This window comes from Streptomyces sp. CNZ301, from assembly GCF_004217425.1.
The window spans coordinates 3,501,847-3,559,284 of sequence record NZ_SHLG01000001.1; the positions used below are offsets into that span (position 1 = coordinate 3,501,847).

Genomic DNA, 57,438 nt, shown 5'->3' on the forward strand with positions numbered 1-57,438 from the left:
TCGGGGCTCGCCTCGGTGCGAGTCCGGATTGCGGCCTGCTTGCCTTGACTGGCGCAGACCTCGGTCACGCCGATCCAGGCTTCCCCTGCGGACGTACACACAACGACGCCCGGGCCAGCGAGACCTGCCCCATGACGGCCTTCAGGACGCGCGAGAGCCCCCGCCCAACGGACAACCGCTGGTCAGGGGCTCTTTCGTGGCGCCGAACGTCTAGTTCTTCTGGATCTGGTCGAAGCTCAGCTCGACCGGCGTCTCGCGGCCGAAGATCTCGACGAGGCCCTTGACCTTCTTGGAGTCGGGGTTGATCTCGTTGATCGTCGCCTGGAGCGTTGCGAACGGGCCGTCGGTGACGGTGACCGAGTCGCCCACCTCGAAGTCCAGCACCTGGACCTCGACCTTGCGGCCCGGTCCGCCCGCGGGCTTGCCCTCCTCCTCGGCGACCGCGGCCTTGGCGGCCTTCTCCTCGGCCTCCGGCGCGAGCATCTTGACGATCTCGTCGAGGGTCAGCGGGTACGGGTCGTAGGCGTTGCCGACGAAGCCCGTCACGCCAGGGGTGTTCCGGACGACGCCCCAGGACTCGTTGGTGAGGTCCATGCGCACCAGGACGTAGCCGGGGAGCTTGTTCTGCCGGACCGTGCGGCGGTCGCCGTTCTTGATCTGGACGACCTCTTCCTGCGGCACCTCGGCCTGGAAGATGTAGTCCTCGACGTTGAGCGATACAGCGCGCTGCTCGAGGTTCGTCTTAACGCGGTTCTCGTAGCCCGCGTAGGTGTGGATCACGTACCACTCGCCGGGGAGGAGCCGAAGCTCGTCGCGGAGCGCGGCGACAGGGTCCTCGGTCTCCGGTTCGACCTCGCCGGCCTCCTGCGCTGCGGCGTCCTCGGCGGTCTCCGCGACCTGGTCCGACTCGACGTGGAGCGCGGCTTCCTCCGCCGGTTCACCGGCGGCGGCCTCGTCCCCCTCGGCGCCGTGCGCCGGGGAGGTGCCCCCAGCTTCGGCCTGGTCCGCGCCGTCCGCTGCCTCGACGATGTCGCGTGCGGTGTCGTCGCCCTCGCCGGGCTCGACGGCATCGTTCAGGTTGGGATCAGACACGGTGACTGCTTCTTCCTGGCTTCATGGGTTCGAACATACGCAGAGCGCCGCGCTGCGGTGCCTTCGCGGGCTCAGCCGAAAACGTACTTGACGGCCTGGGTGAACCCGTAGTCAATCACGGTCACGAAGCCGATCATGATGACAACGAAGACAATCACCACGGAGGTGTACGTCGACAGCTGATGCCGGGTGGGCCAGACGACCTTGCGGAGCTCCGCGACGATCTGCCGGTAGAACAGCGCGAGACGACCGAAAGGACCCTTCTTGCCTCGCTTGCCCCCGCGGCGGGGCTTGCCGCCCTCCGACGATCCGCCGGGCTCTGGGACCTGGGTGGTATCCGTGATCTCCGTCACTCGTCCTCACCTGATCCGGGTCGATGCCGTGCGGCATCCGGCCCGGCCGCACAGCGGTGCATTTCAGTACGTACGCAAGCACTCACACGCCGCTCGGCGGTGTGTGGAGCAGGGCCGGAGGGACTCGAACCCCCAACCGCTGGTTTTGGAGACCAGTGCTCTTCCAATTGAGCTACGACCCTTTGTGATTCCCCAACTTACCCCATCGGAACGACTGCTCGTTGATTGCACCGGGCGATGGGCCGGGGACCGACGACGTGTGAGTGTACGTGGTCCCCGCCCGGGCGTCGAACACGTAAGGCGCCGCCGGCACGCACTCCCCGGTGCCGGGGGTCGGTGCCGTCTGGGACCATGCCTCTATGAGCGCTGCAACGCCACCTGCACAGTCACCCACCGAACGACGTGTATCGGCCCGTGTCGGGTCGATCTCCGAGTCCGCGACGCTCGCCGTCGACGCCAAGGCGAAGGCCCTCAAGGCCGCCGGGCGTCCGGTGATCGGCTTCGGCGCGGGCGAGCCGGACTTCCCGACGCCCGACTACATCGTGGACGCGGCGGCAGAAGCTTGCCGTGACACGAGGAATCACCGGTACACACCGGCCGGTGGCCTCCCCGAACTGAAGACCGCGATCGCCGAAAAGACCCTGCGCGATTCCGGTTACGAGATCGACCCCGCGCAGGTGCTGGTCACCAACGGCGGCAAGCAGGCGATCTACGAGTCCTTCGCCGCCGTCCTCGACCCGGGCGACGAGGTCATCGTCCCGGCGCCGTACTGGACCACCTACCCCGAGTCGATCAGGCTGGCGGGCGGCGTGCCCGTGCCCGTCGTCGCCGACGAGACGACCAACTACCTCGTCAGCGTCGAGCAGTTGGAGGCAGCGCGCACAGAACGTACGAAGATGGTCGTCTTCGTCTCCCCCTCCAACCCCACCGGCGCCGTCTACCCGCACGCGCAGGTCGAGGCCGTCGGCAAGTGGGCCGTGGAGCACGGGCTCTGGGTCATGACCGACGAGATCTACGAGCATCTCGTCTACGGTGACGCCTCCTTCACCTCTCTCCCCGCGGCCGTTCCCGAGCTGCGCGACAAGTGCGTCGTCGTCAACGGCGTCGCAAAGACCTACGCGATGACGGGCTGGCGCGTCGGCTGGGTCATCGGTCCGAAGGACGTCGTGAAGGCCGCGACGAACCTGCAGTCGCACGCCACCTCCAACGTCAGCAACGTGGCGCAGGTGGCCGCCGTCGCCGCGGTCTCCGGCAGCCTCGACGCGGTCGCGGAGATGCGCACGGCCTTCGACCGCCGGCGCCGCACGATCGTGCGGATGCTGAACGAGATCGAAGGCGTGGTCTGCCCCGAACCGGAGGGCGCCTTCTACGCCTACCCCTCCGTGAAGGGCCTGCTCGGCAAGGAGATCCGCGGCAGGCGCCCGGCAACGAGCGTCGAGCTGGCGGAACTGATCCTCGAGGAGGCGGAGGTCGCGGTCGTGCCGGGCGAGGCGTTCGGCACCCCCGGCTACCTGCGGCTGTCTTACGCGCTCGGCGACGGGGACCTCACCGAGGGCGTCTCGCGCATGCAGAAGCTGCTGGGCGAGGCGCGCGACTGAGAGCGGCCCCGCCGAGGCCTCGCGCAGGCCCTCCTTGCAGACGTGCGGACGGTCCCCCGGTGCACTCCACCGGGGGACCGTCCTCACGTTCGGCCGGGCGCCCGTTCAGGGGCGGGCGGCTACCGGCGGACGGGAGGTTTGCGGCAGGATCTGTGGATGGCTGTCCGAGATCTGAGCACCCTGCCCAAGGCCCATCTGCATCTGCACTTCACGGGCTCCATGCGTCCGTCCACGCTGCTGGAGCTCGCCGACAAGTACGGCGTGCACCTGCCGTCGGCGCTGAGTGGCGGTGAGCCCCCGAAGCTGAGGGCGACGGACGAGCGGGGCTGGTTCCGCTTCCAGCGGCTCTACGACATCGCGCGCTCCTGCCTGCGGGGGCCCGAGGACATCCGGCGGCTGGTGCGGGAGGCCGCGGAGGAGGATGTGCAGGACGGGTCGCACTGGCTGGAGATCCAGGTGGACCCGACCTCGTACGCGCCGCGTCTGGGCGGCCTGATCCCGGCGCTGGAGATCATTCTGGACGCCGTGGAGAGCGCGTCCCGGGAGACCGGGCTCGGGATGCGGGTGGTGGTGGCGGCGAACCGGATGAAGCACCCCCTCGACGCCCGCACGCTCGCGCGGCTGGCCGTCCGCTTCCGGGACCGGGGCATCGTCGGCTTCGGGCTCTCCAACGACGAACGCAGGGGGTTCGCCCGCGACTTCGACCGGGCGTTCGCGATCGCGCGCAACGGCGGACTCCTGGCCGCACCGCACGGCGGCGAACTGACGGGACCGGGCAGCGTGCGCGACTGCCTGGACGACCTGCACGCCTCCCGCGTGGGCCACGGCGTACGGGCGGCGGAGGACCCGGCGCTGCTGGCGCGGCTCGCGGAGCGGAACGTCACGTGCGAGGTCTGTCCCGCCTCGAACGTCGCGCTGGGTGTGTACGACAAGCCCGAGGACGTGCCGCTGCGCACGCTCTGGGACGCGGGGGTGCCCATGGCCCTCGGTGCCGACGATCCGCTGCTGTTCGGCTCCCGGCTCGCCGCGCAGTACGGCATCGCGCGGGAGGCGCACGGGTTCACGGACCACGAACTGGCCGAACTGGCACGGCAGTCGGTGCGCGCGGCCGCGATGCCGGCGGGGGCGCGCGAGACCGCGCTGACCGGCATCGACAAGTGGCTCGCCTAGCTGTATTGACCTGGTGCCTGTGCGGCGGGACAGCCCTTGGGACGGCGGCACCTTCTGTGAGCCTTCGGCGGGGGCCGTCCCGACGGCAGCGTACGGACGACGCCCGCCGCGAAGTCCTCCAGCGGCTGTGCCCTCTCGACGCGCCGCCCCGCCATCAGCGGAATCGCGCGCCGACTGCACGCGCCCGGCGTGTTCGGCAGTTGCTAGAGCGAGCAGCCGACGGTCACGGGCTCGTTGACGAGGGTGACGCCGAAGGCCTGCCGTACCCCGTCGCGCACCTCGCGGGCCAGCGCCAGCAGGTCGGCCGTCGAGGCGTCTCCGCGGTTGGTGAGTGCGAGGGTGTGCTTGGTGGAGATGCGGGCCCGGCCCGTCCCGTAGCCCTTCGTGAAGCCGGCGCGGTCGATGAGCCAGGCCGCCGAGGTTTTCGTACGGCCGTCCTCCGCGGGGAAGGCCGGTGCCGCGACGTCGCGGCCGAGGCGCTCGGCGACGCGGGCGGTGAAGGCGGCGAACTCCTCTTCGTCCAGTACGGGGTTGGTGAAGAAGGACCCCGCCGACCAGGTGTCGTGGTCCTCCGGGTCGAGCACCATTCCCTTGCCCGCGCGCAGCTTGAGGACGGTCTCACGCGCGGTCTGCGCCGGCACCCGGTCGCCGGGCTCGACGCCGAGGACGCGCGCCGTCTCCGCGTACTTCAGTGGCGCCGACAGGCCGCCGGCGTCCTCCAGTTCGAAGCGGACACGGAGGACGACGTAGCGGAACGGGTCGGCCTTGAAACGGCTGTGGCGGTAGGAGAAGCCGCACTCGGAATTCGGGATCGTGACCGTCTCGTCCGCGCGGCGGTCGTACGCGACGACATCGGTGATGGTCGCGGAGACCTCCTGCCCGTACGCGCCCACGTTCTGGATGGGCGTCGCGCCCGCGGAACCGGGGATGCCGGCCAGGCACTCGATGCCTGCGAGGCCCGCCTCGACGGTCTCTGCGACGGCGTCCGACCAGTTCTCCCCCGCGGCCAACTCCAGACGCGTGCCGGAGAGTTCGAACCCGGCGGTGGCGATGCGAAGGGCGGTGCCCGGGAAGCCCTCGTCCGAGATGACGAGGTTGCTGCCGCCGCCGATGATCAGCAGAGGGGTGCCCGCGACATCGGCCTCACGGACGGCGGCCACGACCTCTTCGTCGGTCGTGGCGGTACGGAGGCGGGCGGCGGGCCCGCCGAGCCGGAAGGTGGTCAGCGGGGCGAGGGGCGCGTCATGGAGTTCCTGCACGCGCTCAAGCGTACGAGAGGGGGCGGGCCGGGCGCCCCTCGGCAGCGCCCGGCTCCGGAGCCTCCGGCGCGCGGCGCCGGTCAGGCGAGCCGCACGACGGCCCGGGACATGCCCAGGACCTTCTGGCCCGCGCTCATCACCGTCAGGTCCACGCGTACGGTGCGTGCCTCGTCGTCGAGCTTCGCGGCGACCTTCCCGCTCACCTCGATCGAGGCACCCTTGTCGTCGGGCACCACGACGGGACGGGTGAAGCGCACTCCGTACTCGACGACGGCGGCGGGATCGCCCGTCCAGTCGGTGACGACCCGGATCGCCTCGGCCATGGTGAACATGCCGTGGGCGATGACGTCGGGAAGTCCGACCTCCTTGGCGAAACGCTCGTTCCAGTGAATGGGGTTGAAGTCGCCGGAGGCACCCGCGTAGCGCACCAGGCGCTCACGGTCCACGGGGAAGGTGGACGCGGGCAGTTCCGTCCCCACCTCGACGTCGGCGTATGCGATCTTCGCTGCCATCACGCTCCCCCTGTCCCCTGCGCCGGCGGCTCCTCCTCGGGGCCGCGGGCGACGAGCTTGGTGTGGGCGGTCACCACGTGCTCGCCCGACTCGTCGTGCACCTCGCCGCGCACGTCGAGGATGTCGTTGCCCGCCATCGACTTGATCGACTCGATGGTCGAGGACACCGTGAGCCGGTCGCCCGCCCGCACCGGACGGGTGTAGGCGAACTTCTGGTCACCGTGCACCACTCGGCTGTAGTCGAGGCCCAGCTGCGGGTCCTCGGTGACCTGGCGGGCGGCACGGAAGGTGATGGCGAAGACGAACGTGGGCGGCGCGATCACGTCGGGGTGCCCGAGGACTTCGGCCGCCGCGGGGTCCGTGTAGGCCGGGTTGGTGTCACCGACGGCCTCGGCGAACTCGCGGATCTTCTCGCGTCCCACCTCGTACGGGGTGGTGGGCGGATAGCTCCGCCCGACGAAGGACTGGTCTAGCGCCATGGGCGCGTCACCTCCTGAACGGTGATGAGGCAGCGGCCGCCGGCCCGTGAGCTTCGGCAGCGGCCGGGAGCCGCGGCGGGCAACGACACGAGGCCGCCCCCGGTGCGGGGACGGCCTCGTGACAGGGCCTGGTTCAGCGCGTCTCGCGGTGCGCCGTGTGGGCGTTGCAGCGCGGGCAGTGCTTCTTCATCTCAAGACGGTCCGGGTTGTTGCGCCGGTTCTTCTTGGTGATGTAGTTCCGCTCCTTGCACTCCACGCAGGCCAGCGTGATCTTCGGGCGGACGTCGGTGGCAGCCACGTGAGTGCTCCTTGACGGACAGATGGGGCAGAGAAGCAGGAAGAGTAGCCGATCGAAGGACCGAACCCACAATCGGCTACATTCGGTGAAGTAGCGGTGACCGGACTTGAACCGGTGACACAGCGATTATGAGCCGCTTGCTCTACCGACTGAGCTACACCGCCACGATGCGCGGACCCCCGTCTCCCGATGGGAGATCTCACACATCAGAGCCCCAAAACGGAATCGAACCGTTGACCTTCTCCTTACCATGGAGACGCTCTGCCGACTGAGCTATTGGGGCGAGCGGTGAAGACATTACACGCCTGACAGCCAAACGTGAAATCCGTATCGGACCCGTCAAGCCCCCTTCCGGGAGCGTACTTCCAAGGCCTTGTCCGGCGTCGCCGAAGGCTTCAACACGGCCTCGCACCACGTCAGTACGACTATTCGCCTCTTCCTCGCCGGTGCCCCGGAGGCAGCCTACTCTCGACTGACGCTGCGTGATCATGATCATCCGCCGATGTGGGGAGTGCGATGGCCGACAGCCAGTCAGAGAGGCCGGACGACGGCGAAGGCCCGCGCGACGGATCCGACGCGAACCAGGGCGACGGCGGTGCCGCGAAGGGCCCGGCGAAGGGCGACCCGGCCGGTGACGTCCCCGCATCCCGGAGCGACGCCGTATCCCGGGACGACGCCCCTCCCGGCGGCACGGCCGGGAGCGACGGCCCCAAGGCCGAAGCCTCTCCGCCGCGTGACTCGCCCGAGACCTCACCCCGCGAGTCCGCCACGCCTCGCGACCTCACCGGTGACGCTGCCTCTCCGCGCCCCCTGATGCTGTGCAGCGCCCGTCTCGCCGACGGCCGCACCGTCGACGTCCGCCTGGGCGGCGGCCGCATCGAGGCGGTCGGGACGGCCGGCAGCCTCGCGCAGGGTCCGCAGTCCGGGGGCGCCACACGCGTCGACCTCGCCGGGTACCTGCTGCTCCCGGCGCCCGCGGAGGCACACGCCCACTACGACACCGCACTGACAGCCGTCTCACCCGCCTCCGCCGGCCCGCCCCGCAGCGCCCCCGAGGACGTCCAACGGCGCACGACGGAGGCCGCCCTCCAGCAGCTCGGGCTGGGCGCCACGGCTACGCGGACACATGTGCACATCGGCGACGTCGCGGGCCTGCGCTCGCTGGAGGCGGTGCTTCAGGCGCGCCGGGCGCTGCGGGGGCTCGTGGAGCTGAGCACCGTGGCGGTGCCTCGGCTGCTGACCGGTGTCGCGGGCGCGGACGGCCTGTCGATGCTGCGGGACGCGGTGAAGATGGGGGCCTCCGTCATCGGCGGCTGCCCCGACCTCGACCCCGATCCGGCGGGTTACGTGGATGCCGTGCTGGAGGTCGCGGCCGAGCACGGCTGCCCCGTCGACCTCCACACGGACGGCGCCGATCCGGCGCGGCTCTCCCGGCTGGCCGCCGCGGCGGGTGGGCTGCGCCCGGGGGTCGCGATCGGACCGTGTGCGGGGCTCGCCCGGATGCCGCACAAGCCGGCGGTCCGAACGGCCGAGCGGCTGGCCGCCGCGGGGGTCACCGTCGTCTGCCTGCCGCAGGGCAACTGCGGCGTGCTGGAGCGTCCTTCGCAGACGGCGCCTTCGCGCGTGGCGCCCGTACGGCTGCTCAGAGCGGCGGGCGTCACCGTTGCGGCGGGAAGCGGAGCGCTGCGGGACGCGGCCAACACGGTCGGCAGGGGCGACCCGCTGGAGGCCGCCTATCTGCTGGCGTCGCACGGCGAGGCCGGCCCGGAGGACGCCTACGACGCGGTCTGCTCACGGGCACGTACGACGATGGGCCTCCCCGAGGTGCGGGTGGAGGCGGGATTCCCCGCGGAGCTGCTGGCCGTGCGCGGTACGGAACTGGCGGGGGCGCTTTCGCTCGCGTACAGCCGAGTGGTCGTGCACCGGGGGCGTGTTGTCGCACGCACCAGCGCGGCGCGCGAGTTCTGCGACTTCACCGGGACGTCGGAATTCGATCTGCCGAGGCAGTCCCAGGGCTGACCATCCGCGGGCTGACGGTGTCTCACCACCCGTCCCGCAGCGGGGGTGACGTACGGTCGACGGCATGCGCACAGTCATCGCCGGTGGACATGGTCAAATCGCAATGCGGCTGGGGCGTCTGCTCGCTTGGCGCGGGGACGAGGCCGCAGGCATCATCCGCAGCCCGGAACAGGCCGACGAACTGCGGGAAGCGGGTATGGAACCGGTCGTCTGCGACCTGGAGTCGGCCTCCGTGGAGGAGGTCGCCGGCCATCTGAGGGGCGCCGACGCCGCGGTCTTCGCCGCCGGAGCCGGCCCGGGCAGCGGCGCGGCACGCAAGGAGACGGTGGACCGGGCCGCGGCCGTGCTGTTCGCGGACGCGGCGGAGCAGGCGGGCGTACGGCGCTACATCATCGTCTCGTCCATGAACGCGGACGCCGCCCTCACCGAGCCCCCTCCCGGCATGGACCCCGTGTTCGCCACGTATCTGCGGGCCAAGGGAGCCGCGGACGACGACGTACGGGCGCGCGGCGCGCTCGACTGGACGGTCCTGCGGCCCGGGCGCCTCACCGACGGCCCCGGTACGGGCAGGGTACGGCTCGGTGAGCACACGGGACGCGCCGAAGTGCCGCGTGACGATGTCGCGGCGGTGCTCGGGGCGCTGCTGCACGCGCCCGGCACGGCCGGCCTCACTCTCGAACTGGTCGGCGGTGACACGCCCGTCGAGGAGGCGGTGGCGCAGGTCGCGCTGCGCTGACGCGCGCCGCAGGGCCGGGCCGCCACGGGAGGCTCAACTGTCCGCGCCGCGGCGCAGCTTGGCGAGTTCGGCGTTGAACTGCGCGCCCGCGAGCAGCGCGAGGTTGGACATCCACAGCCAGACCAGGAAGACGACGATCCCGGCGAGCGACCCGTACAGCCGGTGATAGGTGCCGAAGTGCGAGGCGTAGAGCGCGAAGCCGAGTGACGCCACGAGCCACAGCAGCACGGCGAGCGCACCGCCCGGTGCGCGCTTGCGGACGCCTCGCGTCCCGGCCGGCCCGGTGCGGAAGACGACCAGCACGAGCACCGCTACCAGGCCCACCAGCAGCGGCCACTTCGTCGTGTTCCACGCGCCGGCGGCGAAGTCGTCCATGCCGAGGAGCCCTCCTGCCGTGCGGGCGACCTCGCCGCTCAGCATCAGCACGAAGACGCTGGAGACGAGCAGCGTGAGCAGCACCAGCGCGGTCAGCACGATCCGGGGAACGGTCCGCCACACCGGCCGGTGGTCCTCGACGCGGTGCATCGCGTGCAGCGCGCGCCGGAAGACGCTGAGGTAACTGGACGCGGACCAGAGCGATCCCGCGGTGCCGAACACCGCGAGCAGCCAGGCGGCCTTGCTCTGTGCGGCCATGTCCTTCAGTACGCCCGCCATGAGTTCGCCGGACTCGGCGGGCAGGACGGTCGTGACGCGCGCGATGAGCGCGTGTGTGGCGTCCGTTCCGGCGAGTCCGACGGCCGAGACGGTCACGAGCAGGGCGGGGAAGATCGCGAGCACCGCGTAGTACGTCAGGGCGGCGGCCCAGTCGGTGACGTCGTCGTTCCAGACGGAGACGGGGGTGCGGCGCAGCGCGAGGCGCCACTCGCCGGCGCGGGGCCGGAAGCGCGCCGCCCACGAATCGCCGCGGACGTCCCCCGTGGCCGCCGGAGCGAGCGTTCCGGCACGCGGAGCGGACCCGCTCCCGCCGTCCGCTCCTCCGGCGTCTCCCCCGGTCACGCCTGTGCTCACTCGTACCCCTCCGCCTTGCTGGTGACCTTCGCCCGCCGTCCTGAGGATGCTGCGGGGCTCGTACGCGTCTGGCCGCCTCGGCCGGGCGGAAACATCGAGGGTATGTGCACGCGGCCGCGTGCCGGGGACGGCCGTGCCCGTTCAGCTCCCGCCGAGGATGATCAGGATGAAGATCACGCAGCAGAAGATGTTGACGAGCCAGCTGTGCGAGTTGAGCCAGTCCCGCACACGCGGCATGGCCGTCGCCATCCGGCGGTGGAAGACGGTGAAGGTGATCAGGGGCAGCGCGATGAGCAACAGGACGGCGCCGAAGAAGGGCAGTCCTCCCCAGTAGCCGTCCGGGTCGCTGCGCAGCGAGATGCCCACGGTGAGCATGACCAGGATGTCGGAAGGCATCAGGGCCACCAGGAGCAGACCCACCCTGAACGCCTTCGCAGGGCTCGCGGTGAGCAGCGCACCGAGCCACTTGGGCGGCTCGGCGGTGCGCCGCCCCAGGTAGTTCTTGACGGCCAGCACCACCAGGAGGCCCACCAGCACGTACTGGATGATGCGGCCGATCGACCCCCGGCTCTGCGAGTGGCCGGAGTCGCCGAAGTCCAGCAACTGTGCGAGCCCGTAGGCGGCTGCGGTTCCGGCGAGCACGGAGACCATGAATCCCGCGAGGAACATCCCGGAGAGCCGGTACGGGGCGCGGGTGGTCGTGAGGATGACCGCGGAGATGATCTGGGGTCCGGCAATCGTCGTGATGGCGAGCGGCAGTACTTCGAGCGTCACGCCATCAGCTTCCCGTCTTCCGGTGCCGTCGGCCGGGCGGCGAGCCGTCGGGGGCGGGCCGGTGGTGGTCGGGAGCGGCGTGGACATGGCGCCGTTCATGCCCTCTGAGCTGGGAAAACGTCTCCGGTCGCAGGTTGTCGAGATTCTGCCAAACTAGGACATAAGCACCTGAACAGGTGAAGCCAGACCTTGCAAGAGGGAGGGTCCCGACATGGCAACTCATGCTGCCGGCGGCGGGCATGCGGGCACCGCCGTACGCGGTACCGGCAAGCCGGCGATGTTCTCCGGCTGGACGAAGCTGGCCGGCGCGCTGATGTTCTTCGGCGGGCTGCTCGCCGTCTCATCCGGTGTGGCGGCCCTGCAGGAGGACGCCGTCTTCGCGTCGACGCAGAGCTACGCCTTCGACTACAGCCTCACGGGCTGGGGATGGGTGCACCTGTTCCTGGGCGCCGCGATAGCAGTCGCCGGCATCGCCGTGCTGATAACGGGTGCGACGTGGGCCCGATGGGTCGGCATAACCCTTGCCGGCCTGGGCATGATCGCCAGCTTCATGTGGCTGCCCTACTTCCCGCTCTGGGCACTGATCACGCTGGCGGTGGACGTGTTCATCATCTGGGCGCTGTGCGCGGGCATGGGCACACGATCGCAGATGTCCACGTAGCACCGCGCAGGCGACGGCCCCGGGCCCCACAGCTGGTCCGGGGCCGTCGCCGTGCCCGCGTCATTACCGCGCCGCGGCCAACGCCGGGCCCCTGCCCGGACCCGCAGCGTCGCCGCAAAATCGAGGGCGCGGCCGCACGGCCGGGCTGTACGGTCCCGGCATGAACGACGTCGGACACCCGGCCGTCCACGGGGACTGGCTCCGCCACAACCGGGAGAACTGGGACGACCGCGTACGGATACACGCCGCCAGCAACTTCTACGACCTTCCGGGGTTCCGGGCCGGGGCGTGCACGCTGCGGCCGTTCGAGATCTCCGAAGTGGGCGACGTGACGGGCCGTCGGCTGGTCCATCTGCAGTGCCACATGGGGCAGGACACCCTCTCGTGGGCACGGCGCGGTGCGTACGTCACCGGGCTGGACTTCTCCGCCGAGGCCGTGCGCACCGCTCGAGGACTGGCCGGGGACACCGGCATGACGGATCGTGCGCGGTTCCTCGTCTCGGACGTGTACAGGGCACGCGAGGCCCTCGGCGGCGAACGCTTCGACATCGTCTACACGGGCCTGGGTGCCCTGGTCTGGCTGCCGGACCTGAGTGAGTGGGCGAAGGTCGTGGCCTCCCTGCTCGAAGAGCAAGGGACGCTGTACCTCGCCGAGTTCCACCCGTTGACCGAGCTGCTGGCCGAGGACGCAAGGACGGTCGAGAGCGACTACTTCCAGGCCCGCGGTGAGACACGGGACCTGCCGTACACGTACACCGACGGTCCTCCGCTGGGGAAGACCGTCACGGTCGAGTGGCAGCATCCGCTCGGCGAGGTGGTGACGGCGCTGGCGCAGGCCGGGCTGCGGATCGAGTTCCTGCACGAGCACGACACCCTGGTCTTCAGGCGCTTCCCCGGGATGGAGACGTGTGTCTCCGGGGGCTTCCGCCTGCCGGCGGGGCACCCGAGCCTGCCGCTGATGTACTCGATCCGGGCCACGAAGGGCGGCTGACGCGGCGCCCCCTCCGAGAACCGGGCCCGATGGTCCCGGCCACAGGCCCAGTGGCCCCCCTTCCGGGTCGGGTGGCCCTTCCTTGCGGGACCTTCCGCGCCCAGCATCGGAGGAGAGAAGCCGTGGCACTGGCCCGGCACAGCTCCGGGCCGTGGTCGCGACCTCACCACTCGCCACCGCATTGGAGAGGTGACCGAAAATGGCCTCCGCACAGGCTCCCGCCTCAATCGTCAACGGAGTCGACACCGAGCGGCTGAAAGCAACGATCGAAGCGATCGACACTGACGTGACTTGTGCCGACTTCCAGTTCCGCGCCTCGAACGAGTGGCTGGACGGGGCTCACAACCGTTCCGCCCTCGCGTCCTTCCGCAGCGCGGGCGCCGAGGACAGCACCCGGAAGCGGACGTTCACATTCGACTCCGACGAACCGCTCCCGCTGCTCGGACACGACGAGGGCCCCAACCCGACCGAGGCCCTGCTCCACGCGCTGGCGGCATGCCTCACGACGTCGCTCGTCTACCACGCCGCCGCGAAGGGCATCGATGTGCGCCGGGTGGAGTCGAGCCTCGAAGGAGACCTCGACCTGCGCGGCTTCCTCGGCATGGACGAGGACATACGCAACGGGTACGAGGGGATACGCGTCGACATGAAGATCGACTGCGACGGCGGCGAGGAGCAGGTACGGCAGCTCATCGAGACCGCCCAACGCCGCTCCCCGGTCTTCGACATCGTCACCAACAAGGTGCCGGTGACCGTGAGCGGCACGATGTGACGTTCGAGCTCGAGAGGCGGCACGCACGCCCGGGCGCCGCTCGGGCTGTGTGTGTTCTGCCGCAACGGGCCGTCGCCCACCGGGCGTTCCGGTCCCTTCAGAATCTGCGGGTCCGGGCAGGCCGGCGCGGCGGGTTCGAGTGCGTGGCCGGCCGGCCCGACAAGCTGCGACCCTGCGATCACACTGGCCGGCGGCCGGTTTCGGCGGTCCGGATCGGCCGGGCTGCGGCGTGACCGCTCGTCGGACATCGGCAGCACAGGGAAGATGCAAGTTGCCGCTGTGTGAAAGGTGTTGATCGTGCCCGGTGAGAACGACCTGCGAAAACTGCTCGCCGGGATGAGCCCCGAGCTGCAGCCGGGCCCCTATGTGTTCACCACGGTCGAAGCCGGCGCCGTACCTCCCGGCGTGACGCCCGTCGTCACGGTCGCCGAGCAGGAGGGCCTGACGCTGGTCCTGCCACGGCGGGAAGCAGATCGGGCCGGACTGGCCTACGACTACGTGGCGGGATGGATCACGCTGAGGGTTCACTCGGCGCTCGAAGCGGTCGGTCTGACAGCTGCCGTGGCGCGGAAGCTCGCCGATTCCGGCTTGAGCTGCAATGTGGTTGCCGGCTTCCATCACGATCACTTGTTCGTGCCGCACGATCGGACCGCTCATGCGATGGCGGCGCTGAAGGACCTGGCGCGAGAGTCTCTCTGAGCGAGCCCGCCGATGCCGTTCAGCGTGACGGCTCCGGGTGAGCGAAACGAGAGCACGCGAATACCCATACACGATAAGGTACTTGTATGCGATCGAGGAGGGCGGATGGTCCTGTTCCCCCGTGCCGACTCCCAGCAGGGCCACGATCCTTGCGTGATTCGTGATCTGCGAGTCTGCTTCGTCGGGGACTCCTTCGTCGCCGGCCTCGGCGACCCCCTCTGCCTCGGCTGGGCCGGACGACTAGCAGCCCGCACATTCACCGACGGACGACCGGTCACCACATACAACCTTGGTGTGCGGCGCCAGACTTCCTCCGACATCCTCGCTCGCTGGCAGTACGAGTGCGCTCAGAGACTGCACGACGGCGCTGATCCGCGGGTCGTCCTGTCATTCGGGGTCAATGACACCGCACTTGAAGAAGGCCGCCCGCGCGTCGCACCCGACGAGTCGTCCGCCAACCTGACTCAGATCCTTCGGCAGTGCGCAGACCAGGGGTGGCCCGCCCTGGTGGTTGCCCCACCGCCCGTCGACGACGATGCACACAATGCCCGCATTGCCCTGCTCGACGAGCGGTTCGCCCGAGTCTGCCGCGAGGCCTGCGTTCCTTACGTCCCTGTGCACCAGCGGTTGCGCAGCAGTGCCGTATGGAGAACGGAAGTCCGCGCCGGCGACGGCGCCCACCCCGGTGCCGGAGGCTACGACGAGATCGCCGCCCTGATCGCACCACGCTGGCGGGACTGGCTGCGGACCGTGCCCCGCGTGCTTGACGAGGCAGCCGCGGCAGGGGAAGGAGCCGCGGCGTTCCACGCTGATCGCAAACGATCCGGCCCCTGACCGTCATGCTCGGTCAGGGGCCGGATCTTCGTCTGTGGCGGCGCTAGGATTCGAACCTAGGAAGGCTGAGCCGGCAGATTTACAGTCTGCTCCCTTTGGCCGCTCGGGCACACCGCCTGGGATCGCTGCCCGCCCCGCCTTTGGGCGGTGCTCCGTGGCAACGGTGTAAACCATACCCGATGACCCGGGGTGCTTCGCCACCCGGTTGATCAGGGGTGCGGGCGCTGCTCAGTGGCTAGGCTGACCGCGCGGTGCGCGTCGCGGACCGCTTCTCTGACGGATCAATCATGAGGAGCCAACTCACCATGGCGGACTCCAGTTTCGACATCGTCTCGAAGGTCGAGCGGCAGGAGGTTGACAACGCCATCAACCAGGCCGCCAAGGAGATCTCGCAGCGTTACGACTTCCGCGGCGTGGACGCCTCGATCGCATGGTCGGGCGAGCGGATCGAGATGCGGGCCAATGCCGAGGAGCGGGTGAAGGCCGTTCTCGACATCTTCCAGTCCAAGCTGGTCAAGCGCGGGATTTCGCTCAAGGCGCTGGACCCGGGCGAGCCGCAGTCCTCCGGCAAGGAGTACAAGATCTTCGCGACGCTGAAGGAAGGCATCGCGCAGGACGAGGCCAAGAAGATCGCGAAGGTCATCCGCGACGAGGGCCCGAAGGGTGTCAAGGCCCAGGTGCAGGGCGACGAACTGCGGGTCTCCTCGAAGAGCCGCGATCATCTGCAGGAGATCATCGCGCTGTTGAAGGGGAAGGACTTCGACTTCCCGCTGCAGTTCGTGAACTACCGCTGAGCGACCGGGTCACGGCATCGAGGTACGCGGTGTCCCGACCGTTCCCGTGAGCCGGGGCGGCGCGCGCTCCGTTCGCGTCGCGCGCCGCGTTCCGGTCACGGCGGGAATCCCGGGTGTGCCAACTACTCGTCCGGGTGGTGCAGTTCGATGTCGAAGCCGTCCACGCCCGGCCCTTCGACGTGCAGCGCGGTCGCCATCGGCGGATAGCCGCCGGCGATGACCGAGTAGTCGCCGGCGTCCAGGTCTGTGAAGGCGTACGCGCCGTCCTCGCCGGTTGTGGAGGTGGCGACCACATTGCCCGCCGCGTCGACCAGCGTGACCCGCGCGTCCCGCAGCGGCTCGTTGTGCGCGCCGGCACGCACGGTGCCCTGCACCCGCGCACCCGCCGCCAGTTCGATGTCGATACGGGTCATGCCCTGTCCGTCCATCTCCACCTGCCGCGCCGTGGGGCGATATCCCGGTGCGTTCACAGCGAGTGTGAACGCACCGGCCGTCAGCTCGTCGAAGCGGAAGTCGCCGCGCTCGCCCGTGGTCGCGGTGGCCAGTGCGTCGCCCTGAACGTCGGTCACCACGACCACCGCCTTCGGCACCGGCAGTCCGTAAGGGGCACCACGCACCAGACCGGTCAGGCCGCCCGTACCGGATAGCACGACGTCGTGAGCCGACGCCGAGTCGCCCACGACGACCGTGGACGCCTGCGGCCGGTGCCGCTCTGCCGCCACGATCAGTACGTAGCTGCCGGGTCCGGGGACGTCCAGAGCGTATGTACCGTCGGCATGCGCGACGGAGCGGCCCAGCTGTTGTCCGCCGAGTGAGATCAACGTGACCGCGGCCCGCGCGAGGCCGGTACCGCGGGCATCACGGATGGTGCCGCGGACACCGTGTCCGGCCTGCCCGTACGGCCCCTCTGCCGACTCGGATGCCACACCCGCCGGCTGCCGGGCGGACTGCTCCTGTGCCGTGGCGAGCCGCCCGGCATCGGATGCCGGCGCACCGGCCCCCACGGGCACGAGTTCGCGCCCGGAGGGCCGCGGGATCGGACCGGCGGGTTCCGGGGGCCGCGGGGCGTTTGGGACGTCCCGCAGGCCCTCGCCCTCGATGTCGACGGCGGGCAGCATCCGGCCGAACCACTCGGGCAGCCACCAGGCGGCCTTGCCGAGCAGCGCCAGTACGGCTGGGACGAGGGCCATGCGCACGATGAACGCGTCGAAGAAGACGGCGACGGCCAGTCCGAAACCGATCATCTTGACCATCGAATCGCTCGATCCGATGAAGCCCGAGAACACCGCGATCATGATGACGGCCGCGGCGGTGACCACCCGGGCCCCGTGCCGGAATCCGGTCACGATCGCCTCGCGCGGCCACTCCCCGTGTACGTACGCCTCTCGCATGCGCGTGACCAGGAAGACTTCGTAGTCCATCGCCAGGCCGAATACGACGCCCACCATGAAGATCGGCATCATCGACATGACGGGGCCTGTCTCCTCGACGGCCAGCAGATCGGCGAGCCAGCCCCACTGGAAGACCGCGACGACGGCGCCGAGCGCGGCGAGCACGGAGAGCAGGAAGCCGAGCGCGGCCTTGAGCGGCACCAGGACCGAGCGGAAGACCACGATCAGCAGCAGGAAAGCCAGGCCCACGACGAGCGCCAGGTACGGCACGAGTGCGTCGTCCAGCTTCTGCGACACGTCGATGTTCATCGCGGTGGCGCCGGTGACCAGCACCTCCGCGCCGGTGCCCGAACTTATGTCCTTGCCTGCGCCACGGATGCCCTGTACCAGGTCCTCGGTCTCGGTCGACGAGGGCTTGGAGTCCGGGATCACGGTGATCATCGCGGTGTCGCCGGGCTTGTTGTACCTGGCCGGGGTCACCGTGAGGACGTCGTCGAGGCCCCGGACTTCTTCGGTCACCTCTTTGACGGCGCCCTTCGGGTCGTCGCTGGAGCGGGCGTCGACGACGACCATCAGCGGCCCGTTGAAGCCCGGGCCGAAGCCGTCGGAGAGCAAGTCGTACGCCTTGCGCTGCGTGGTGTCGGTGGGCTGGGAACCGTCGTCCGGCAGGCCGAGTTCGAGCGAACCGGCCGGGATCGCGGCGGCGCCGAGGCCGAGGACTCCGAGCAGCAGCACGGTGACGGGCCGGCGGACGACGAAACGCGCCCAGCGGGTGCCCGTGTTCGGCTTGTCCTGGGGGTTCGGAGCCTCGTTGTCCGCGCCGTCCGGCTGCTTTCGCCTGGCACCCGCGGGATGCACCCTCTTGCGGGCGAATCCCAGCAGCGCCGGGATCAGGGTGAGCGCGATGAGGACCGCGATGGCCACGGTGCCCGCGGCCGCGACGCCCATCTTCGTCAGCATGGGAATGTCGACCACGGCGAGGCCGACGAGTGCGATCACGACGGTGAGACCGGCGAAGACCACGGCGGAGCCGGCGGTACCGACGGCGCGTCCGGCCGCGTCCTCGCCTTCTCGGCCTTCGGCGAGTTCGGCGCGGTACCGGGAGGCGATGAAGAGGGCGTAGTCGATGCCGACGGCGAGGCCGATCATCATCGCGAGCGTCGAGGTGGTGGAGTCCAGGTCGAGGGTGTTCGCCAGGGCGGTGATCGTGGAGATCCCGATGCCGACGCCGATCAGAGCGGTGAGCAGTGGAAGCCCGGCCGCGACCAGCGAGCCGAAGGTGATGAGCAGCACGATCGCGGCGACGGTGATCCCGATGACCTCTGTGGCGCCCGTCTCGGGAACGGTGTTGAGCGCGTCACCGCCGACCTCCACGGTCAGCCCCTGGTCCCGGGCGTCCTGGGCGACGTCCTGAAGCGCGTCGCGCGAGGACTCCTCCAGCTCCATGCCGGGGACCTCGTACGACACCTGCGCATAGGTGAGTGTGCCGTCCTTGCTGACGGCCTTGGTCCGGAACGGGTCGGCCACGGAGGCGACTTCGGCGCCGGTGCCGAGTTCCTTGACGGCCTGCTGGACGGTGGCCTTGTTGCCGGGAGCGGTGATCTTCTCACCGCCGGGTGCCTTGAAGACGACACGTGCGGTGGCTCCGTCCGCGCTGGAGCCGGGGAAGCGGTCATCCAGCAGATCGAAGGCCTTCTGCGCCTCGGTGCCGGGAATCGAGAAGGACGCCGATCCCGCTGCGGGCGCCTGTGCGGCGCCCGCACCCGCGAGGGTCAGCAACGTCACCCAGATCAGTGCGACGAAGTGCCGTCGCCGGAAGGCGAATCGGCCCAGTTTGGAGAGGAATGTGGCCACGAGAACTTACTCCCGGTCAGGTCGTGGTCGTGCAAGGGCAGGGGGCATCGGCCCGACGACGTGAGCGGTCGCGTCAGGTGCCGCGGGTGGCGCTTGGGGAGGGTCAGGCGCCGAGGGCGGGGAGAACCACGGCGTCGGTGTACGAGAGGATGAAGTCCTGGGTGGGCGGCAGCCCGTCGATCAACGTCCGGGCCGCGAAGGCGCCGACCATCATGTGGACGACGTAGTCGAACGCGGGGTTGTCCGCGCGGACTTCGCCCCGCTCCACGGCACGTCGCAGTATCACGCGCATCTCTTCCAGTTCCGGTTCGATCAGCAACTCCCGGAAGGCCTGGAGCAGATCGGGGTTTCCGTGCACCGCCATGGCCAGACCCCGCATCAGCGCGTGGTGCTGCTCCATCTGGCAGTCGTCCTGGCGCAGGGCCAGCTCATGGAAGTCGCCCCGGAGGGACCCGGTGTCGATGTCGGCGAGATTGTGCGGCTTCTGGTGGCGCAGGGCCCGGACGACGAGCTCGGCCTTGCCGCCCCACTGGCGGTAGAGGGTGGCCTTGCTGGACCGGGTGCGGGTGGAGACGGCGTCCATGGTGAGGGTGTCGTAGCCGACCTCGCGGAGCAGGTCGAGCACGGCCGCGTACAGCTCGGACTCACGCTCGGGGGTGATCCGGCTGCGGCGCGGCCCCGCGGCGTCAGCCATGAGCGCCACTCCTTTCCGAACGAAACTGTTTCGTACAGCGCGACCATACCCCTGGGCACTGCGAAACGAAACAGTTTCGTACGTGGCGCACATCACGCCCCGGCGCTCGCTGAATGCCCGGCCACGCCCGGCATCCCCGCCCTCTACCCGCGTCGCCCCGCCATGCGCTCCAGGCGCGCGACCCGCTGGGCCATCGGCGGGTGCGTGGAGAAGAGGCGGGTCACGCCGTCTCCGCGGCGGAAGGGGTTCGCGATCATCATGTGGCTCGCCGTCTCCAGCCTCGGTTCCGGCGGCAGCGGCAACTGCCTGGTGCCCGCTTCGAGTTTGCGCAGCGCGGAGGCGAGGGCGAGCGGGTCGCCGGTGAGCTGCGCTCCGGACGCGTCCGCCTCGTACTCGCGGGAGCGGGAGACGGCCAGGTGGATGACGGTGGCCGCGAGGGGCCCCACGATCATGATCAGCAGCATGCCGAAGAGGCCCGGCCCATCGTCGTCGTCGCCGCGGCCGAAGGGGATCAGCCAGGCGAAGTTGACGAGGAACATCACCACCGAGGCGAGGGCCCCGGCGACCGAGGAGATGAGGATGTCCCGGTTGTAGACGTGGCTCAGCTCATGACCGATGACGCCGCGCAGCTCACGCTCGTCGAGCAGGCGGAGGATCCCGTCGGTGCAGCAGACGGCCGCGTTGCGCGGGTTGCGGCCGGTGGCGAAGGCGTTCGGCGCCCGGGTCGGCGAGATGTACAGGCGGGGCATCGGCTGGCGGGCCGCCGTGGACAGCTCTCGCACCATCCGGTACAGCTGCGGCGCCTCGAACTCGCTGACCGGGCGGGCACGCATCGCGCGCAGGGCGATCTTGTCGCTGCGCCAGTACGCGTAGCCGTTTGTGCCGAGGGCCACCACCAGCGCGACGACGAGGCCCGCACGGCCGAAGAAGCTGCCGATGACGATGATGAGTGCCGACAGTCCCCCGAGGAGCAGCGCTGTCCTCAGCCCGTTGTGCCGGTGCACAGTACGCCCTCCAGTGGTGCAGCAGGGGAACCCTGAGCCGCGTGGTCGTGCCACGGTTCGGTGGAACCTCTTCGCCCTGGTCAACGCGGGGAGCCGGACAACAGTTCCCTGCAGGGGACGCCGTCCCCCGTACGGCCCTGCCGGGCCTTCCGCCCCCCGGTCCCGTCGGTTCCCCGGTACGGGGCGCCGCTACCGAAGGCCCCCGGCTGTGAAGGTGAGCACCAGATCCGGGTCGACCGACAGGGCCACACCGGCGGCAGCGGTGAGCGCGATCCCGGCGGCCAGTGGCGGCGCCATGCGGGTCCGCTGCTGCCCTTCCCCGGCATGCGGCACGGCGACGGCGGCCGTCGGGGCCCGGAAGGCGAGGGCGGTCCAGCGCAGGTAGTAGAAGAGGGCGATCACCACGTTCACGGCCATGATCACGGCCAGCCAGCCCAGCCCGTTGCCGATGGCGGTGGAGAAGATCGCGAGCTTCGCGAAGAGGCCGATCACGCCCGGCGGCAGGCCTGCCAGGCAGAGCAGGAAGAAGGCGAGTGCCAGGGCGGCGACCGGGTGGGCCGTGTACAGGCCGCGGTAGTCGGCCAGGCGGTTGGCTCTGCTGGTGCGGCTGATGTGTGCGACGACGGCGAAGGCGCCGAGGTTCACCGCCGCGTACATCAGGAGGTAGGCAACGGTGGCGCCGACGGTGGACAGGGCCGTGCCGGAGGGTTCCTCGCCGCCGACGTCCGGTGCCGCGGCGGCGAGGGGCACCAGCAGGTATCCGGCCTGCCCGACGGAGGACCAGGCGAGCAGACGTACGGCACCGTGCGCACGGTCGGCGCCCTGGCGCAGCGCGGCGGCGTTGCCCGCGGTCATCGTGACGGCCGCGAGTACGGCGAGGGCCGTGCCCCACAGCTCCGCGCGGGACGAGAACGCCTGGACGAGGAGGAGGATGAGGCCGGAGATCCCCGCCGTCTTGCCGACGACGGAGAGGAACGCGGCGACGGGTACGGGCGCGCCCACATAGGTGTCCGGAACCCAGAAGTGGAAGGGGACCACCGCCGCCTTGAAGGCGAAGCCGACGAGTGTGAGGGCGATGCCCGCGCTGCCCAGGGCCTCCAGTTGCGGGTCGGCCCTGCTGAGGCCCTCGCTGATGCCGCGGAAGTAGAGGGTTCCGGTGACGGCGTAGAGGAAGCTCGCGCCCAGCAGCGTCACGGCTGTCGCGGTGACGGAGGAGAGGAAGAACTTCAGCGCGGCCTCGGCCGATCCGCGGCTTCCGCGGCGCAGTCCGACGAGCGCGAAGGCGGGCAGCGAGGCCGTCTCCAGTGCGATGACGAGGGTGACCAGGTCACGGGAGGCCGGGACGAGGGCGGCGCCGGCGGTGGCGGAGAGCAGCAGGAACCAGTACTCGCCGGCCGGCAGCCCGAGGTCGCGCACCGCAGGCATCGACAGCAGCGCGGTGACGAACGCGGCGCCCAGTACGAGGAACTGGAGCACCAGGGAGAGGGTGTCGGCGGAGTAGGCGCACGCCCTTGACCCGTCGGGCAGGCAGAAGGTCTCCAGGTTCCTGGAGCGCAGGAAGAGCAGGGGCAGCGCCGCCAGGAGCAGGGACACGGCGGCGGCCGGACCGAGCAGCCGCTTGCCGCGCTCGGGCAGGAACAGGTCGGCGACGAGGACGGCGAGTCCGGCCACGGCGGCGATCGTCGGCGGGGAGATGGCGAGCCAGTCGACGGACTGCACGGCGGAGTCAGCGAGATGCGTGAGGTCCGCGGGGCCCGTGAACTGCGGGGGCCGGGCGGCGTCCAGTGGCTGGGCGGCGTGCACGGTCTCCGCCGCGCCGTGGGCGAGGACGTTCATCGGGTCACTCCTGGCAGGAGGTTCTGCACGGCCGGGTCGGTGAGTCCGAGGAGGAGCGCGGGCCACAGCCCGGCGGCGACGGTGAGCACCACGAGTGGCGTCCACGACGCGTACTCGTAGCCGCGCAGCTCCGGCAGCCGCACGGTCACCGGCTCGGGCTGCTCCTGTGCCTGCTCTGGTCCGGCGGCGGTGCCCGGCTTCGGGCCCTGGAGTTCGGGGCGTTCGCGGACCTCGGGGGCTTCGCGGGCCTCCAGGGGGTCGCCCATGCAGACGCGGCGCACGACGACGAGCATGTACGCGGCGGTCAGCAGGGTGCCGAAGGCGCCGATCGCCATGTAGGTGACGAACGTCGGGCGGTCGATGCCGGCGGCCGGGTCGTAGGAGCCGAGCAGCGCCAGCATCTCCCCCCAGAACCCGGCGAGTCCGGGCAGCCCGAGGGACGCGACGGCGCCGAAGGCGAGGAGCCCGCCGAAGCGCGGGAGGGTGCCGTACAGCGCGCCGCCGGTGCCGCCCGCGAGGGTGTCGAGGTCCGTGCTGCCCGTCCTCTCCTTGAGTCCGCCGACGAGGAAGAAGAGCAGGCCGGTGATGAGGCCGTGCGCGATGTTCGCGAAGAGGGCGCCGTTGACGCCGGTGGGTGTCATGGAGGCGATGCCGAGCAGCACGAAGCCCATGTGCCCGACGGAGGAGTACGCGATGAGCCGCTTGAGGTCGCCGTTGGCGCCGCGGCGCGCGAGGGCGAGGCAGACCAGCGACCCGTAGACGATGCCCGTCACGGCGAGGGCGCCGAGGTACGGGGCGAAGGTGCGCATTCCCTCGGGCGCGATCGGCAGCAGGATGCGTACGAAGCCGTAGGTGCCCATCTTCAGCAGGACGCCTGCCAGCAGGACCGAGCCGACGGTGGGTGCCGCGGTGTGGGCATCGGGCAGCCAGCTGTGGAGCGGCCACATCGGGGTCTTCACGGCGAGGCCGGTGCCGATCGCCAGCACGGCGAGGATCTGCGTGGTTCCGCTGAGCGCGGGGTGACTGCCGGTGGCCAGCGCCACCATGTCGAAGGTGCCGCTCTTGAGGCCGACGAGGAGCAGGCCGAGCAGCATCACGACGGAGCCGAGCAGCGTGTAGAGGATGAACTTCCATGCGGCGCGGCCGCGTTCACGGGGCTCGGCGACGCCCCAGCGGGAGATGAGGAAGTACATCGGGACGAGCACGGTCTCGAAGGCGAGGAAGAAGAGCACCAGGTCGAGCGCGGCGAAAGTGGCGAGCGTTCCGGCCTCGAGGAGCAGGATCAGCGCGACGAACGCCTGCGGGCCGCTGTTGCTCCGGGCGGGGGCGGCCTGCGGGGTGTCCTTCTTGGCGGTCGCGCCGGCGCCGGCGTCCGGGCCCGGGGCGTTCGCGTCGGCGGCGGCGGCGTCGGCGGCGTCGGCGTCCCCGGCAGCGCCCGCGTCCGCGTCGCCGTCGTCGTCACCGTCCCGAGCGGCCTTGCCGTCCCCCTCCGGACCCGCGTGCGCCGACGCGGCCGAGCCCGATGTCGCCTCCCCGTCCGGACCGGCGGGCGCGGCCTTGGTGTCGGTGCCGTAGCTGTGGAGCGCGCAGAGGAAGGTGAGCAGGGCGGTCAGCACGAGCAGCGGCAGCGAGACGCCGTCGACCCCGAGGTGGAGGTGGACGCCGAGGGAGGGGATCCACTCCGCGTCCGACTCGGCCTGCACGGTGTCCGCCCTGCCGGTGTCGAAGCCGAGCGCGAGGACCACGGTGGCGGCGAGGACGACACCGGTGACGGTGACGCCGTGCCGGAGCACGGCCTGCGCCGGGTTCCGGCCCTTGAGGCCGGGCGGCGCCGGCAGCAGGGCTGCGACCGACCCGAGCAGGGGAAGGACGACGACGGCGATGAGAAGCGCCTGCATGGCGGTGTTGCCGATCGTGATCACTGTCAGGCCCCTCCGGTTCCGGCGGCGACGAGGACGACGGCCACGGTGAGCAGCAGCGACCCCACGACGATTGCGCCGAGATAGGTCTGCGTGTTGCCGGTCTGCGTCCGGCGCACGAGGTCGCCGAGCAGCCGGGGGCCGAGGCCCGCTCCTCGTACGTAGGTGTCGACGACCTCGCGGTCGACGAAGCGCACCAGGCGGGCAGCGGCCCTTGTGGGGCGCACGAACAGCGCGCTGTAGACGGCGTCCAGGCGGAAGCCGTGCGCGGCCGGTTCGTGCAGGGGGCCGAGCAGCAGGCGTCCCGGGTCGGCGGGGTCGGGGGCGGAGGCGATGTCCCCGTAGGCGGGTTCGTGCGTGGCGATGGCCTCGGCCTCGGAGAGGGCCGGGTCGCCTTGCGGGTGTGCGGCCACGGCGCCCATGGGCGCGCGGGAGGCGGCGAGCGCGGTGGTGTGCCGCCAGGCGGCGTACATCACCAGACCGCCGGCGAAGGCCAGGCCGGTGGCGAGGACGGACGTCGGCAGGGTGGGGGCGAGGGATTCGCTGTCGAACCATTCGGGCAGCACGCCGAAGGCGAGTCCGAGCGCGAGGGACGGCACGGCCAGCACCCACAACACGGCGTTCATGACGACCGGTTCACGTCCTTGTTCCTCGGCCGTCTCGCGCGGCCCCTCGCCGCGGAACGCGAGCAGCCACAGGCGAGTCGCGTACGCGGCGGTCAGCAGCGCGCCGAGCATTCCCGCCACGAGCACGATCCAGCCCCCGGCCGGGGTGACGCCGCTGCCGTGCGCCTCGCCGAACGCGGCGTGCTCCGCGGCGCCGAGCACCGCCTCCTTGGAGAAGAAGCCGCTGAAGGGGGGCACGGCGGCGAGTGCGAGCAGACCGATCGTCATCGTCCAGCAGGCGTCCGGCGCGATCTTGGCGAGGCCGCCCATGCGGGCCATGGCTGCGAGCGAGTTGGTGCCCGCCGCGTGGATGACGACGCCCGCGGCGAGGAACAGCAGTGCCTTGAAGGCGCCGTGGGTGAGGAGGTGGAAGACGGCGGCGCCCCGGTCGGCGACGGCCAGCGCCCCGGCCATGTAGGCGAGTTGGCCGATCGTCGAGTAGGCCAGGACGCGTTTGATGTCGTCCTGGGCGAGCGCGGCGAGGGCCGATCCGACGATGGTGACCGCCGCCATCACCGCCAGCACGACGAGCGCGGCGGCCGAGGCGGCGAAGACGGGCAGCAGCCGGGCGACCACGTACACGCCGGCGGCGACCATCGTGGCCGCGTGGATCAGCGCGGAGACGGGCGTGGGGCCGGCCATCGCGTCCGGCAGCCAGGTGTGCAGCGGGAACTGCGCGGACTTGCCCGCGATGCCCGCGAGCAGCAGCAGCGCGACGACGGTGGGGTGCGTCAGCTCGAACTGGGCGAGCTGGGAGGTGAGTTTGCCGGTGATGCCGCTGATGCGGAAGGTGCCCGCCTCGGTGGCCAGCACGAAGATGCCGATGAGGAACGGCACGTCGCCGAGCTTGGTGACGAGGAACGCCTTGATCGACGCGTCCCGTGCGACGTGCGTCTCCCAGTAGTGCCCGACGAGGAAGTACGAGCAGATGCCCATGACCTCCCAGCCGACGAGCAGCACGATGAGGTCGTCCGCGTAGACGACGAGCAGCATGGCGGCGGTGAAGAGGGAGACGAAGGCGGCGTAGCTCGCGTAGCGCGGGTCCTCGCGCAGATAGCCGGTCGAGTACAGCTGCACGCAGGAGGCGACGACACCGACGAGTACGGCGACGAGTACGGCGAACCCGTCCAGTTGCAGGGCGAGTTGGACGGGGAGGGCGGCGGAGCCCGTCGGTGTGAGCTCGGTCGCCGCCTTGAGGGGCTCTCCGCCGCCCTGCCGCACGGCGACCGTGATGGCGAACGCCGTGGCGAGGAGAGTGGGCAGCACTGCCAGCGGCCGGGCGAAGCCGGGGGCGCGCCGCCCGGTGAGCAGTCCCGCGACGGCACCCAGGAAGGGCAGCAGGGGGACGAGGGCGGCCAGGGTCGTGGTGCTCACGCTGTCTGCCTCCCGCTGTCGGTGGTTGCCGTCGCGCTCGAAGTGCCGCTCGTTCTCCCGCCCGCGTCACGGCCGTGGACGGCGGGTTCGTGGCTGCCGGGTTCATGGACGGCGGCCGCCGCTTCGTCCCCGTCCGTGCCGGGGCCGCCCTCGCGGAGGTCTCTGAGCCGGTCGATGTCGGAGCTACCCCGGCTGCGGTACACGAGCAGCACGATGGCGAGGCCGATGCCGATCTCGGCCGCGGCGACGGCGATGGTGAAGAGCGCGAGCGCCTGCCCCGTGTGGAGCTCCTCGCGGAGCCAGGCGTCGAAGGCGACGAGGTTGAGGTTGACGGCGTTGAGCATCAACTCGACCGACATCAGCATGAGGATGGCGTTGCGGCGCGCGAGGACGCCGTAGACACCGGTGGAGAAGAGCAGGGCTGCGAGTACGGCCGGGTAGGCGAGATGCATCAGCGCTGCCCCTCCTGCTTCTTCTCCGGCGCCGCCCTCCGGGAGAGGACTATGGCACCGACGAGCGCCGCGAGCAGCAGTACGGACAGCGCTTCGAACGGAAGCACCCAGCCGCGGAAGAGTGCCTCGCCCGTCACCCGGGTCGATCCCTTCGCCGGTACGTCCAGGTCGATCCAGGTGGTGCGGAAGGCGTCGACGACGAGGGTGACGAGGGTCGCCGCCGAGACGACGGCGACGAAGAGCGCGATCCACCGGTTGCCGGAGTCGGCGTCGGGCGAGGGCCCTATCGGCGCCTTGGTGAGCATCAGCCCGAAGAGGAGGAGTACGACCACCGAGCCCACGTAGATCAGGACCTGGACCCAGGCGATGAACTCGGCCGTCAGCAGCAGGTATTCGACGGCGACCCCTCCGAGCGCCGCCACCAGCCACAGGGCGGCGTGCACGAGTTGCCTGGTGGTGACGGTGACGAGCGCGGCGCCGAAGGTGGCCAGCCCGACGAGCACGAAGACGATCTCGACCCCTGTGGGTGAGAGGAACCCGGGATGGGCGGCCGCGGCGGCGAAGTTCACCGGTCGCCCTCCTGCTCGTCCTGTTCCGTCCCGGACGGTGCCGAGGGACCGGAGTGCGCCGAGGGACCGGAGGGGCCCGTCCCGGCCTCCTGGGCGGATTCCGTCGCGGATGACCCTGCGGGTTCCGTCGCGGACTCCTGTGCGGACTCGGCCTGCTGCGCCGCGAGTTTGTCCGCCGCCTTGTGCGCCGCTCCGAGCTCCTTGGGCTCTTCGGCCGCGGAGTCCAGCGGGGGCGGCTCCGGCACCGTCCACATCCACTCACGCAGCTTGTCCCGCTCGTGAGTGAGGTCGCGGATGTCGGTCTCGGCGTACTCGAACTCCGGTGACCAGAACAGCGCGTCGAAGGGGCAGACGTCGATGCAGATGCCGCAGTACATGCACAGCGCGAAGTCGATCGCGAAGCGGTCGAGGACGTTGCGGCTGCGCTCGCGCCCCCCGGGAGTGGCGGCGGGCATCGTCTCCTTGTGCGAGTCGATGTAGATGCACCAGTCGGGGCACTCGCGGGCGCACAGCATGCAGACCGTGCAGTTCTCCTCGAAGAGCCCGATCACCCCGCGGCTGCGGGGCGGCAGTTCGGGCAGGGAGTCGGGGTACTGCGCGGTGACCGACCGGCGCGTCATCGTACGAAGGGTGACGGCCAGGCCCTTGGCGAGTCCGGAGCCGGGCACGGGCATTACTGGATCACCACCTTGACGACGCCGGTGAGGGCGATCTGGAACAGGGCGAGCGGTACGAGCACGGTCCAGGCCATGCGCTGGATCTGGTCCTCACGCAGCCGCGGATAGCTCACACGCAGCCAGATGACGACGAAGGCGAGGAGCGCCGTCTTGAGCAGCGTCCACACCCAGCCGAGTTCACCCGCTGACGGGCCGTGCCAGCCGCCCAGGAAAAGCACGGCGGTCAGCGCGGAGAGCACCACGATGCCCGCGTACTCGGCGAGCAGGAAGAGCGCGAACCGCAGTCCCGTGTACTCGGTGTAGGCACCGAAGATGATCTCGGAGTCGGCGACGGGGGCGTCGAACGGCGGCCGCTGGAGCTCCGCGAGACCGGCGGTGAAGAAGACGAGCCCGCCGATGATCTGCCACGGCAGCCACCACCACTGCCAGGCGTCCAGGATGCCCGGGAGGGAAAGCGTGCCCGCGGCCATCGCGACGGAGGCCGCCGCCAGCAGCATCGGGAGTTCGTAGGCGAGGAGCTGCGCCGCGGTGCGGAGCCCGCCGAGGAGCGAGAACTTGTTGGCGGAGGCCCACCCGCCCATCAGCGAGCCCAGCACGCCCACGCCCATCACGGCGAGCACGAAGAAGACGCCGGCGTCGACGACCTGGCCGACGGCGTCGCCCTCCCCGACCGGGATGACGATCAGCACGACGAGGTACGGCAACAGCGCGACGGCGGGGGCCAGTTGGAAGACCCGGCGGTCGGCACCGCTCGGCACGATGTCTTCCTTCTGCGCGAACTTCACGCCGTCGGCGACGAGTTGGGCCCAGCCGTGGAAGCCGCCCGCGTACATGGGGCCCACCCGGCCCTGCATGTGGGCCATCGCCTTGTGCTCGGCCTGTCCGACGATCAGCGGAAGCAGCAGGAAGGCCAGCAGCACGGCGAGCAGCCGCCAGAGGACATCTGCCGCATCCATCAGGCGCCCTCCTCCGTCTGCCCGTCACCGGATCCGCCGGCGGCGTCTCCGCCGTCGCGGTCACGGTCGCCGTCACTCGCGTCACGTCCGGCCCCGCTGTCGCGCGGGGCCGGGCGGGCATCGTGCCACGGCGCGTCGGAGGCGGGGGAGGCACCGGACGCACCCGGCGTCCGCTTCTCTTCCGCGGGCTGCGCCTGGGTACCGTCCGCCGCCCGGTCGCGAGCCTGTTCACGGGCCTGGTCCTGGGCCTGGTCCTGGGCCTGCGTGCGGTCAGACGCCCGGTCCCGGGCCTGACGCTGCGTCTCGTCCCGCGCCTGGTCCGGGTGCTGCTCGGAGGGCTGCCCCGGCTGCTGCGTACCGGTCCCGGCCGCACCGGGCTCCGTGGCACCGGGCTCCCCCGCACCGCGCTGGCTCGCCGAGCCCGCGCTCGCCGAACGCGCACGCCGAGCCGGGCGCTCCCCCGCGCCCGCACGCCCCGCGCGGCCGCGGGCGGGCCGGGACGGCACTGGCGGGAGCTGCCCCTTCAGCGGGCCCCACTCGTTGGGGTCCGGGACGCCGGGCGGCAGCATCTGCCTGCGCTTCGGCGCGCCGTGGGCCGACTCGCCGGGCTCCACCGCGCCTGGCCACGCCTTGGCTACTCGTGCGGCGAGCACGAAGTCCTTGCGCAGCGGGTGCCCTTCGAAGGACTCGGGCAGCAGTAGAGGCGTCAGGTTCGGGTGGCCGGTGAAGACCACCCCGAACATCTCGTGGGTCTCGCGTTCGTGCCAGGCCGCACCCGCGAAGACGCCGGTCGCCGTGGGCAGTTCGGGCGCCTCGTGCGGGACGGTCGTACGCAGCAGCAGCCGGCGCACGGGGCCACCGCCGGGCCGCCCCGCGTCCGGCAGCGCGGCGACGTGCACACACACCTGGAAGCCGGTGCCCGGCTCGTCCACGGCGCTCAGCCAGTCGAAGAAGCGGCATCCGAGGCCGTCACGGGCCGTCTCCAGGGCGGGAATCCAGGAAGCGGAGGGCACGTCGACGGTGAGCAGGCCGTACGCCTCCTCGGCCCGGGCTCCCTCGCCGAACAGCGCTTCGGCCCCGTCGGGCAGCCAGCCCGCCGGTGCCGTCGCGGACTCGGGCAGGGCAGGTACGGCCGCCTCGTCCCGCTCGCGTACGGGCTGCTCTCCGGGCGGGGCCGGCGCTCCGTCCGGCCGGTCCGGCCCGTCCGCCCGGCCAGGCGGCTCGTTCGCCTCGCGCGACTTGTCCGACCCGCTCGCCTCACGCGACTTGTCCGGCCCGCTCGCCTCACGCGACTTGTCCGGCCCGCTCGCCTCACGCGACTTGTCCGGCCCGCTCGCCTCACGCGGCTTGTCCGGCCCGCTCGCCTCACGCGGCTTGTCCGGCCCGCTCGCCTCACGCGACTTGTCCGGCCCGCTCGCCTCGCGCGGCTTGTCCGGCCCGCTCGCCTCGTCGGGCCCTGTCACCGGCCGTCGCCCTCCTCCGGTGCTCGGCCCGGCTCCCCGCCGGTGTCCGCGTCCTTCGCCGGCGGCGGCGTCACCAGGCCGCTCTTCAGCGCGGCGGCCGACGGACGGCGCGCGGTGCCCTCGCCGGACTCCGGCCCGGTGGAGCGCCCGTACCGCTCGGCCGTCGACTCCCGCGCGATCTTCTCCTGGAGCTTCAGCACGCCCTGGAGCAGCGCCTCGGGCCGGGGCGGGCAGCCGGGCACGTACACGTCGACGGGGATGATCTGGTCGACGCCCTTCGTCACGGAGTACGAATCCCAGTACGGGCCACCGCAGTTGGAGCAGGCCCCGAAGGAGATCACGTACTTCGGCTCGGGCATCTGCTCGTACAGCCGCTTCACCGCGGGCGCCATCTTGTCGGTGACCGTGCCCGAGACGACCATCAGGTCCGCCTGCCTGGGCCCGGGCGCGAAGGGGATCACGCCGAGGCGGATGAAGTCGTGCCTGGCCATCGAAGCGGCGATGAACTCGATGGCGCAGCAGGCGAGTCCGAAGTTGAAGACCCAGAGGCTGTACCGGCGGCCCCAGTTGAGGATCACCTTCATCGGTTCAGGGGCGAGTCTCGCCAGCGCGCCGAGCCTCCTCGCCGGCACCGGTCCGGCCCCGGATGCCGCCGACGGCGCCGGGTCGGGAAGGTCCACCGGGCCTCGCCCCGTATTCGTCACGTCCATTCCAGGACGCCCTTCTTCCACGCGTACAGCAGGCCGACGGTGAGGAATCCCAGGAAGACGAACATCTCCGTCAGCGTGATGCCGCCGAATCCGGGTGCCGCGAAGACCGTCGCCCAGGGAAAGAGGAACACCGAGTCGACGGCGAAGATCACATACAGGAAGGCGTAGACGTAGTAGCGGACCTGCGTGTGGGCCCAGCCCTCTCCGACCGGGTCGACTCCGCATTCGTACGTGAGGAACTTCTCCCGGGTCGGCACCACAGGCCTCAGCAGGCGTCCGGCCCCGAAGGCCACGGCGACGAAGAGCACTCCGACCACCGCGACCAGCCCGACGACCGAATAGCCGTGGAAATAGTCCGGCACGTCTGCCCTTTCTCACTCACCGGCTGCTAGCCGCTCGCTGTGTCGATATCCCGATGTCTCGCGGTGCGGTGGCCGGCGGCTGGGACCACGAGCCGGGCGCACCGTGGGCGACTTTCACCACGCCTTCCGCGTCATGCGTCCAGCGCTTGGTACGCAGGGGAGTCTAGGGCGTGCGCGCAACCTTTCACCCGGCGGGACCGGACAGCCGATTCCTTGCCGCATGTGCCCCTGTATGGGGTCGTTGCCGCCGGAAACCGCCTCTTGCCATGCCGTGCGCGGCCGGACGAGAATCGCCGAACGCTTGTCGGGGGCCACTCAATTCCCGGATTTGCACGGCGATTTGGTGTGTCTCCCTCGGGCTACGCGCGTAACCCCCCACGAGAGGAAACACCCGTGCAGATGCAGCGGAAGAAGATCGCAAGACTCATAGCCGGTGCCGCCGTGGCGCTCGCCGCCGTGAGCCTGGCCCCGATGGGCGCGGCCATGGCGGGCGAGGACGGTGCCAAGTCCACGAAGGCCTCCGCGGAGATCCGTCAGCACTCCGACGACATCAGCGCCAAGATCGTCGGCGGCGATCCCGCGGAGAAGGGCGAGTTCCCGTGGATGGTCCGGCTGTCCATGGGCTGCGGCGGTGCACTCTTCGAGAAGGACGTCGTCCTGACCGCCGCCCACTGCGTGGACGGCAGCGGTGAGAACGACAGCATCACGGCCACCGGCGGCGTCGTCGACCTCGAGGACTCCGACAAGGTCGAGGTGAAGTCCAAGGAGGTCCTCCAGGCCCCGGGCTACGACGGCACCGGCAAGGACTGGGCGCTGATCAAGCTCGCCGAGCCGATCGACCAGGAGACCCTGCCGATCGCCGAGGACGACTCCAACAACAACGGCGACTTCACCATCGCCGGCTGGGGTGCGGACAAGGAGGGCGGCGAGCAGCAGCAGAAGATGCTCAAGGCCACCGTGCCGTTCGTCGACGACGCCACCTGCAAGGGCGCTTACTCCGAGCTCGTCGAAGGCGAGGAGCTCTGCGCGGGCTTCATGGACGAGGGCGGCATCGACAGCTGCCAGGGCGACTCCGGCGGCCCCATGTTCCGCAAGACCGAGGCCGGCGAGTTCATCCAGGTCGGCATCGTGAGCTGGGGCGAGGGCTGTGCGCGCAAGGGCAAGCCCGGTGTCTACACCGAGGTGAGCACCTTCGCGGCCGACATCAAGAAGGCGGCGGCCGACCTGGGCTGACGCCCGGCCGTACGGCTTCGTTCACGTGACGACGACGCCCGTGTCTGCGACTCGCGCAGGCACGGGCGTTGGCGTGCACGGGCGTTGGCGTGCACGGGCGTTGGCGTGCGCGGGCGTTGGCGTGCACGGGCGTTGGCGTGCGGTGGCGTGCACGGGCGTGGTGGTGCGCGGCGGTTGTGGCGCAGCGGCGGCGGCGTGCACGGAGGTTGGCGCGCACGGGCGCGAGGTGCGGTCCTTGCCGTGGTGGGGTTGTCCCCACCACGGCCCCCCGCCGGACCCCATGGCGCCACCCCCGGTCACCCGGCAGGCTTGGCGCATGACCGCGAGCGCACACCCTCCGGGTGCCGGGGAACCCCATGACGAACGTCTTCCGCCGCCGACGAGGCCGGCGCTCGGTGCGCAGACGTGGCGCGAGATCGTCCATCTGCTGAGCAACCTGCCGGTCGGCGTGCTGGGTTTCGTCTACGTCACGGTGTTCATCTCCGCCGGTGCGGCGCTCTCCTTCACGCTCGTCGGCCTGCCGTTGCTCGCGATCACGCTCGTCGGAGTGCGCCCGCTGGGCCGGTTCGAACGGGCGCGGGCGCGGAAGCTGCTCCGCGTGCACGTGGAGGAGCCGAGCCCGCCGCGTGCGCGTGAGCGCGGGTTCCTGTCCTGGGTATGGACCCGGCTGAAGGACTCGGTGGCCTGGCGGCACGTGCTCTACTTCTTCGTCAGGCTGCCCTGGGACTGGCTCACCTTCGGGCTGACGCTGCCCGCGCTGGTCGTGGCCTGGCCGGTGCTGCCGTGGCTGACGCGCGGCCTGACCAACGTCGACCGCGCGTTCGTACGTGCCCTGCTCTCGCCCTCGGACGAACTGGAGCGGCGCATCGCCGAGCTGGAGTCGGATCGTGGTTCGGTGGCCGACACCGCCGCCGCCGACCTGCGCCGCATCGAACGCGACCTCCACGACGGCGCACAAGCCCGCCTCGTCGCACTCGCCATGGACCTCGGCCTCGCCAAGGAAAAACTCCTCGAAGACCCCCAAGCAGCCGCCCACATGGTCGACGAAGCACACGGCGAAGTGAAACTCGCCCTCCAGGAACTCCGCGACCTCGCCCGCGGAATCCACCCCGCCATCCTCACCGACCGAGGCCTCGGCCCCGCCCTCTCCGCCCTCGCCGCACGCTGCACCGCCGACGTCACCGTCACCGTCGACCTCGACACCCGCCCCGCCCAAGCCATCGAAGGCATCACCTACTTCACCGTCTCCGAACTCCTCCAGAACATCACCAAACACTCAGGCGCCCACACCGCACGCATCGACCTCTGGCGCACCCACGACCGACTCCTCCTCCACGTCACCGACGACGGACACGGCGGCGCCAACACCACCACCGGCACCGGCACCGGCACCGGCACCGGCCTCACAGGACTCACCGAACGCCTCACCGCCGTCGACGGACTCCTCATCATCAACTCCCCCACCGGCGGCCCCACCACCATCACCGCCGAACTCCCCTGGCGCGAGGAGGGCCAAGGCGTTCCTTCCGGATCACCTTGAGCGGCCCGGCCGGGACTCCCGTGGCCACGCGAGCGTGGGCGCCCTGCTCGTAGGGGCTCGTACGGGTCGACGACCCGCCCTGCTCGTACGGGTCGTACGGGTCGTACGGGCTCATGGAGAAGCGACGCGGAGTGACCGCGGCGGCGGTGCCGCGTCACTGCTGCCGGTCACCCGACTGGCCCATGTGCGTGAGCTGCCGGGAACCTCGTCGGCGACCATCGGGTGAGCGGCTGCTACTGCGCAGGCGGGAAGGTGGGCGCTGCTGTGGACAAGCCCCGGAAGAACAGCGACAGGGTCGCGGTGGACCTCTCGGAGGGCTTCGGCGAGCGGCTGCTGGGGCAGCTGCTGGACCGTGCCCACGAGATGCCGCCGCAGCTCGTCGCTCCGCTGGTGGCGGAAGAGGTCACCAGGATCGGCGGCCGGGACGTCTCGATCCATCTCCAGGACTACGAACAGCGCACGCTGGTGCCCCTCCCGGGCCGTGGGCTCACTGTCGGTGAGCCGGTGGCTGTAGACGGCTCCCTCCCGGGGAAGGCGTTCCTGAGCCGACGACCGCAGCGGGAGCAGCAGGCCGACGGGGTACGTATGCATCTGCCGATGCTGAACGGCAGCGAGGAAGTCGGCGTCCTCTCCCTCACCCTGGACACCGTCGGGCCCGAGGCCCTGCGGCTCCTCGGGCGGCTGGCGGGCTTGGCCGCGGACATGATCGTCACCAAGAACAACTACACGGACCAGTTCTTCGAGACCCGGCGCAAGGGCCAGCCGATGAGCATGGCTGCGGAGATCCAGTACGAGCTGCTTCCCCCGCTGTCGATGACGACCCCGCAAGTCGCCGTCGCCGGCGCCCTGGAGCCGACGTACAGCGTCGCCGGGGACAGCCTGGACTACGCCCTCAACGACGACATCCTCCACATGGCCATCATCGACGCGATGGGGCACGGGCTGAACGCCACCATGCTGGCGACTCTCGCCATGGGTGCCTACCGGTATGCACGACGTTCGGATGTCGGGCTGGCGGACCTGTACACGCTCATGGACGCCGCCATGGATGAGGAGTTCGGGCCCGAGCAGTTCGTGACCGGCCAGATGATGCGCCTGAACGTTTCGACCGGGTACCTGCAATGGGTGAACGCAGGGCACCCCGCACCGATGCTCGTCCGGGGTCACCGGGTGGTCCGGAGACTGGAGAGCCCTCCCGCGCTGCCGATCGGCTTCGGCGGGTCCACTCCGCAGGTCTCCACCCTGCAACTCGCCCGGGGGGACCGGGTGATCGCCTTCACCGACGGCCTCGTCGAGGAACACAAGATCAGCGGTGAGCAGTTCGGGGAGAGTCGGCTCATCGACACCATCGAGCACGTCTCGCCGCTGAGCACCGGGATCAACCAACTGGTGCGCAGGCTGACCCGCGATCTGGAGCGCGGGCGCGGCGGAGTCACCAGTGACGACGCCACGCTCCTCATCCTCGAGTGGACCGGCGGCTCAGCAGACCACCTCGCCACCCCCGATCTCTAGGCGTCCGCGAAGCCCTGCTCGGTCGGGAACTTCTTGGATTCCCCGGCCGGGTGCCTGCGGTGCGACGAGCTGATCACGCCCGAGTCGGACGCACGGACGTTGCCCCCGGGCTTCCGACTCCCCACTCCGGGTTCCGGGCTCCGGAGCGGACGTCACCCAGGGGTGGGGTAAACCCCCGATCCGGGACGCGTGCTCACGCCATGGCTGCGGCACACCCCGGAGGCGGATGCTGTGAAGGAGGCTCACGCGGGCCGTGCACCGTGGCGAGGCCCGAGGGAGGCCCCGAGGCCCGACCGGGACCGGACCGGACCGCGCCGGGCCCCGGACCCGGGCTCGCCGCGCGCCCGGCCCGCATCACGCTGGGCGCGCGTACGGCATTCGCCCACTGACCCCGGAAGGACGGGTACACGCCATGGCCACCGCACCCGACATCGCGCGGCCCCGCCCCCGTGGGGTGCCCGGTGTGCTGCGCGCACCCTTCGAAGGCCGCACCTGGCTCGAGTTTCTGCACGTGGTCACGGGCATGCCCCTCGCGTGCGCGTACTTCGTGTACGCGGTCACGACGCTATCGGCGGGCGCGGGCCTGCTGATCACCTTTCTCGGCGTGCCCGTCCTCGCCGTGTGCCTGCTGGGCTGCCGCGCCGTCGGGCGCCTGGAGCGGGTGCGCGCGAGGGCGCTGCTGGGTGTCGAGGTCGCCGAGCCCGAGCCCGTACGGACGCTCCAGCGGCGCAGCGGGCTGATGCCGTGGGTGGGGGCGGTGCTGCGCAGCGGCGTCTCCTGGCGCCATCTGCTCTACACGGTGCTGCACTTCCCGTGGGCGCTGTTCTCCTTCGTCGTCTCCGTCGTCCTCTGGTCCGTCAGCCTGGGGCTGACGCTGTATCCCGCGTGGCAGTGGGTCTTCCCGCGCTATCTGGGTCAGCCCGGCATGCAGGTGGGGCCCGACGGCGTGACGGCCGACGGAACCACGCAGATCGGCGGAACGTACCTGGAGAGCCCGCCCGAGCTCGCCGGGACCGCCGTGGCCGGGCTGGCGCTGCTGCTGGTGACGCCGGCGGTCGTGCGGGGCCTGACCAAGGTCGACCGTGTGATGGTGCTCGGGCTGCTCGGCCCGTCCTCACTCGCGACGCGCGTGCGGGAGCTGGAGTCGGATCGTGGTTCGGTGGCCGACACCGCCGCCGCCGACCTGCGCCGCATCGAACGCGACCTCCACGACGGCGCACAAGCCCGCCTCGTCGCACTCGCCATGGACCTCGGCCTCGCCAAGGAAAAACTCCTCGAAGACCCCCAAGCAGCCGCCCACATGGTCGACGAAGCACACGGCGAAGTGAAACTCGCCCTCCAGGAACTCCGCGACCTCGCCCGCGGAATCCACCCCGCCATCCTCACCGACCGAGGCCTCGGCCCCGCCCTCTCCGCCCTCGCCGCACGCTGCACCGCCGACGTCACCGTCACCGTCGACCTCGACACCCGCCCCGCCCAAGCCATCGAAGGCATCACCTACTTCACCGTCTCCGAACTCCTCCAGAACATCACCAAACACTCAGGCGCCCACACCGCACGCATCGACCTCTGGCGCACCCACGACCGACTCCTCCTCCACGTCACCGACGACGGACACGGCGGCGCCACCACCGGCACGGGCACCGGCCTCACAGGACTCACCGAACGCCTCACCGCCGTCGACGGACTCCTCATCATCAACTCCCCCACCGGCGGCCCCACCACCATCACCGCCGAACTCCCCTGGCGGGACTGATCCGCACCCCTTGCCCGGGCCGGGCGGCGGCAACCCGCGGCCGCACTGCTGCGTCCCCCGACCCGGCGGCCCGGCTTCTGGAATGCTGAGCGCGTCGCAGACGTCCTTAGGAGCAGTCCGCAGCGAGAAGCCGGGGGAACGGAATGGCGCAGAACGCGAACGGTGCGAGCGGTACGAGCGGTGCGCAGGACACGCAGGACGCAGGCTCACAGGACGCGCGGGACAGGGTGCGGGTGGTCATCGCCGAGGACTCGGTGCTGCTGCGGGAGGGCCTGACCCGGCTGCTGACCGACCGGGGCCACGAGGTCGTGGCGGGCGTCGGGGACGGCGACGCGCTGGTGAAGACGGTCGCCGACCTCGCCGCCGCGGGCTCCGTCCCGGACGTGGTGGTCGCTGACGTACGGATGCCGCCGACCCACACCGACGAGGGTGTACGGGCGGCGATCGCACTCCGCCAGGCCCACCCCGACCTGGGCGTCCTGGTGCTGTCGCAGTACGTGGAGGAGCAGTACGCGACGGAGCTGCTGGCCGGCTCCAGCAGCGGTGTGGGCTACCTGCTGAAGGACCGCGTGGCGGAGGTGCGGGAGTTCGTGGATGCGGTGGTCCGTGTCGCCCGCGGCGGTACGGCGCTCGACCCGGAGGTGGTCGCACAGCTTCTGGGCCGCAGCCGCAAGCAGGACGTACTGGCGGCGCTGACCCCGCGCGAGCGGGAGGTGCTGGGGCTGATGGCGGAGGGGCGTACGAACTCCGCGATCGCCCAGCAGCTCGTGGTCAGCCACGGCGCCGTCGAGAAGCATGTGAGCAACATCTTCATGAAGCTGGGTCTGTCGCAGAGTGACGCTGATCACCGTCGCGTGCTGGCGGTGCTGACGTACATCAGCTCCTAGCCGCTCCCACCGCCGGCCGCGGGCGGCCCGCGGTGGGTACGGCATCCGGCCCGCGACGCCCTGAGCAGGGTGTACGGCGGCCGGCGCACAGCAGGAGGAAGGGCCTCACGGGGTACGGATCCGGACATCGCAGGGTGTCTCAGGAGCTCGTCCGCGATGTGGTCAGTCCAGGGAAGGCAACCCTTACCGACGTACGATGTCAGGCGAGCCCGCAGCCTCGAGGAGGTCCGATCCACCGTGACCAACCAGGTCAACAGCCCGGCCGGGCAGCGCCCTGGCGCCGACGAACCCGCCGCGGGCGGGACGAACGGCCCCGGCAGCGTCGATGACGTCGACGGCCCCGGCGGTGAGGCGGGCGCCCGACCCGTCTCCGGCAAAGAGGTACGCCGCCTGGAACGGGTGATCATCCGCTTCGCGGGCGACTCCGGCGACGGCATGCAGCTGACCGGAGACCGCTTCACCTCCGAGACGGCCTCGTTCGGCAACGACCTCTCGACGCTGCCGAACTTCCCGGCGGAGATCCGTGCCCCCGCGGGCACGCTCCCCGGCGTCTCCTCCTTCCAGCTGCACTTCGCCGACCACGACATCCTCACGCCGGGTGACGCGCCCAACGTCCTCGTCGCGATGAACCCGGCGGCACTGAAGGCCAACATCGGCGACGTGCCGCGCGGGGCGGAGATCATCGTCAACACCGACGAGTTCACCAAGCGCGCCATGGCCAAGGTCGGCTACGACGCCAGCCCGCTCGACGACGGATCGCTCGACGGCTACCGCGTGCACCAGGTGCCGCTGACCACGCTGACCGTGGAGGCGCTCAAGGAGTTCGACGTCGGCCGCAAGGACGCCGGCCGCTCGAAGAACATGTTCGCCCTGGGTCTGCTGTCGTGGATGTACAACCGCCCCACCGAGCAGACCGAGCACTTCCTGCGCACCAAGTTCGCGAAGAAGCCGCAGGTCGCCCAGGCGAACATCGCCGCCTACCGGGCCGGCTGGAACTTCGGCGAGACCACCGAGGACTTCGCCGTCTCCTACGAGGTGGCGCCGGCCACCACCGCGTTCCCGCCCGGGACCTACCGGAACATCTCCGGCAACCTGGCCCTCGCCTACGGGCTGATCGCCGCCTCTCAGCAGTCCGAACTGCCGCTGTTCCTCGGCTCGTACCCCATCACCCCCGCCTCGGACGTGCTGCACGAGCTGTCCAGGCACAAGAACTTCGGGGTGCGCACCTTCCAGGCGGAGGACGAGATCGCCGGCATCGGCGCAGCGCTCGGCGCGGCCTTCGGCGGCGCTCTCGGCGTGACGACGACCTCCGGGCCGGGTGTGGCGCTGAAGTCGGAGACCATCGGCCTCGCGGTCTCGCTGGAACTGCCGCTGCTGGTCGTCGACATCCAGCGCGGGGGTCCCTCCACCGGGCTGCCCACCAAGACCGAGCAGGCCGACCTGCTCCAGGCGATGTACGGGCGCAACGGCGAGGCGCCCGTGCCGGTCATCGCGCCGTCCACGCCCGCCGACTGCTTCACCGCCGCCCTGGAGGCGGCGCGCATCGCGCTGACCTACCGCACCCCGGTCTTCCTGCTTTCCGACGGCTACCTCGCCAACGGTTCCGAACCGTGGCGCGTACCGGAGCTTGGTGAACTGCCGGATCTGCGCGTGCAGTTCACCCAGGTGCCGAACCACCGCCTCGACGACGGCACCGAGGCGTTCTGGCCGTACAAGCGCGATCCGCAGACCCTGGCGCGGCCATGGGCCGTCCCCGGAACGCCCGGCCTGGAGCACCGCATCGGCGGCATCGAGAAGCAGGACGGCACCGGCAACATCTCCTACGACCCGGCCAACCACGACCTGATGGTGCGCACCCGGCAGGCCAAGATCGACGGCATCGACGTCCCCGACGTCGTGGCCGACGACCCGGACGGCCGGGCCACCACGCTCGTGCTGGGCTGGGGTTCGACGTACGGGCCGGTCACCGCAGCCGTACGCCGGCTGCGCAGGGACGGGCAGCACATCGCGCAGGCGCACCTGCGCCATCTCAACCCGTTCCCGTCCAACCTCGGCGCTGTGCTGGGGCGTTACGAGAGGGTGATCATCCCCGAGATGAACCTGGGCCAGCTGGCCACCCTCGTCCGCGCCGAGTTCCTCGTCGACGCCCACTCCTACACCCAGGTCAACGGCATGCCCTTCAAGGCAGAGCAGCTCGCGACCGCACTGAAGGAGGCCTCCCTCGATGACTGAGACGACCGGCACGCCCCGGGAGAGCGAGGCTCTCTCGCTCGTGCCCAAGGCCGAAGCGGCGCAGAGCATGAAGGACTTCAAGTCCGACCAGGAAGTGCGCTGGTGCCCCGGCTGCGGCGACTACGCGGTGCTGGCCGCCGTGCAGGGCTTCATGCCCCAACTCGGCCTGGCCAGGGAGAACATCGTCTTCGTCTCCGGGATCGGCTGCTCCTCCCGCTTCCCGTACTACATGAACACCTACGGGATGCACTCCATCCACGGGCGTGCACCCGCCATCGCCACGGGCCTCGCGAGCACGCGGCGCGACCTGTCGGTGTGGGTCGTCACGGGTGACGGCGACGCGCTGTCCATCGGCGGCAACCACCTCATCCACGCGCTGCGCCGCAACGTGAACCTGAAGATCCTGCTGTTCAACAACCGCATCTACGGGCTCACCAAGGGCCAGTACAGCCCCACTTCGGAGACGGGCAAGATCACGAAGTCGACGCCGATGGGGTCGCTGGACTCCCCCTTCAATCCCGTCTCGCTGGCGCTGGGCGCGGAGGCGTCGTTCGTCGCCCGTACCGTCGACTCGGACCGCAAGCACCTCACGAGCACGCTCCGCGCCGCGGCCGATCACCACGGCACCGCGCTCGTCGAGATCTACCAGAACTGCAACATCTTCAACGACGGCGCCTTCGAAGCCCTCAAGGACAAGCAGCAGGCGCAGGAGGCCGTGATCCGCCTGGAGCACGGGGAGCCGATCCGCTTCGGCGCCCCCGGCGAGGACGGCCTGGGTTCGAAGGGCGTCGTCCGCGACCCGGCCACCGGTGACCTGCGCATCATCGACGTCACGGACGAGGGCGGCGACGGCGTGCTCGTGCACGACGCTCACGCGGAGTCCCCGACCACCGCGTTCGCGCTCTCGCGGCTGGCCGACCCGGAGACCCTGCACCACACGCCGATCGGTGTGCTGAGGGACGTGAAGCGGCCCGTGTACGACGCGGACATGAACACGCAGCTCGAGGCTGCCGTGGAGAACCAGGGCAAGGGAGACCTCGGGGCGCTGCTCGCGGGCAACGACACCTGGACAGTCGCCGGCTGACGCGACGCGACGGCACAACTCGGGTGCGGCCCCGCCGGATTCCTTCCGGCGGGGCCGCCTTCGTCCTGGTGAGGCGGTTCCCGGGGCCCTCTGAGCTGCCCCTCCGCGCTGTCAGTACCGTCATCTGGAACGGAGATGACAGCGGGTTTGCGCGGGCGTTACCGTCGATGCGGTATCGACGGCTCTCTGCCGAGACCCGAGGAGGACGGTTCGTGGGACCCCGAAGCGACGAGCGAACCGGCCTGCTCTACGGCTTCGCCGCCTACGGCCTCTGGGGAATCCTCCCCCTCTACTGGCACCTGCTCGAATCCACGAACCCCGCCGAGGTCCTCGCGCACCGGATGGTGTGGTCCCTGCCGACGGCCCTCGTGCTGCTCGCCGTGCTGCGGCGCTGGTCATGGATCCGTCCGCTGCTGCGGCAGCCCAAGCGGCTCGGCCTCGTCGCCGTCGCCGCGACGGCGATCTCCATGAACTGGGGGCTGTTCATCTGGTCGGTGAGCGTCGGCAGGGTCCTGGAGTCCTCGCTGGGCTACTTCATCAACCCGCTGGTCTCCATCGCCTTCGGCGTGCTGCTGCTGCGCGAGCGGCTGCGGCCCGCGCAGTGGGCCGCGGTCGGCATCGGCACCGTCGCGGTGGCCGTGCTGAGCATCGGCTACGGGCAGGTGCCGTGGCTCTCGATCGCGCTGGCCCTCTGCTTCGCCACCTACGGGCTCGTCAAGAAGCGCATCCTGCTGGACGGTGTCGACAGTTTCAGCGCCGAGACCGCCGTCCAGTTCCTGCCGGCCTTGGGGTTCCTGCTCTACCTCGGCGCCACAGGTGAGGGCTCCTTCGTCTCCGGCGGCCTGGACCACGCGCTGCTGCTCGCGGTCTCCGGTCTGGTCACGGCGGTTCCGCTGATCTTCTTCGGGAGCGCGGCCGTGCGGCTGCCGCTCTCCACCATCGGTCTGCTCCAGTACGTGGCGCCGGCGCTGATGTTCATCCTCGGGCTGCTGGTCTTCCACGAGGAGATGCCGCCGGAACGCTGGGCGGGTTTCGTGCTGGTGTGGATCGCTCTGTGCGTGCTCACCTGGGACGCCCTGCGCACCAGGCGCCGCGCCCGCGAGGAGCTGCGCAGGGCCGCCGCGCGCGCGGAGGAGTCGGCGTCGGCCGCGACGCGGGGGCGGGCCACGGCCGCTGCGCCCTCTCCGGCTTCGTCCTCTCCGGCTTCTTCGCCGGCCGCGTCCCCCGCGTCCTCGGAGGCGTCCCCCTCCTCGCAGCCCTGCCCTAAGCAGTGACGTCCCGGGTGGTGAACCGGGCCCAGGCCGCGGAGCCGAACACGGCCGTGTACAGCGCCTGGAGGCCGAAGTTCTTCACCAGCGCGTCCCAGTAGACGGGCTCGCGCAGCAGGTCGGCGAAGCTCAGCCAGTAGTGCGGGAAGAGGTAGGGCTGCACGGCGTGCAACTGCGGGACGGTGTCCACGATCTGAACCATGAGCAGCAACCCCACGGTTGCGGCCATCGCGGCGATCCCGCTGTTCGTGAGGGTCGAGATGAACAGTCCGAGAGCGGCCACTCCCGTCAGTGAGACGGCGACGGCCACCGCGATCGCCAGGGCCCGCAGCAAGCCCTCCGAGAGGGGGACCGTGGTCCCCGACAGCAGGGTGACCTCCCCGAGCGGGAAGAGAACCGTGCCCGTCGCCAGGGCCGCGGCCGTGACGACGAGGGTGGCGGCGAAGCAGAAGACCACCGTGCCCGCGTACTTCACGAGCAGCAGCCGCGTGCGCCCCGCCGGAGCGACCAGGAGGTAGCGCAGCGTTCCCGCGTTGGCCTCGCCCGCAACCGAGTCGCCCGCGACGACTCCGACCGTCATCGGCAGGAAGAACGGCAGCGTGGCCGCGAGCGAGGTGAAGACGAGGAAGAGGCCGTTGTTGGTGATCTGCGAGATGAACGCCGGTCCGCCGCCGTCGCCTCCGCCGCCCGAACCGCCGTCCGCCGTCTCGATCTTGACCGCGATACCCACCAGCACCGGGATCACCGCGAGCACGCCCAGCAGCGCCACGGTGCGCCACCGCCGGAACATGGTGAGCAGTTCGCTGCGCAGCAGACCGGACGTGCGCAGGCGGCCCTTCTCCTCCGGCGGCTCCACCGCTCGCGGCGAGGCGGCGGTTCCGCCGGCGCCGCTCGTCGCGGCTGTCGCCTCAGCCCGCGACATCGAAGCCCTCCCCGGTGAGCGTGACGAAAACGTCCTCCAGCGACGCGCGCGTCACGCCGAAGCCCCGCACGCGGACCCCCGACCGTACGAGCGCGGCGTTCAGGCCGGCGAGATCGGGCTCCCCCGCCGCATCCGGCGGGGGCAGTTCACCCGTGACCTCGTCGCCGGTCACCGTCAGGTCGCCCACGCCGTGCTCCTTCAGTACGCCCGCGGCCTCCGCGCCGTCCGGTGTCGTGACGGTGAGCCGGCCCCGGGCGTCCGCCGACATCTCGGCGACGGTGCCCTGCGTGACGAGCCGTCCGCGGTTCATCACGGCCGTGTGGGTGCAGACCTGCTCGATCTCGTCCAGGAGGTGCGAGGAGAGAAAGACCGTGGTGCCCTCCTGCGCCAACGCCCGTACGAGTGAACGGATTTCACGCATGCCCTGCGGGTCCAGGCCGTTGGTCGGCTCGTCCAGCACCAGCAGTTCGCGCGGCTTGAGCAGGGCCGCGGCGATCCCCAGGCGCTGCTTCATGCCCAGCGAGTAGGCCTTGGCCTTCTTGCCCGCCGCCGCCGAGAGCCCGACCCGCTCCAGCGCACCCTCGACCCTCGTCCTGCGGGTACGCGGATCGGCGGTGGGGTCCGCGGCGTCGAAGCGGTGGAGATTGGCGCGCCCCGAGAGGAAGCCGTAGAGCGCCGGCCCCTCGATGAGGGCGCCGACGCGCGGCAGCACCCGCCGCGCCGCGGACGGCATGGGCCGGCCCAGCAGGCGGGCCTCCCCCTCGGTGGCGTCGATGAGGCCGAGCAGCATGCGGATCGTGGTGGTCTTGCCCGAACCGTTGGGCCCGAGGAAGCCGAAGACACTGCCGCGCGGCACGGCCAGATCGAGCCCGTCGACGGCGAGTTGGCCGCCCCGGTAGCGCTTGCTGAGCCCGCGCGTCTCGATGACAGCTGCGTGGGACGGCTGAGCCATGGCGCTCCCGTGGTCTCTCGCTCGATCTGCCTCCGTCACGTCCGTCCCCACCGCCCTCGGGGGGCGGTGGGGACGGTACGGGCCGGTCACGACTTCCCGAAGGGGAAGGTCACTTGGCGGCGGCGTCGGCGGCCTTGATCAGGCCCTCCTTCGTCACGGCGCCCACGTAGACCTTTCCGTCGTCCGTCATCAGGGCATTGACCAGCCGGGTGTGGAAGATCCGGCCGGTTCCGAAGTCGCCCTTGGCCTTGTCGGTGAAGCTGTCGAGGAACTTCCCGGCCTGCGGCGACTTGCCGTCCTCACCGCCGGGTGCCGGGAGGCCGGGCATTCCGCTCGCCCCGCCCTTCCCCATGTCGAACTCGGCGACCGAACCCCAGCCCTTGCCGAGCGTCTTCAGTCCGGAGAGCCCTGGGCCCTCGCCCTTCCCGAGGTCCTTGAACTTCTCGCCCTTGCCGTGCTTCTGGAGCTTGTCGAACCGTTCGGCGGCACCCGGCGGCATGCCGTGGTGCTCACGGTGGGCCCCGCCGCGCGGCGCCTCGGTGACGTCGGTGCCCTTCGGCGGCTTGAAGTCGAAGGTTCCCGCGTCCGGCTTGCCGAAGTCGACCTTGGTGTAGCGCACGTCGACGACCGGCTCGCCGCCGCCCTTCGGGGCGAGGGTGAATGTCAGGGGTGTGCCGTTGTCCGCGTCGACCGCGATCCGTACGGAGTCGACGGTCGAGTGCGGGGCACCCTTCGGCTTGATCACCAGTTGGTAGGCGTCACGGCCGGCGACCTGCGCCGTGCCGTCCACGGTGACGGACGTGGAGTCTTCCGCCGCCTTCAGCGCCTGCTCGGCCGCCTTCTGCGGAGTGATGTCGCCGAGCCCGCCGGCGCCCGGCATCCCGTGGTGGCCCTTGTCGTGCTTGCTGTGCTTGTCGTGCTTTCCGGCAGCGCCCTCCGGTGCCTTCGCGTGGAGGGCGGAGTCGGAACCGCTGTCGTACACCCACATCTCGTCGCCGTTGTGGATGAGGCTGTACTCGGAGGTCTCCTCCACGACGGAGACACGCTGCTTGTCCGGGCCGTCCGCGGCCACGCGGAGGGTGTGCTCCCCGGAGGCCAGCTCCATCAGCTTCTCCTGGGGTGCGGCCACCCCGTCCTCGCCACCGCCCTGCCGGCTGTCCTTCTGATGCCCGCCGTCACCGTGCGGTCCGCCGCCGAAGAGGCCTCCGCCCTGCTTGCCGCTGCCGCCGCCCGCGCCGGGCAGTTCGGGCAGGCCCAGGTCGGTGCTGACCTTCACGGTGCCGGACATGTGCTGGGTGTCGGACGCGGCCATCTTCGCCACCAGCTCTTCCGCCGAGATCTTCGGCAGGTCCGGGGCACCCACGTCCGCGAGCGCCGGGACGAGTCCGATGGTCAATGCGGCGACTCCGGCCACGCCGGCCGGTATCCCGTAACGGACGGCCTTCCTGCCGGTGGTCCTCGGTTGGATCTGTGCCATGTCGTGCCCTACCTCCGGGTCGGTGGCCGGTTCTGTACGTGCACTCGTCCGTCCCCTGCCTTCGGCGGGGAGACCCCACTCCTGCCTTCGGCGGGAGACCGGGAGACCCCACTCCTGCCTTCGGCGGGAGACCCCACCTTGCCTCGGCGGGGAGACTCCACCCTGCTCGGCCATTGTCCCCGAATTCCACGGGAACGTGCGGGGTGGAGTCTCAATGGCACCAAACCGGTGAGCGGTTGGCGTCCGCCGGAGGAGGCAAGTCCGCCTACTCCTGCGGGTGGAGAGGGCCGGCGAAAAGTCCCCCGTGCGGAGGCCGCCGACAGTGGCCGTCCCTGAAGCCGCCGGGCGGCGCGGACCGCGCCGTGACCCGTTCCCGGCAGCGGCGCCGCAGGTGAGCGGCCTTGCCCAAGGGTTGACGGAGAGTGGTACCCGGGGTGGGGCGAACCCTCAGGCGGCGCGGTGCACGACCGCGTCGCACAGCTGCGAAAGGGCCGCCTTGGCCGCGCAGTCGGGCAGCGGCATGAGCGTCTCGCGCGCCTCGTTCGCGTAACGAATGGTGTCCTGGCGGGCCTGCTCCAGGGCGGGGTGTGCCCGCAGCCCCGACAGGGCCTCGGCGTGACGGGCGTCGTCGGTCAGGTCGCCGTCGAGCAGGTCGAGCAGCGCCCGGTCCTCGGCCGTGGCCTCCGCGGAGGCGGCACGGGCACGGAGATGGAGCACGGGAAGGGTGGGGATGCCCTCGCGCAGGTCGGTGCCGGGCGTCTTGCCGGACTCGGTGGAGTCGCTGGCGATGTCCAGTACGTCGTCCGCGAGTTGGAACGCGGTGCCGACACGTTCCCCGTACTGGGTGAGGATGGAGACGACGCTCTCGTCGGCCCCGGACATCAGCGCCCCGAAGCGCCCGGCGACCGCGATCAGCGACCCCGTCTTGCCCGCGATGACGTCCAGATAGTGATGCACCGGGTCGCGGCCCTCGCCGGGGCCGGCGGTCTCCAGGATCTGGCCGGTGACCAGCCGCTCGAACGCCTCCGCCTGGATGCGGACGGCCTCGGGGCCGAGGTCGGCGAGGATGTGGGAGGCGCGGGCGAAGAGATAGTCACCGGTGAGCACCGCGACCGAGTTGGTCCAGTTGACGTTGGCGCTGGGGACGCCGCGCCTCACGTCGGCCTCGTCCATCACGTCGTCGTGGTACAGCGTCGCCAGATGGGTCAGCTCCACGACGACGGCCGAGGGCACCACCCCCGGCGCGTGCGGGTCACCGAACTGTGCGCCGAGCATCACCAGCAGTGGGCGGAAGCGTTTCCCGCCGGCGCGTACAAGGTGCTGCGCGGCGCCCGTTATGAACGGGACGTCGCTTTTCGTGGCCTCGAAGAGGCCTTCTTCGACAGCAGCCAACCCCGCCCGGACATCGGCTTCGAGAGCCTTGTCCCGCAAGATCAGTCCGAAGGGCCCGACTTCGGTCACGAGGGGGTTCTCCTGTCTGCATACGACGAAGGAGCGAACACGGGGAACGCTCACTGCTTTCACTTTCCGGTCGTCGCCATCACGGGCAGCGTATCCGGTCCCGAGTGGATCTCCGTGGGCGCGTATGCCCTGACGTATGCGGACCCCGCCGCCGAGGGTCCGCGGCTCCGGCGCCGCCCCGTTCTCCCTGGTCCGGCCACCGCGCTCCGGCGGGCGCCGCACGGTCCTCCCCTACTCTCCGCCGTACCCGAACCCTTCCGGGAACGGCGGCGCGGCGGGGCCCGTACGCTGAACTCGCCCGTGACCGGCGACGATCTCGAAGGACAGGCACCGTGACAGACGTGACCCCTCCCCCACTGCCCGAGGGCGACCCCTTCGGCCCGGACAACCTCCCCTACGGCGTGTGCACCACCCCCGAGGACCCGGCCCGGCCGCACATCGTCGTGCGCTACGGCGACCAGGTCCTGGACGCGGGCGGTGCGGCGGAGGCCTTCGGCTCGTCGTACGCGGAGCTCCTGCGGCAGCCCCTGCTGGGGCCCCTGATGGCCGCGGGACGTCCCGTGTGGCAGGCGGTGCGCGGGGAGCTGCGCGAGTGGCTCACCGCACCGCAGCACCGGGAGACCGCGGGCCGGTTCCTGCGGCCGCTGTCGGGGGTGACGATGCGCCTGCCCTTCGAGGTCTCCGACTACGTCGACTTCTACGCCAGCGAGCACCACGCCACGAACGTCGGAAAGATCTTCCGGCCCGACAGCGCCGCGCTTCCCGCCAACTGGAAGCATCTGCCCATCGGTTACCACGGCCGCGCCGGCACGGTCGTCGTCTCCGGCACTCCCGTGCTGCGGCCCAAGGGCCAGCGCAAGCCGCCCACCGAGGACTCCCCGGTCTTCGGCGCCTCGCGGCGGCTCGACATCGAGGCCGAGGTCGGCTTCGTCGTCGGCACCCCGACCGCGCACGGCGACAGCGTGCCGCTCTCCGCCTTCCGCGACCACGTCTTCGGCGTGACGCTCCTCAACGACTGGTCCGCGCGCGACATCCAGGGCTGGGAGTACGTGCCGCTCGGCCCGTTCCTCGGCAAGTCCTTCGCGACGTCCGTCTCCGCGTGGATCACTCCGCTCGACGCCCTGGACGCCGCCCGTACCGCACCGCCGGCCCGCGACGTGCCGCTGCTGCCCTATCTGGACGACTCGGCGGAGCCGGAGCCCGGCGGCATCGATCTGCGCATCACGGTGAGCATCAACGGTCACACCGTCTCCGAGCCGCCGTTCTCCGCGATGTACTGGACCGCCGCACAGCAGCTCGCACACATGACGGTCAACGGCGCCTCGCTGCGCACGGGCGACCTGTACGCGTCCGGCACGGTGAGCGGTCCGGAGCGCTCGCAGCGCGGCTGCCTGCTGGAGCTGACGTGGGGCGGCAAGGAACCCCTCGAACTGCCCGACGGCAGCCGGGGGTTCCTGGAGGACGGAGACGAAGTGACCCTCTCCGCGTGGGCGCCCGGACCCGGCGGCGGCCGCATCGGCCTGGGCGAGGTCACCGGCAGGGTGCTGCCCGCACGGTAAGGGCGCGGAGCGCCCTGGGGACCGGGGCGGAGCGCCCTGGGGACCGGCGCTCGAGGTCGCCGAGCCGGCCGTGGTCCGCCGCAACGGCGGACCACGCCTTGCCCCGCCGCGGGGGCACCGCGGGGCCACCGCACCACTCCGACTCCCGAGCCCGGGCGGCACCGAGACCACCGCGACCGGTCGCAGGCCCGGGCCCGGCGGACCCGGCTATGGAACGTACGGACGCGGCCACCGCACCACAACGCCCCACCCGCACACCGGTGTTGGCACACCGCGACAGCAGCCGGCTCGCCGCCGCAATGACGGACCACGCCCCGCCGCGGGGCGCCCGTGCGCTGCGGTCCGAAGACCGCTGCGATCCGTCGCGGCACGGCCGTCCGCCGCAGGCCGGGCAGGCCGGCCGGGCCGGGCCGACGGCCCGCGGGGCGCCGGCCGCCCGGGCCCCCGGCGTCACTCCCCGGGCCCGCCAGGGCCTTCCCGCACCGCGTCCAGGCGCTCGCGCACCCACCGCTCCACGTCGTTGACGTGGCGGCTCGCCGCCGCGAAGGCACCGAGGCTGTCGCGGGCGCGCAGCGCGCCGTGGATGTCCATGTGCTGCTGATGCGTCCAGGCGAGGACGTCGGACTTGACCAGGGCCCGCCACATTCGGGCCCTGGCCGTCCGGTTGCTGACGGACGAGACCAGGGACTGGAGCGTGCGGTTGCCCGTCGCCGCGACGATGTCGGCGTGGAACGCCAGGTCCTCGCGGACGAGTTCGCCCGGGTCCTGCACCGTCCGCATCCGCTCGATGCGCTCCAGCAGCCCGTCGAGTTCGGCGTCGCCGATGCGGGTCGCGGCGAGCGCGGTCGCTCCCGGCTCCAGCACCTTGCGGCACTCGAGCATCTCGTCCAGGGCGGTGTCCTGAGCGAGGTCCAGAAAGCTGCCGATGGCGCTCATGAGCCGCTCGGGACGCAGGTCGGTGACGAACGTGCCGTCACCGCGCCGCACTTCGAGGACTCCGGCCATGGCGAGCGCCCGCACGGCCTCGCGCAGCGAGGGACGGGACAGCTCCAGTTCACCGGCGAGCGCCGCCTCGGGAGGCAGCCGGTGCCCGGGGGCGAACTCGCCGCTCTCGATGCGCTGCTTCAGGCGGCCGATCGCCACGTCCACGACGCTGCCGACGTCGTTCGCACGCAGGTGGGCCACGCCGCTCATGCCGCCGTCCTCGCCGGCTCTGTCCGAAGCCATGGCGGTCAGGATGTCACCGTGGCCGCCGCGCCGTGCCACACCGGTCCGTCGGGGAAGCGGTGGGCCTCCAGCGTCTCGCGGCGGATCTGCGCGCTGTAGCCCGGGGCTTCGGGCACGCGGTAGCGGGAGCCCTCGACGCGTACGGGGTCGTGGAAGTGCTCGTGCAGGTGGTCGACGTACTCGACGACGCGGTCCTCCATGGAGCCGCTGACCGCCACGTAGTCGAACACCGAGAGATGCTGCACCAGTTCGCACAGGCCGACGCCGCCGGCGTGCGGGCACACCGGCACGCCGTGCGCCGCGGCCAGCAGCAGGGAGGCGACCGCCTCGTTGACGCCGCCGAGCCGGCAGGCGTCGATCTGGCAGATGCCGATCGCCTCCGCCTGGAGGAACTGCTTGAACATCACGGCGTTGTGGGCGTGTTCGCCGGTGGCGACGTTGATGGGGGCGATGCGGCGCTGGATGGCGGCGTGTCCGAGCACGTCGTCCGGGCTGGTCGGCTCCTCGAACCACCAGATGCCGAACTCCTTGAGGGCGTCGGCCCATTCGATCGCCTCGTCGACCCCGAGCGTCTGGTTCGCGTCGATCATCAGCCGGCGGTCCGGGCCGATGATCTCGCGGGCGATGCGGCAGCGGCGCACGTCGTCGTCGAGGTTCGCGCCGACCTTCAGCTTGACCGAGTCCCAGCCCTGCTCGACGGCCTCGCGGCAGAGGCGGGCCAGCTTCTCGTCGTCGTAGCCGAGCCATCCGGCACTGGTGGTGTAGGCGGGGTAGCCGTGTTCGCGGACGTACGCCTCGCGCTCGGCCCGGCCAGGAACCCGCGACTCCAGCAGTTCCAGGGCGGCTTCGGGCGTGAGCGCGTCCTTGAGGTAACGCCAGTCGACGAGGTCGACGATCTGGCGCGGGCTGAAGTCGGCGAGCAGCTTCCACACGGGCTTGCCCGCACGCTTGGCGGCCAGGTCCCAGCCGGCGTTGATGACCGCGGCCGCCCCGAGGTGGATCGCGCCCTTGTCGGGGCCGAGCCAGCGCAGTTGGCTGTCGCCGAGGAGATGCCGGGAGAAGCCGCCGAGGTCACCGGCGATCTCGTCGACGGACATGCCGACGGCGCGGCGGCCGATCGCCTCGGCGGCGGCGACGGCCAGATCGGTTCCCCGGCCGATGGTGAACGTGAAGCCGTGCCCCTCGGACACCTGCGGGCCCTCGTCATCCGCCGTTCCGTCCCCGTCGTCGCCGACGTGCAGGATGACGTACGCGGCGGAGTAGTCGGGCGCTTCGTTCATGGCGTCGGAGCCGTCGAGGGCCTGCGAGGTGGGGAAGCGGACGTCGATCGTCTCGATGTCGACGATGCGGGCGGTCATCGGCACTCACTCCTGATACGTGCGAGAGGGCGGCGAAGGCTGCGGGGCGTGGGCACGCTGCCAGCACAACGAACCCCGCAGGCAAAGATGTCAGATGTCTGGCCGACCCGCCAGACCCCCAACTCGCCTCACAGGCAGGCGTAAGGCCAGATCTTGACGTGTATGACCGGAGGCTTCACGACCCCTTGTCAGCGCGGCGGAACGCGGTTTACGTTCCACCGGTCAGACGTCTTGCCGTCGGCGGGGCGTGGATGAAGACGAAGCGCAGAAGCCGAGCACCACCCCGGCCGCGGACGCTGCGGGAGCGGCCCCGGGCAGAGAGGAGCACCGATGACACGCATAGTGCGCTTCGCCGACGACGGCGGCACCGTACGTACCGGCATCGCGGACGGCACCGGAGCCATCCGCACGTTCGACGGCACGCGGCGCATCGCCGACCTACTGCGGCTGCCCGTGGAGGATCTGCGCTCCCTCACCGAGAGCACCGCGGGCGCGCCCGCCGTCTTCACCGAGGGCGACGTGGTGCTGCTGCCGCCGCTGGACGGGATGATGGAGCTGTGGGCGGCCGGCGTCACCTACGAGCGCTCCCGTGAGGCACGTGTCGCCGAGAGCACCGAGCAGTCCGTTTACGAGCGCGTCTACGACGCCGAACGTCCCGAACTCTTCTTCAAGGCGCAGCCGTGGCGGATCGTCACCGACGGCGAACCGATCGCCGTACGGGACGACTCCGAACTGAACGTGCCCGAGCCCGAACTCGGAATCGTCCTCAACAGGCAGGGCGAGACCGTGGGTTACGTCGTCACCGACGACGTCAGCTCCCGCTCCATCGAGGGCGAGAACCCGCTGTATCTGCCGCAGGCGAAGATCTACGGCGGAAGCGCCGCGGTCTCCCCCGGCATCGTGCCCGCCTGGGAGCTCGACGACGTGTCCGCACTGCGGATCACCCTCACCATCAGCCGCGACGGCGGCGTCGCCTTCGAGGGCGAGACCTCGACGGCCGCCTTCCACCGCGACCCGCACGGCCTCGCCGAACACCTGTGGCACGCCCAGCCGTTCCCCGACGGGGCCGTGCTGGCGACGGGCACCGGCATCGTCCCCGGCATGGACTTCACGCTGCAGGACGGAGACACGGCACGCATCGAGATCGAAGGCGTGGGCGTGCTGTCCAACCCCGTCGTGGGTGACCAGGCGAAGCTGGACTGGCTCGTCGAGGCGGTGGAACGGCCGCTGCTGCGCCGCGAGCGGCGCACGCGATAGCCCTGCCCAACTCGCCCTCTCCCCCACGGCAGGGAGTGCCTTCAGCTCGTACGCCGCCGACAACGGCTGATCCAGCACGCGGGAGGGGCGGCCTCGACTCAGGGGAGGCCACCGCCTCAACTCCCGGATCGCTCCTGCACGTTGAGGGATCGTCCGCTAGCTTGCTGCCTCACGCTCGGCATGAGGGTCCTGGGCCTCCAGGCCACCCGTCCTGCGTTGCAGCTCCCGGAGCCGCACGGTCACGCGGCGGGCGGTGAGCATGAGCCCAAGGAGGGGCGCGCCGACGAAGAGCGCAACGAGCACCCACAGCAACCCGGAGCCACCGTAGCCGGTCTTAGCGCCCGCGCCCGTGGCGAGCAGCACGGCAGCGAGGAAAGCCACGGCGAGTCCGGCGGTCACGGGGCGGAAGCTGCCGGGATGCCAGATGGCGTAGGGGCCCACCGCGTACACGGGCCGGGCTGCTTCGTAGGGGCTCTCGGGGGCGGCCTCCGAGGGCAGGCCGGGGCCTTGGGTTCCGCCGGAGACCTCGCCGTACACGTAGCGGAGGTCGTCCGGGCGGTCATCCAGCACCAGCACCGCGCTGTTCACGCGCGCCGGATCGTCCGAGGCGGCGGCCTCGTCCGGGGCAGGGGGCTGCCAGTACAGGTGCCCCGTCCGTCCCTCCAACTCCGCTGCCAGCGCCTGCGGTTCGAGACAACGGTCCACGAAGAGATCCCGCATTTCCTCGCCCGAGGTGAGGCGCAGTGCGGGGCGCGGACTGCTGCGGTCCCAGCCCCCCTTGACCCTCGAGTTGCGCCGCAGATGCCGCCCGGCAGTGACCGCTGCCACCCGCACGCGGGCACGCCGCACGCGGTCGCGCGCGCCCTGGAAGGAGGCGGCCAGCGGCCGGGAGTTCCTGGTGAACAGGCCGACGGCGGCGTACCCGAGCGCGGGCAGTCCGATGATGACCAGCGCGACGTAGCCGAGCGTGGACGGGCCCCCCTGGATGAGCGCCTTCAGGTCCTGCTCCGGCTCCAGGATGGCGCCGTGCTGTGGGGCGCCCGGAGAATAGAGGCCCCACACCAGATCACCTGCCTTGGCGGGCTGCCGCAGCTCCACCTCACCCTGCATCCGCGGCTGTTCGTTGCGCTCTTTGCCCCCTTCAGCGGGTGTGACGGAGACATGCGAGCGAAACCGGACCTTGCTCCTGTCCTCGTACTTCCGAACATCGTGGACCTCCGCGATTTCGACGGGAGCGATGGTGGGGTCGCCCGCGCGGATGCGCAGGAGCTGTTCCGTGGCCGACTCCGTGGACGTACCAGCCAGCACGGACGTAGCGAAAAGCACCGGCACAGCGATACACGCAGCGACAACCCGCCGCCGCGGCCACCAGTACCGCACCCGCTCACCACCGCCCCCGGCAGCAGCCCCACATACCCGGACCAGCCAGTACCCGGAAGCGGCGGCCACCACCAGCAGGCAGGCCAGCAAGTCCCAGCGGGGATACGGCGCCACCATCCGTACCAGCAGGCATGCGGCGAAGGCGAGCACGCCCAGCCACCCCACCACCGTGGCCGTCCGGAGCCTCCAGTCGCGTTGGATCACCCGAAATCGTCCCTCATCTTTGCCTGCGCGCTCTTGTGCTGCGCGCCCGTGCCCCCAGCCGCGGAGGCGTCCTTGTCGTCCCCGTACTGCGCGTTCCCTTGAACTACCTCGTTCAGCGAGTCGGCCGCACCGTAGCTGATCCCGTTCAAAGGTCTTCGACGGAGAGGTGGGGGCTTACCCTGGCCCCGCCGCCCACAGCTTCACCGCCGCCCGGCCGTGCGCGGCAGCACGGTGGAACTTCCAGGTGTGGCAGCGCGACCAGGACCTCCAACTCGGCGAGGGGCGCACACCCGGCCATCATCAAAGTCGCCGACCACGACAAGGAACTCGAGAAGTGAACACACCCGTCGACGCCGACCTGTTGGACGACCTCATCCACGCCGCCGACTCCGACGGCATCACCAAGCACGTCGTCGGCGCCGTCATCCCGGACGCAGAGAGCAAGGTATTGCTGCTGCACCGCGCCGCCGACGACTACCTCGGCGGCCTGTGGGAGCTACCTTCCGGCGGCGTCGACGCGGGCGAGACCCTGACCGAGGCCCTGCATCGGGAAGTTGCCGAGGAGACCGGGCTCGCGATCACGGCGATCGGGACCTACCTCGGACACTTCGACTACCTCTCCAAGAGCGGGAAGAAGACCCGCCAGTTCAACTTCACCGCCGCGACCACCCACGAGAGCGACGCGGTCAGGCTCACCGAACACGATGCGCACCTGTGGGCCGACCGGACGGAGCAGGAGCAGGTCTCCAGCGCCGTGCGGTCCATCCTGGCAATCTGGCGAGAGGAAGCCGGGTGATGGAGCCACGCGCCCGCATGGGCGATCGCCGATCGTCCGGAACCCGTGCTCCCTTCCCTCGCCCCCGCGACGAGGCCGCGGCTCTCGGCTCCCTACGGCCGCCCCGGGCCCGCACCGCCGGGCCAGGCAGCGGCATCGACCTCGAGCCGGCGCCACGGCCCACCCGGCAGGCACTCGGAGACACCGACGACGATGAGCGAGAGCTCCGGGCCCGCGGCCTCGGGACGCAGAGTCCGACGCGTGATCGCTGTCCGAGCCAAGTCGATCTGACGCCGTCCGGCCAACTTCCTCATCCGGCACGATCGTCGGGACAGGCGACTGCTGAGCCCCGTTGTTGCACGGCTGATCCTCAGGTCAAGTCGTCGGAGCGGCCGGCTTCGATGCGGGACCACTGGAGGATGGGGCGCCCATTCGTACGCCAGACCTCGGGGTTCCTTGCGTCACCCCAGGGCTGGGGCCAGCCGCTGGGGGAGTCCTCCCACGCCTCCTGGCGTCCGTAGACGGTCATGTCCAGCAGCCCGTGGGTGGGGGACATGATCTCGACGCCGCGACCGCCGGTGTAGTACGTCTCGTACACCCGATCGCCGTCGCGGACGTAGCAGACGAGGTGGTGACGCTGCCAGTCACGGCCCTCCAGGAGTTGCGGCGCAGTCTCCTCGACCGAGTACCACGGCATGTCCAAGCCCAGGAAGTCCCGGTAGCGGATGCTCTCCTCGTAGGGGCCCTTGCAGAGCGTGGCGTATGTGGCGTCGCGGGAGTGGATGTAGGACAGCTCGCGGACCTGGCTGTTGAAGAGGGTGCAGCCCTCGCACTGCTCCGCGGCGGGCCGGTCGGGCCACCAGGCGTGGAAGTACGCGATGAGCTGCTTGCGGCCTTCGAACACGTCGAGGATCGTGACCGGCCCATCAGGACCGATGACCTCGATGGTGGCGTCGACCTCCACCATCGGCAGCCGCCGCCGCGCCGCTGCGATCGCGTCCCCTTCGCGGGTGTGCGCCTTCTCCCGCGCGAACAGTGCTTCCCGCGCCTCCTGCCAGGTCTTCCTGTCCACCACGGGCGGGAGGGCCGGACTGGGTGCTTGGTCGTTCATGATCGTCTCCGTGCTGTGCTGAGGCCCTTCCCCGCCGACGCGGAGTCGCGCCTGTTCCTGGCGTGCTGTTCCCTGGCCTCTGGCGCCGTTGCGCGCGTTGCGCACCACGGCAGAAACCTTCCCGATCCCTGAAGCCGGTGTCGTGCGTTGCCCACTCATCCCGAGCGTGCGCGATGATCACCAGCACGTACTTCATACATCAGGCGCTGGCACTGCCAGAGCAGTCAGGAGGCCAGCCCCGCCCGTTTACTCCGTTTGCTCGGGCTGC

At 70.9% G+C, this 57,438-nt stretch carries 50 protein-coding genes, 4 tRNA genes and 1 pseudogene; 21 read left to right on the plus strand and 34 right to left on the minus strand.

Annotated features, from left to right (window positions below):
* Positions 1-210: 210 nt before the first annotated feature.
* The 3 genes from nusG to EV375_RS15080 form a co-directional block, all read right to left on the minus strand.
* Positions 211-1,092: a transcription termination/antitermination protein NusG gene (gene nusG / locus EV375_RS15070; RefSeq protein ID WP_130299890.1), complete on the minus strand. Its 882-nt coding sequence runs from the start codon at positions 1,090-1,092 to the stop codon at positions 211-213.
* A 71-nt stretch (positions 1,093-1,163) separates the two neighbouring features.
* Positions 1,164-1,445, minus strand: a complete 282-nt coding sequence (secE, locus tag EV375_RS15075) for a preprotein translocase subunit SecE (protein WP_130299891.1) — start codon at positions 1,443-1,445, stop codon at positions 1,164-1,166.
* A 109-nt stretch (positions 1,446-1,554) separates the two neighbouring features.
* Positions 1,555-1,627 (minus strand) — tRNA-Trp (locus EV375_RS15080).
* A gap of 177 nt (positions 1,628-1,804) precedes the next feature.
* Here EV375_RS15080 and EV375_RS15085 point away from each other — a divergent pair.
* Together EV375_RS15085 and EV375_RS15090 are read left to right on the plus strand one after the other, a co-directional pair.
* Positions 1,805-3,043 (plus strand): pyridoxal phosphate-dependent aminotransferase, encoded by a 1,239-nt coding sequence (locus tag EV375_RS15085; protein WP_130299892.1) that lies wholly within the window; start codon positions 1,805-1,807, stop codon positions 3,041-3,043.
* Between the two features lie 156 nt (positions 3,044-3,199).
* Positions 3,200-4,213: an adenosine deaminase gene (locus EV375_RS15090; protein ID WP_130299893.1), complete on the plus strand. Its 1,014-nt coding sequence runs from the start codon at positions 3,200-3,202 to the stop codon at positions 4,211-4,213.
* Between the two features lie 203 nt (positions 4,214-4,416).
* Here the strand turns inward: EV375_RS15090 and EV375_RS15095 are convergent, their stop codons facing one another.
* The 6 genes from EV375_RS15095 to EV375_RS15120 all read right to left on the minus strand — a co-directional run bounded on the left by EV375_RS15095 (position 4,417) and on the right by EV375_RS15120 (position 7,044).
* Positions 4,417-5,472, minus strand: a complete 1,056-nt coding sequence (locus tag EV375_RS15095) for a UDP-N-acetylmuramate dehydrogenase (protein ID WP_130299894.1) — start codon at positions 5,470-5,472, stop codon at positions 4,417-4,419.
* Positions 5,473-5,552: 80 nt separating this feature from the next.
* Positions 5,553-5,984: a MaoC family dehydratase gene (locus EV375_RS15100; RefSeq protein ID WP_130299895.1), complete on the minus strand. Its 432-nt coding sequence runs from the start codon at positions 5,982-5,984 to the stop codon at positions 5,553-5,555.
* The gene (locus EV375_RS15105; protein ID WP_130299896.1) at positions 5,984-6,463 is read right to left on the minus strand and encodes a MaoC family dehydratase N-terminal domain-containing protein; all 480 of its coding nucleotides are present in this window, start codon (positions 6,461-6,463) and stop codon (positions 5,984-5,986) included. The genes EV375_RS15100 and EV375_RS15105 overlap by 1 nt, the downstream gene beginning before the upstream one ends.
* Before the next feature lie 133 nt (positions 6,464-6,596).
* Complete coding sequence (rpmG, locus tag EV375_RS15110; RefSeq protein ID WP_003948671.1) at positions 6,597-6,761, minus strand: 50S ribosomal protein L33; 165 nt, start codon at positions 6,759-6,761, stop codon at positions 6,597-6,599.
* A gap of 91 nt (positions 6,762-6,852) precedes the next feature.
* Positions 6,853-6,925 (minus strand) — tRNA-Met (locus EV375_RS15115).
* A 46-nt stretch (positions 6,926-6,971) separates the two neighbouring features.
* Positions 6,972-7,044: transfer RNA gene (locus EV375_RS15120), tRNA-Thr, on the minus strand.
* 233 nt (positions 7,045-7,277) lie between these two features.
* On the opposite strand from EV375_RS15120, the gene EV375_RS15125 reads away from it, so the two are divergent.
* Both EV375_RS15125 and EV375_RS15130 read left to right on the plus strand, forming a co-directional pair.
* Positions 7,278-8,780: an amidohydrolase family protein gene (locus EV375_RS15125; protein WP_486588489.1), complete on the plus strand. Its 1,503-nt coding sequence runs from the start codon at positions 7,278-7,280 to the stop codon at positions 8,778-8,780.
* 64 nt (positions 8,781-8,844) lie between these two features.
* The gene (locus EV375_RS15130; protein ID WP_130299897.1) at positions 8,845-9,516 is read left to right on the plus strand and encodes an NAD(P)H-binding protein; all 672 of its coding nucleotides are present in this window, start codon (positions 8,845-8,847) and stop codon (positions 9,514-9,516) included.
* Between the two features lie 33 nt (positions 9,517-9,549).
* On the opposite strand, the gene EV375_RS15135 is transcribed toward EV375_RS15130, so the two are convergent.
* Both EV375_RS15135 and EV375_RS15140 read right to left on the minus strand, forming a co-directional pair.
* Entirely contained in the window at positions 9,550-10,524 is a 975-nt protein-coding gene (locus EV375_RS15135) for a YihY/virulence factor BrkB family protein (RefSeq protein WP_486588490.1), read from the minus strand.
* Between the two features lie 141 nt (positions 10,525-10,665).
* Positions 10,666-11,298 carry a GAP family protein gene (locus tag EV375_RS15140; protein WP_207228123.1) on the minus strand — a complete coding sequence of 211 codons (633 nt, stop codon included), beginning with the start codon at positions 11,296-11,298 and terminating at the stop codon, positions 10,666-10,668.
* Between the two features lie 211 nt (positions 11,299-11,509).
* Between EV375_RS15140 and EV375_RS15145 the strand changes: the two genes are divergently transcribed.
* The 5 genes from EV375_RS15145 (at position 11,510) to EV375_RS15165 (ending at position 15,255) form a co-directional block, all read left to right on the plus strand.
* A complete protein-coding gene (locus EV375_RS15145) occupies positions 11,510-11,959 on the plus strand; it encodes a DUF7144 family membrane protein (RefSeq protein WP_486588491.1) in 450 nt (149 codons plus the stop codon).
* A 160-nt stretch (positions 11,960-12,119) separates the two neighbouring features.
* Positions 12,120-12,950 carry a methyltransferase domain-containing protein gene (locus tag EV375_RS15150; protein ID WP_130299899.1) on the plus strand — a complete coding sequence of 277 codons (831 nt, stop codon included), beginning with the start codon at positions 12,120-12,122 and terminating at the stop codon, positions 12,948-12,950.
* A 199-nt stretch (positions 12,951-13,149) separates the two neighbouring features.
* Entirely contained in the window at positions 13,150-13,722 is a 573-nt protein-coding gene (locus EV375_RS15155; protein ID WP_130299900.1) for an OsmC family protein, read from the plus strand.
* Between the two features lie 297 nt (positions 13,723-14,019).
* Positions 14,020-14,421: an ACT domain-containing protein gene (locus tag EV375_RS15160; protein ID WP_130299901.1), complete on the plus strand. Its 402-nt coding sequence runs from the start codon at positions 14,020-14,022 to the stop codon at positions 14,419-14,421.
* A gap of 105 nt (positions 14,422-14,526) precedes the next feature.
* The gene (locus tag EV375_RS15165; protein WP_207228125.1) at positions 14,527-15,255 is read left to right on the plus strand and encodes a DUF459 domain-containing protein; all 729 of its coding nucleotides are present in this window, start codon (positions 14,527-14,529) and stop codon (positions 15,253-15,255) included.
* Between the two features lie 35 nt (positions 15,256-15,290).
* Here the strand turns inward: EV375_RS15165 and EV375_RS15170 are convergent.
* Positions 15,291-15,372, minus strand: a tRNA-Tyr gene (locus EV375_RS15170).
* Positions 15,373-15,560: 188 nt separating this feature from the next.
* On the opposite strand from EV375_RS15170, the gene EV375_RS15175 reads away from it, so the two are divergent.
* On the plus strand, positions 15,561-16,049 hold the full coding sequence (locus tag EV375_RS15175) for a YajQ family cyclic di-GMP-binding protein (protein ID WP_055485932.1): 489 nt from the start codon (positions 15,561-15,563) through the stop codon (positions 16,047-16,049).
* Positions 16,050-16,171: 122 nt separating this feature from the next.
* On the opposite strand, the gene EV375_RS29710 is transcribed toward EV375_RS15175, so the two are convergent.
* The 14 genes and pseudogenes from EV375_RS29710 to EV375_RS15245 all read right to left on the minus strand — a co-directional run bounded on the left by EV375_RS29710 (position 16,172) and on the right by EV375_RS15245 (position 31,975).
* Positions 16,172-17,059, minus strand: coding sequence for an MSCRAMM family protein (locus EV375_RS29710; RefSeq protein WP_486588735.1), 888 nt, complete (start codon positions 17,057-17,059; stop codon positions 16,172-16,174).
* 66 nt (positions 17,060-17,125) lie between these two features.
* Positions 17,126-19,294 (minus strand): annotated as a pseudogene (locus EV375_RS15180) (MMPL family transporter); the annotation flags it as partial.
* A 103-nt stretch (positions 19,295-19,397) separates the two neighbouring features.
* A complete protein-coding gene (locus EV375_RS15185; RefSeq protein WP_130299903.1) occupies positions 19,398-19,988 on the minus strand; it encodes a TetR/AcrR family transcriptional regulator in 591 nt (196 codons plus the stop codon).
* Positions 19,989-20,131: 143 nt separating this feature from the next.
* The gene (gene htpX, locus EV375_RS15190; protein ID WP_130299904.1) at positions 20,132-20,992 is read right to left on the minus strand and encodes a zinc metalloprotease HtpX; all 861 of its coding nucleotides are present in this window, start codon (positions 20,990-20,992) and stop codon (positions 20,132-20,134) included.
* Between the two features lie 189 nt (positions 20,993-21,181).
* Complete coding sequence (locus tag EV375_RS15195; RefSeq protein WP_130299905.1) at positions 21,182-22,828, minus strand: NADH-quinone oxidoreductase subunit N; 1,647 nt, start codon at positions 22,826-22,828, stop codon at positions 21,182-21,184.
* The gene (locus EV375_RS15200; RefSeq protein ID WP_486588736.1) at positions 22,825-24,726 is read right to left on the minus strand and encodes a complex I subunit 4 family protein; all 1,902 of its coding nucleotides are present in this window, start codon (positions 24,724-24,726) and stop codon (positions 22,825-22,827) included. The genes EV375_RS15195 and EV375_RS15200 overlap by 4 nt, the downstream gene beginning before the upstream one ends.
* Before the next feature lie 26 nt (positions 24,727-24,752).
* Positions 24,753-26,786 (minus strand): NADH-quinone oxidoreductase subunit L, encoded by a 2,034-nt coding sequence (locus tag EV375_RS15210; protein WP_130299906.1) that lies wholly within the window; start codon positions 26,784-26,786, stop codon positions 24,753-24,755.
* Positions 26,783-27,238 carry an NADH-quinone oxidoreductase subunit NuoK gene (nuoK, locus tag EV375_RS15215; protein ID WP_130299907.1) on the minus strand — a complete coding sequence of 152 codons (456 nt, stop codon included), beginning with the start codon at positions 27,236-27,238 and terminating at the stop codon, positions 26,783-26,785. The genes EV375_RS15210 and nuoK overlap by 4 nt, the downstream gene beginning before the upstream one ends.
* Complete coding sequence (locus EV375_RS15220) at positions 27,238-27,807, minus strand: NADH-quinone oxidoreductase subunit J (RefSeq protein ID WP_130299908.1); 570 nt, start codon at positions 27,805-27,807, stop codon at positions 27,238-27,240. The genes nuoK and EV375_RS15220 overlap by 1 nt, the downstream gene beginning before the upstream one ends.
* Positions 27,804-28,481 carry a NuoI/complex I 23 kDa subunit family protein gene (locus EV375_RS15225; RefSeq protein WP_130299909.1) on the minus strand — a complete coding sequence of 226 codons (678 nt, stop codon included), beginning with the start codon at positions 28,479-28,481 and terminating at the stop codon, positions 27,804-27,806. Before EV375_RS15225 ends, EV375_RS15220 begins: the two co-directional genes overlap by 4 nt.
* The gene (locus tag EV375_RS15230) at positions 28,481-29,443 is read right to left on the minus strand and encodes a complex I subunit 1/NuoH family protein (protein WP_486588737.1); all 963 of its coding nucleotides are present in this window, start codon (positions 29,441-29,443) and stop codon (positions 28,481-28,483) included. The genes EV375_RS15225 and EV375_RS15230 overlap by 1 nt, the downstream gene beginning before the upstream one ends.
* Entirely contained in the window at positions 29,440-30,903 is a 1,464-nt protein-coding gene (locus EV375_RS15235; RefSeq protein ID WP_130299911.1) for an NADH-quinone oxidoreductase subunit C, read from the minus strand. The genes EV375_RS15230 and EV375_RS15235 overlap by 4 nt, the downstream gene beginning before the upstream one ends.
* On the minus strand, positions 30,900-31,613 hold the full coding sequence (locus EV375_RS15240; RefSeq protein WP_130299912.1) for a NuoB/complex I 20 kDa subunit family protein: 714 nt from the start codon (positions 31,611-31,613) through the stop codon (positions 30,900-30,902). The genes EV375_RS15235 and EV375_RS15240 overlap by 4 nt, the downstream gene beginning before the upstream one ends.
* The gene (locus EV375_RS15245; RefSeq protein ID WP_130299913.1) at positions 31,604-31,975 is read right to left on the minus strand and encodes an NADH-quinone oxidoreductase subunit A; all 372 of its coding nucleotides are present in this window, start codon (positions 31,973-31,975) and stop codon (positions 31,604-31,606) included. The genes EV375_RS15240 and EV375_RS15245 overlap by 10 nt, the downstream gene beginning before the upstream one ends.
* Before the next feature lie 399 nt (positions 31,976-32,374).
* Here EV375_RS15245 and EV375_RS15250 point away from each other — a divergent pair, with 399 nt between their 5' ends.
* The 8 genes from EV375_RS15250 to rarD all read left to right on the plus strand — a co-directional run bounded on the left by EV375_RS15250 (position 32,375) and on the right by rarD (position 43,493).
* The gene (locus tag EV375_RS15250; protein WP_130301864.1) at positions 32,375-33,208 is read left to right on the plus strand and encodes a serine protease; all 834 of its coding nucleotides are present in this window, start codon (positions 32,375-32,377) and stop codon (positions 33,206-33,208) included.
* A gap of 316 nt (positions 33,209-33,524) precedes the next feature.
* Positions 33,525-34,748, plus strand: coding sequence for a sensor histidine kinase (locus EV375_RS15255; protein WP_130299914.1), 1,224 nt, complete (start codon positions 33,525-33,527; stop codon positions 34,746-34,748).
* Positions 34,749-35,012: 264 nt separating this feature from the next.
* Positions 35,013-36,260: a PP2C family protein-serine/threonine phosphatase gene (locus EV375_RS15260; protein WP_486588492.1), complete on the plus strand. Its 1,248-nt coding sequence runs from the start codon at positions 35,013-35,015 to the stop codon at positions 36,258-36,260.
* Positions 36,261-36,672: 412 nt separating this feature from the next.
* A complete protein-coding gene (locus EV375_RS15265; RefSeq protein ID WP_130299915.1) occupies positions 36,673-38,016 on the plus strand; it encodes a sensor histidine kinase in 1,344 nt (447 codons plus the stop codon).
* A gap of 227 nt (positions 38,017-38,243) precedes the next feature.
* A complete protein-coding gene (locus EV375_RS15270) occupies positions 38,244-38,903 on the plus strand; it encodes a response regulator transcription factor (RefSeq protein WP_486588738.1) in 660 nt (219 codons plus the stop codon).
* A 237-nt stretch (positions 38,904-39,140) separates the two neighbouring features.
* Positions 39,141-41,135 (plus strand): 2-oxoacid:acceptor oxidoreductase subunit alpha, encoded by a 1,995-nt coding sequence (locus EV375_RS15275; RefSeq protein WP_130299917.1) that lies wholly within the window; start codon positions 39,141-39,143, stop codon positions 41,133-41,135.
* Positions 41,128-42,219, plus strand: coding sequence for a 2-oxoacid:ferredoxin oxidoreductase subunit beta (locus tag EV375_RS15280; protein ID WP_130299918.1), 1,092 nt, complete (start codon positions 41,128-41,130; stop codon positions 42,217-42,219). The genes EV375_RS15275 and EV375_RS15280 overlap by 8 nt, the downstream gene beginning before the upstream one ends.
* A 212-nt stretch (positions 42,220-42,431) precedes the next feature.
* Positions 42,432-43,493, plus strand: a complete 1,062-nt coding sequence (gene rarD / locus EV375_RS15285; RefSeq protein WP_207228127.1) for an EamA family transporter RarD — start codon at positions 42,432-42,434, stop codon at positions 43,491-43,493.
* Here the strand turns inward: rarD and EV375_RS15290 are convergent.
* The 4 genes from EV375_RS15290 to EV375_RS15305 all read right to left on the minus strand — a co-directional run bounded on the left by EV375_RS15290 (position 43,483) and on the right by EV375_RS15305 (position 48,299).
* Positions 43,483-44,409, minus strand: a complete 927-nt coding sequence (locus EV375_RS15290) for an ABC transporter permease (RefSeq protein ID WP_130299920.1) — start codon at positions 44,407-44,409, stop codon at positions 43,483-43,485. The genes rarD and EV375_RS15290 overlap by 11 nt on opposite strands.
* Positions 44,396-45,361, minus strand: coding sequence for an ABC transporter ATP-binding protein (locus tag EV375_RS15295; RefSeq protein ID WP_130299921.1), 966 nt, complete (start codon positions 45,359-45,361; stop codon positions 44,396-44,398). Before EV375_RS15295 ends, EV375_RS15290 begins: the two co-directional genes overlap by 14 nt.
* 109 nt (positions 45,362-45,470) lie before the next feature.
* Positions 45,471-46,838, minus strand: coding sequence for a LolA-like protein (locus tag EV375_RS15300; RefSeq protein ID WP_130299922.1), 1,368 nt, complete (start codon positions 46,836-46,838; stop codon positions 45,471-45,473).
* Between the two features lie 447 nt (positions 46,839-47,285).
* Positions 47,286-48,299: a polyprenyl synthetase family protein gene (locus EV375_RS15305; RefSeq protein WP_130299923.1), complete on the minus strand. Its 1,014-nt coding sequence runs from the start codon at positions 48,297-48,299 to the stop codon at positions 47,286-47,288.
* 332 nt (positions 48,300-48,631) lie between these two features.
* On the opposite strand from EV375_RS15305, the gene fahA reads away from it, so the two are divergent.
* Positions 48,632-49,858 carry a fumarylacetoacetase gene (fahA, locus tag EV375_RS15310; protein WP_130299924.1) on the plus strand — a complete coding sequence of 409 codons (1,227 nt, stop codon included), beginning with the start codon at positions 48,632-48,634 and terminating at the stop codon, positions 49,856-49,858.
* A 450-nt stretch (positions 49,859-50,308) separates the two neighbouring features.
* Here the strand turns inward: fahA and EV375_RS15315 are convergent, their stop codons facing one another.
* Entirely contained in the window at positions 50,309-51,085 is a 777-nt protein-coding gene (locus EV375_RS15315) for a FadR/GntR family transcriptional regulator (protein ID WP_486588493.1), read from the minus strand.
* Between the two features lie 5 nt (positions 51,086-51,090).
* Positions 51,091-52,443: an enolase C-terminal domain-like protein gene (locus EV375_RS15320; RefSeq protein WP_130299925.1), complete on the minus strand. Its 1,353-nt coding sequence runs from the start codon at positions 52,441-52,443 to the stop codon at positions 51,091-51,093.
* Between the two features lie 330 nt (positions 52,444-52,773).
* Here EV375_RS15320 and EV375_RS15325 point away from each other — a divergent pair, with 330 nt between their 5' ends.
* On the plus strand, positions 52,774-53,700 hold the full coding sequence (locus EV375_RS15325) for a fumarylacetoacetate hydrolase family protein (RefSeq protein WP_130299926.1): 927 nt from the start codon (positions 52,774-52,776) through the stop codon (positions 53,698-53,700).
* Positions 53,701-53,856: 156 nt separating this feature from the next.
* Here the strand turns inward: EV375_RS15325 and EV375_RS15330 are convergent, their stop codons facing one another.
* The gene (locus tag EV375_RS15330) at positions 53,857-55,284 is read right to left on the minus strand and encodes a hypothetical protein (protein ID WP_165434742.1); all 1,428 of its coding nucleotides are present in this window, start codon (positions 55,282-55,284) and stop codon (positions 53,857-53,859) included.
* A gap of 334 nt (positions 55,285-55,618) precedes the next feature.
* On the opposite strand from EV375_RS15330, the gene EV375_RS15340 reads away from it, so the two are divergent.
* Positions 55,619-56,080 (plus strand): NUDIX domain-containing protein, encoded by a 462-nt coding sequence (locus EV375_RS15340; RefSeq protein ID WP_130299929.1) that lies wholly within the window; start codon positions 55,619-55,621, stop codon positions 56,078-56,080.
* Positions 56,081-56,429: 349 nt separating this feature from the next.
* Here the strand turns inward: EV375_RS15340 and EV375_RS15345 are convergent, their stop codons facing one another.
* Positions 56,430-57,170 (minus strand): DUF899 family protein, encoded by a 741-nt coding sequence (locus tag EV375_RS15345; protein ID WP_130299930.1) that lies wholly within the window; start codon positions 57,168-57,170, stop codon positions 56,430-56,432.
* Positions 57,171-57,438: the final 268 nt, after the last annotated feature.

Coding starts and splice junctions, on each gene's coding strand:
- EV375_RS15225 (WP_130299909.1), bottom strand. CDS start 28,481: ATGCCCGTGCCCGGCTCCGGACTCGCCAAGGGCCTGGCCGTCACCCTT.
- EV375_RS15315 (WP_486588493.1), bottom strand. CDS start 51,085: ATGGCTTCGGACAGAGCCGGCGAGGACGGCGGCATGAGCGGCGTGGCC.
- EV375_RS15325 (WP_130299926.1), top strand. CDS start 52,774: ATGACACGCATAGTGCGCTTCGCCGACGACGGCGGCACCGTACGTACC.
- EV375_RS15175 (WP_055485932.1), top strand. CDS start 15,561: ATGGCGGACTCCAGTTTCGACATCGTCTCGAAGGTCGAGCGGCAGGAG.
- EV375_RS15320 (WP_130299925.1), bottom strand. CDS start 52,443: ATGACCGCCCGCATCGTCGACATCGAGACGATCGACGTCCGCTTCCCC.
- EV375_RS15085 (WP_130299892.1), top strand. CDS start 1,805: ATGAGCGCTGCAACGCCACCTGCACAGTCACCCACCGAACGACGTGTA.
- EV375_RS15300 (WP_130299922.1), bottom strand. CDS start 46,838: ATGGCACAGATCCAACCGAGGACCACCGGCAGGAAGGCCGTCCGTTAC.
- EV375_RS15290 (WP_130299920.1), bottom strand. CDS start 44,409: ATGTCGCGGGCTGAGGCGACAGCCGCGACGAGCGGCGCCGGCGGAACC.
- EV375_RS15100 (WP_130299895.1), bottom strand. CDS start 5,984: ATGGCAGCGAAGATCGCATACGCCGACGTCGAGGTGGGGACGGAACTG.
- EV375_RS15125 (WP_486588489.1), top strand. CDS start 7,278: ATGGCCGACAGCCAGTCAGAGAGGCCGGACGACGGCGAAGGCCCGCGC.
- EV375_RS15155 (WP_130299900.1), top strand. CDS start 13,150: ATGGCCTCCGCACAGGCTCCCGCCTCAATCGTCAACGGAGTCGACACC.
- EV375_RS15130 (WP_130299897.1), top strand. CDS start 8,845: ATGCGCACAGTCATCGCCGGTGGACATGGTCAAATCGCAATGCGGCTG.
- EV375_RS15240 (WP_130299912.1), bottom strand. CDS start 31,613: ATGGACGTGACGAATACGGGGCGAGGCCCGGTGGACCTTCCCGACCCG.
- nuoK (WP_130299907.1), bottom strand. CDS start 27,238: ATGCATCTCGCCTACCCGGCCGTACTCGCAGCCCTGCTCTTCTCCACC.
- EV375_RS15265 (WP_130299915.1), top strand. CDS start 36,673: ATGGCCACCGCACCCGACATCGCGCGGCCCCGCCCCCGTGGGGTGCCC.
- EV375_RS15105 (WP_130299896.1), bottom strand. CDS start 6,463: ATGGCGCTAGACCAGTCCTTCGTCGGGCGGAGCTATCCGCCCACCACC.
- EV375_RS15345 (WP_130299930.1), bottom strand. CDS start 57,170: ATGAACGACCAAGCACCCAGTCCGGCCCTCCCGCCCGTGGTGGACAGG.
- EV375_RS15145 (WP_486588491.1), top strand. CDS start 11,510: ATGGCAACTCATGCTGCCGGCGGCGGGCATGCGGGCACCGCCGTACGC.
- EV375_RS15280 (WP_130299918.1), top strand. CDS start 41,128: ATGACTGAGACGACCGGCACGCCCCGGGAGAGCGAGGCTCTCTCGCTC.
- EV375_RS15250 (WP_130301864.1), top strand. CDS start 32,375: ATGCAGCGGAAGAAGATCGCAAGACTCATAGCCGGTGCCGCCGTGGCG.
- EV375_RS15255 (WP_130299914.1), top strand. CDS start 33,525: ATGACCGCGAGCGCACACCCTCCGGGTGCCGGGGAACCCCATGACGAA.
- EV375_RS15150 (WP_130299899.1), top strand. CDS start 12,120: ATGAACGACGTCGGACACCCGGCCGTCCACGGGGACTGGCTCCGCCAC.
- EV375_RS15090 (WP_130299893.1), top strand. CDS start 3,200: ATGGCTGTCCGAGATCTGAGCACCCTGCCCAAGGCCCATCTGCATCTG.
- EV375_RS15195 (WP_130299905.1), bottom strand. CDS start 22,828: ATGAACGTCCTCGCCCACGGCGCGGCGGAGACCGTGCACGCCGCCCAG.
- EV375_RS15200 (WP_486588736.1), bottom strand. CDS start 24,726: ATGCAGGCGCTTCTCATCGCCGTCGTCGTCCTTCCCCTGCTCGGGTCG.
- EV375_RS15295 (WP_130299921.1), bottom strand. CDS start 45,361: ATGGCTCAGCCGTCCCACGCAGCTGTCATCGAGACGCGCGGGCTCAGC.
- EV375_RS15165 (WP_207228125.1), top strand. CDS start 14,527: ATGGTCCTGTTCCCCCGTGCCGACTCCCAGCAGGGCCACGATCCTTGC.
- EV375_RS15185 (WP_130299903.1), bottom strand. CDS start 19,988: ATGGCTGACGCCGCGGGGCCGCGCCGCAGCCGGATCACCCCCGAGCGT.